Consider the following 47,792-nt stretch of genomic DNA (forward strand, 5'->3'; position numbering starts at 1 on the left):
GGGTTCGAACGGTCGTCCCGCGCCGTGAACAGCGGCGAAGGCCAGGCCACGACGTCGTGTGACGCCCGCCCGTTCAGTCCGCCTCCCCCGCTTTCACGAAAGCCGCAAACGCCTCCGCGAAATCCGGGTGCCAGCGCGACAGCGCCGGGCGATTCTCGATCAGGTCGCCGGCGGCCCAGAGAATCCGGCGCTCGTCGAGCGTGCGCGTCACCTCGTTGTCCGGACACAGGATGTAGAAGTCGCCGCGGTCGAGATGCGTCATCATCGAGGCGATGGTCTGCTCGGGCGTCCAGGCACCGGCCGGCTTCTCGGTGCGACCGCGCGCGGTCAGCGCCGTGAACACGAAGCCGGGAATCAGCAGATGCGCCGTCACGGCGCAGTTGTCCGTGGTGCGCAGCTCGTGCGCCAAGAGCTCGGTGAACGTCTTCACCCCGGTCTTTGACACGTTGTAGGCGGGATCGCCCGGCGGGGTCGTGATGCCCTGCTTGGATCCCGTGTTGATGACGAGACCCGGCCGCCCACGCGCGATCATGGGTGGCACGAAGACGTGACAGCCGTGGATCACGCCCCACAGATTGACGCCGAGAATGCGCTCCCAGTTCGCCTGCGGGGCGAACATGTGGCTGCCCGGCTGCACGCCGGCATTGTTCATCAGCACGTCAGTGCCGCCGAACCTTTGGCGGACCTCCGCCTCCAGCGCTTCGAGATCTTCCCGCCGGCTCACGTCGATGACCCGCGTCACGATGGTCGCGTCCGGGCATTCGGCGTGCACCGCGGCCTCCGCGGCCGCGAGATGCTCGTCGCTCACGTCGGCGATGACCACGGCGAGACCGAGCCGCGCGAACGCCTGGACGGCCGCGAGGCCGATCCCGGCTGCGCCGCCGGTGACGACGGCGACGGCGCCGGGCTGGAAGACGGGGTGCGGCATCGCGCGCTCCTGTTCACAACAGATCGGTCGGCCGTGCGCGAAAAGCGCGGCGACGGCGATCCGTTGTACCGGAAACGCCGCGGCCGCGCTGTGCGCAGGTCGCATTGGAGCGTAACACCGGACACGGGACCAGGGTCCCGCGCCCGCCGAGTCAGGGGACGACGCGCGTCCCGGCCCGGCCCTCGATCGCGGCCGCCATGTGGCCCGGGTCCGTGATCACGGCCTCGCGGCCGCCGCCCTCCAGGAACGCCACGCAGGCCTCGACCTTCGGCAGCATGCTGCCCGGCTTGAAGTGTCCCTCGGCCATGTAGCGGCTCGCCTGCGCGAGCGTCATGGTGTCGAGCGCGCGCTGGGTCGGCTTGCCGAAATCGAGCGCGACCTTCTCGACGCCCGTGGTGATGACCAGCATCTCGGCGCCGAGCTGGCGGGCGAGCAGGCTCGAGGCGAGGTCCTTGTCGACCACGGCGGACGCGCCTGTCAGAGACCCGTTCTCGTCCTCGACCACGGCGATACCGCCGCCGCCCGCCGCGACGACCACGAAGCCGGCGTCGAGCAGGCGCTGCACCGCCTCGAGGTCGAGGATCGCCTTCGGTTGCGGCGAGGCGACGACACGACGCCAGCCGCGGCCCGCGTCCTCCACCACGTCCCAGCCGTCCTTGGCGCGATGCTCCTCGGCCTTCTCCTTGGTGAGGAACGAGCCGATCGGCTTGGTCGGGGTCTTGAACGCGGGATCGTCGCGATCGACCGCGACGAGCGTCACGAGCGCGGCCGGCGAGCGGTTGACGCCATGGCGGCGCATCTCGTTGCGCAGCGCCAGCTCGAGCTGATAGCCGAGCGCACCCTGCGTGTCGGCGACGCAGGAATCGAGCGGGACCTGGTGGAGCGCCGGCGCGGCGAGCTCGGAGCGGCGCAGGATGAAGCCGACCTGCGGGCCGTTGCCGTGCGTCACCACGAGCCGCAGCGCGGGATCGCGCAGCAGCTGCACAATCTCGGCGCAGGCCTTCTCGGCGGCGCGGTACTGGTCCGGAACCGATTGATGACTCTCGTCGGCGATGAACGAATTGCCACCGAGCGCGACGACGACGGTCTTGCTCTTCGACATTGGCAGCCCCCTCCCGGTGGAGACTCTTTGGCCGGCTGTCAGCGACGCCGGCGAATCAGTTCGACGTCATTCCGGGGCGCCCCGAAGGTGCGAACCCGGGCTCCAACCACGATTTCCGAAGTCCCGGCTGGATTCCGGGTCCGGCGCGTTGCGCCGGCCCGGAATGACCGAGACACCGTGATGGTCGGTGTCTCCGACTCTGAGGCTGAGGACTCAGAGGCTGAGCGGCTTGGCGCGGCGGATGATCTCCTCCAGCTTCGCGGCCGGGTCGCGCAGGCGGGTGAGGAACATCAGGGCGCTGATCACGAACGGCTTGTAGCTCGCCTCGTGATAGGTCGGGATGCGATACTGCTCGAACACCTCGGCCGAGACCTCGCCCTTCTTGCAGCTCACGTCGGTGATGTCGGCCGGCAGGCAGTGCATGTAGAGGGCCGACTTGTCGCGCGTGAGATTCATCTTGGCGCGGTCGCATTCCCAGTTCTGGAACTTGGCGTTGTTGGCCAGGCACTCCTTCTCCAGCGCCTTGAGGCCGTCCTTGTCGGAGACCTTGAGGAGCTCGGTGCGGCGCTGCATGACCTGGAAGGGCGCCCACGACTTCGGATAGACGATGTCGGCGTTCTCGAAGGCGGCCTCCATGCTGTTGACCACCTCGAACGAGCCGCCGGTCTCGGCCGACTGCTTGCGCGCCGTCTCGATCACGTCCGGGATGAGGCCGTAGCCCTCCGGGTGCGCGAGGCTGACGTTCATGCCGAAGCGGCTCATCAGGCCGATCACCCCTTGCGGCACCGAGAGCGGCTTGCCGTAGCTCGGGCTGTAGGCCCAGGTCATGGCGATCTTCTTGCCGCGCAGGTTCTCCAGCCCGCCGAAATGCTTCTTCAGCCAGGCGAGATCCGCGAGCGCTTGAGTCGGGTGGTCGATGTCGCACTGCAGGTTGATGATGCTCGGGCGGCGATGCAGCACGCCCTTCTGGGTGCCCTCGGTCAGCGCATCGCCGACCTCGCGCATGTAGGTGTTGCCCTCGCCCAGGAACATGTCGTCGCGGATGCCGATCGCCTCGGCCATGAACGAGATCATGTTGGCGGTCTCGCGCACGGTCTCGCCGTGGGCGATCTGGCTCTTCTCCTCGTCGAGCTCGGAGAGCGTGAAGCCGAGCGCGCTCGCGGCGGCCGCGAACGAGAAGCGGGTGCGGGTCGAGTTGTCGCGGAAGATCGAGATCGCGAGGCCGGACTCGAACGCCCGGTAGGACGTGCCCTGCGCGTGCAGCTGCTTGAGCGCCTCGGCGAGCGTCAGGATCGCCTTGATCTCGTCGAGCTTGTGCTCCCACGTGATCAGGAAGTCCTTGTGGAACAGGTCGGTCTTCAGGGCCTTGAAGGCGGCGAGCTCTTTCTCGATGGCGCTGGGCATGGGCAGTATCCTTGCTTGACGGGTTGGAGCAGGCGGCTGCTCGGAAGGCGGGAGGCCGGGCCGTCCGCGACGAACGGCCCGGTCGTCGTCGAGATCAGGCGTTACCGGCGAACACGCTGGGGAAGCGCGCCAGGAAGGCGATGCAGTGCCGCACCTCGCGCACGTCGACGCACTCGGCGATCTTGTGGGTGTTCTGCTCGATGCCGGGGGCGAAGCCGAACATCGCCGGGTGCTTGTAGGCGCCGGAGACGACCCAGTTCTTGTCCGCGCCGACCGGGATCGAGGTGTCGTCCTTGGGCACCGGATAGCCGACGCCGTCGGTCGAGAAGATCCAGCGATCGACGCGCGGCTCCTTCGGGATGAAGCCGCCGGTGCCGCTGACGCCGTTCACGTGCGGGCTGACGACGCCCTTGTAGGCCGTCACGGCCGCCGCGATCGCCGGATGCTCTTCCGGCGTCACCCAGCCGAGATAGATCTGGTCGTTGTTGAGCACGTAGCCCTTCCAGCTCGCGTCCGGATAGACCGGGATCGCGACCGTGACCTCGAGGCCGGCTGCGCGGGCCGCGGCGACCGACGACAGGCTCTCGACGTCCTTCACCGACTGCTCGGGCGTCTCGCCGATGGTGAGGCGGCGGTCGAACCGGAACACGAAGCGGGCCGGCACGGCGCAGTCGCTCGGCGTGTCGAGCGTCGCCCACGACGCCGTGCGGGTGCCGTGGCCGAGGAAGGCGTTGTCGAGGAAGCCGTCGCGCTTCTCGTACTTCTCGGCCGCCTCCTTCAGGATCGCGGCACCGTATTCGAGCGGGTTGAGGCCCATCCACGGCATCGAGCCGTGCGACGAGCGGCCCGTCACGGTCACCTCGATCTGCATGCGGCCGCGCTGGCCGCGATAGATGCCGAGCGCGCCCTTCTTGGCGTCGCCGGTCGAGTCGGTGAGGATGACGACGTCCGGGATCAGCTCGGGCTTGGCGCCCGGCAGGACGTTGCGCATCACGTACATCGGGCCGGCGCCGTCGTTGTCCTCCTCGCAGACGGTCGCGTAGGAGCGCACGATCACGCCCTTCAGGGCGCCCTCGGGGGCGAGCTCGAGGAGAATCTTCGAGGCGACGATCTGCGAGATCACGCCGCCGAGCTGGTCGGCCGAGCCGCGCCCGAACAGCAGGTTGTCCCACTCGCTCTCCGGCGGCACCCAGCCGAGCTCCTTCTCGAGCATCGGCTTGGTGATCTTGGCGCGGTCGAGCAGGCCGTCATAGACGTCGACGCCGCCGTTCGTCTTGGCGAGCCAGACGTCCCGCAGCGGCTTCACCGTGTCGGTGTGCCCGTCGAGATAGATGACCTTCTTCTGGTCGGCCGGGATGCCGTCGTTCGGGTCGGTCACCACCCAGACGAGGTTGCCGAAGGCGTCGAAGTCGACGTCGGCCGCGCTGCGCACGGCGCCGATCTCGATGATTCGCTTGCGCAGGTAGTCGAGGCGGGGGAACTCGTGATTCGAGGTGCCGCAGCGCGGGTCGCCACCCTGCTCGACCGGACGGTCGACGTAGTCGGCCGGGATCCGGATGGCCTCCTTCAGGATTTCGATCGCCAGCGGGTGGTATTTTTCGGCGAGTTCGGCCACGCGGCCATCGAGCTTCGACATCGGCATCTCCAATCGAATCGGGCTGCAGTTCCGTGCAGTCCCGGCCGGCCGCCCCCTCGGCGACAGGCCCCTTCGCCCGCATGGCCTCCTGATCCGCACGATTCCGTACGGAGCGAAAACCTCGTGACGGTCCGGATGCCGTGGCGGGCAGGCGCGGCGTATATCCGGCCGGTTCGCGCACATGAAACACGAATTTCGCGATTGCGTCTAGATGAAATTTGTGTTTCTCTCTCCGACATGGTGCAGCCCTTGGACCAAGCGATCCGCGCCCAGTACGAGCGCCTGCCCGCCGGCGAGCGGAAGATCGCCGACGTGCTGCTCGACCTCGGCGACGAGCTGCCGGCCTATTCGGCGACCGAGCTGGCGGAGCGCGCCGGCGTTTCCAAGGCGACCGCCACCCGCCTGGTGCGGCGGCTCGGCTACGCGGACTACCAGGACTTGCGGCAGCAGGCCCGCGCCGGCATGGCGTCCGGCTCGCCGCTCGCCGAGCTGCGCGAGACCGCCGTGCCGGGGAATCTCGGCCGTCATCTCGAGCACGACCTCGCCTGCCTGACCCTGACCCTGAAGGGCATTCCGCCCGAACACGCCGAGCGCGCCGTCGCCGTGCTGGCGAAGGCGCCGCGCCTCTTCGTCGTCGGCTTCCGCAACAGCCATGCGCTCGCGCTCTATGCCCGCGAGCTTCTGGTGCAGGTGAAGCCGGACGTGCGCCTGCTGCCGCTGCCCGGCCAGACGCTGGCCGAGGATCTCTCCACCCTGTCGGCCGGCGACGCCGTGCTGATGCTGGGCTTCCGCCGCCGGCCGCCCGTGCTGGCCAAGATCCTGCGCGTCGCCCGCACGGCCGGGGCCGACGTCGTCCTGCTCACCGACCCGTCGCTTGGCGACGTCGCCGACGAGGCGACCGTGACGTTCCGCTGCCTCAGTCGCGGCGCCAGCCTGTTCGATTCCTACGTGGCGCCGCTCAGCCTGCTCAATCACCTGTGCGCCGAGGTCGCGCTCGCGCTGGGCGACACCGCGCAGGCGAAGCTGCGGCGCAGCGAGCAGCTGCACGACGTCTTCGGCGACTTCGGATTCTGAGACACACCGAGGAGAAGCGCCATAATGACCAAAACAGTCCGCTTCCGCCTGAACGGCGAGCCCGTCGCTGTCGACACGCTCGCCGACGAGCCGCTGCTCGACGTGCTGCGCGAGCACTTCAAGATCAAGTCGATCAAGCCGGGCTGCGGACCCCAGAAGGAATGCGGCTGCTGCCTGGTGTTGATCGAGGGACAGCCCAAGGTCACCTGCTCGATCAAGGTGGCGCAGATCGAGGGGCGCTCGATCCTCACACTCGAAGGCGTCTCCGACAACGAGCGCAAGCTCTATGCCGACGCCTTCCAGGCGACCGCCGGCCTGCAGTGCGGCTACTGCACGCCGGGCCTGGTGCTGCGCATCAAGTACCTCACCGACCAGGATCGCGATTACTCCCGCGACGAGATCGCCAAGGCGCTCGACGGCCATCTGTGCCGCTGCACCGGCTATGTGAAGATCCTCGATGCCGTCGAGCTGATCCACAAGGCCAAGCGCGGCGCCGCGCTGCCGCCCGTCGTCGAGAACGGTGGCGTCGGCGAGCCGCTGCAGCGCTGGCAGGGTGCCGACCTGGTGCTTGGCCGTCGGCCGTTCGTCGCCGACATCGACGCGCCCGGCCTGCTGCATGGTGTCGTGGTTCTGTCGCCGCATGCGCGCGCTCGCGTGAAGTCGATCGACGTGAGCAAGGCGCTGGCGCTGCCCGGCGTGCATGCCGTCGCGACCGCCAAGGACGTGCCCGGCAACCGTTGGGTCGGCCTGATCTATCCGGACTGGCCCGTGATGGTCGCCGAGGGCGAGGAGGTCCGCTATGTCGGCGACGTGGTGGCCGCGATCGCGGCCGACACGGCCCGCATCGCCCGTGCGGCCGCCGCGCTGGTCGAGGTCGACTACGAGCCGCTGCCGCCGGTGCTCGATCCGTTCGAGGCGGTGAAGCCGGGCGCCCCGCAGGTCAACCCGAATCACGCCAACGTCCTGCAGGTGACGAAGATCCTGAAGGGCGACGCCGATGCGGCCCTGAAGGGCTCTGCGCACGTCGTCACCGGCACCTGGAAGACGCAGCGCATCGAGCATCTGTTCCTCGAGACCGAGGCGACGCTCGCGGTGCCGCTGCCCGACGGACGGCTGCACATCTACAGCCAGGGCCAGGGCATCTTCGACGATCGCCGCCAGGTGGCGAGCGTGCTGGGCGAGCCGGAGGAGAACCTGTTCGTCGAGCTGATGCCGAACGGCGGCGCCTTCGGGGGCCGCGAGGACATGACCATCCAGGCGCAGACCGCGCTGCTCGCGCGTCTCACCGGGCGGCCCGTGCGGGTGACGCTGACCCGCGAGGAGTCGGTGCGCATGCATCCCAAGCGCCATCCGCTGACCATGACCTATACGGTCGGCTGCGACGCGGAGGGGCATCTCACCGGCGCCAAGATCTCGATCATGGGCGATTCCGGCGCCTATGCCTCGGTCGGCGGAAAGGTGCTGGAGCGCGCCGCCGGCCACGCGGTCGGTCCCTACAAGGTGCCGGCGATCGACATCGAATCGACCGCCGCCTATACCAACAACCCGCCCTGCGGCGCGATGCGCGGCTTCGGCGTCAATCAGACCAGCTTCGCGATCGAGGGCTGTCTCGATCTGCTCGCCGCCAAGGTCGGGCTCGACGGCTTCGAGATGCGCTGGCGCAACGTGCTGCGCACCGGCGACGCCTACACGACCGGCCAGATTCTCGACAAGCCGATCGGCGTCGAGACGACGCTCGCCGCCGTCAAGGATGCCTACTACGCGGCCAAGAACGCGGGGCGTGCGGTCGGCATCGCCTGCGCGCTGAAGAACTCCGGCCTCGGCAACGGCGCGATCGAGCGCGGCCACGCCCGCCTCGTCGTCCAGCCCGACGGCACCATCGACCTGCACACCGGCTTCACCGAGATGGGGCAGGGGCTGCTCACCATCCTGACGCAATGCGCCGTCGAGGTGACGCATCTGCCGGCCGACATCTTCCGCCCACAGGTCAACACCCGCTTCGAGCTCGGCGCCGGCCAGACGACCGGCTCGCGCGCGACGCTGCTCGCCGGCCGCGCCGTCATCGACGCCGCCGAGAAGCTGAAGCTCGATCTCGCCAAGGGGCTGTCGCTCGACGATCTCGCCGGCCGCATTTACGAGGGCACCACCGTGGTCGACGACACCACGGCGCCGGGCGAGACCAAGAACGGCAAGATCAAGACGCACACCACCTTCGGCTGGGCCACCCAGGTGGTGGTGCTGAACGAGGCCGGCGCCGTCGACACGGTCTACGCCGCGCACGACGTCGGCCGCGCGCTCAATCCGCAGCAGTGCACGGCGCAGATCGAAGGCGCCGTCCACATGGGCCTCGGCTACGCCCTCACCGAGGAGCTTCCGTGCAAGGACGGCATGCCGGTCACCGCGAAGCTGCGCGAGATCGGCGTGCTGCGCGCCCAGCACATGCCGAAGGTCGAGGTGACGCTGGTCGAGGTGCCGGAGCCGGAAGGCCCGTTCGGCGCCAAGGGCGTCGGCGAGATCGGCCTGGTGCCGACCGCCGGCGCGGTCGCCGGTGCGCTCGCGATGTTCGACGGCACCCGCCACATGCGCCTGCCGATGAAGGAGTCGCCGGCCGCGAAGGCGATCAATGTCGGCCGTATCCCGGGCGACCGCAACGAGTGGCACTGAGGATCTTCTGATGTGCTCGCGGCGTCGCACAGGGTCGTCATGGCCGGGCTCGTCCCGGCCATCCACGACCTTGCGCGTGATCGCGGCACCAGACGTGGATGCCCGGGACGAGCCCGGGCATGACGGTTCCGAGTTCGACGACCTGCCGTTCTTCTCTCCGACGGCCGGAGCAAACAGATGACTCACTCACAGGCGCTCCTCATCGGTCCCGACCGTCACGGCCGTCGCGTCGCGATCGTCGACGGTGTGGTGGCGCGCGAGGCGCCGGTCGACGCGCCGGTGCTGTCCTGCCCAGGCGGCGAGATCGCGCCGGGCAATGTCTGCGCCCACACCCACATCTACAGCGCGCTGGCGCCCTACGGCATGCCGAAGCCCGAGCCGGCGCCGAAGAACTTCGTGCAGATTCTCGAGCGCGTGTGGTGGCGGCTCGACCGCGCCATCGACGCCGAGACGCTGCGGGCCGGCGCACGTGATTACGTCGCCAAGGCGCTGCTCGCCGGCACCACGACGCTGATCGACCACCACGAGTCGCCGAACCTGATCGAGGGCTCGCTCGAGGTCCTGAGCGACGTCACGACAGAGCTCGGCATCCGCGCGGTCCTCTGCTTCGGCGCCACCGAGCGCAATTTCGGGCGCGACGAGGCGGTGCGCGGGCTCGCCGAGAACCGCACCGTCGTCGCCTCGCCGCTGCTGCGCGGCATGGTCGGGCTGCATGCGAGCTTCACGGTGTCGGACGAGACGATCGCCGAGGCGGGCGACCTCGCCCGCGCGCTCGGCACCGCCGTGCACGTCCACGTCGCCGAGGACATGGCCGACGTCGAGGACGCGAAGCGGCGCGGCTTCGACGGGCCCTTGGAGCGGCTGATCGCGCTCGGCGCGCTCGTGCCGGGCTCGATCATCGCGCACGGCGTGCATCTCGACGCCACGCAGGTGCGGCTCGCCGCGCGAAACGGCGCCTGGTTCGTGCAGAACCCGCGCTCCAACGAAGGCAACCGGGTGGGCTACGCCGGCAACCTGTCGCAGGTCTCGACCGTCGCGCTCGGCGTCGACGGCTGGGATCCGGACATGGCGGTCGAGCAGGCGGCGCTGGCCCGTCTCGCGCAGGAGAACGATGACGAGGCCGTCGCCGGCCCGCGCGCCGCGACGCGGCTCGCCGCAGGGCACGCGCTGATGGCCGAGCGTTTCGGTCTGCATCCCGAGCCCCTGGCCGTCGGTGCCGCCGGCGACGTGGTGGTGCGACGCGGCGGCGCCGTCGAGCATGTCGTCGTCGCCGGCCGCCCGGTCGTGCTCGACGGACATCTGGTCGCAGGCGATCCGGCCGCCTTCCAGGCGACGGCGCGCGCCGAGGCGGCCCGGCTGTGGGACCGACTGAAGAATGTATGATAAGCCCCCATCGCCTGCCCTCGTAACCTCTCCCCGCACGCGGGGAGAGGTCGCCATTCGCGCGTTCAGCGCGGACGGCGGGTGAAGGGCGTTTCGAGGGTACGAAGGCGCCCACCCACCCCCGACTCTCTCCCGGCCGACTGGGAGAGGGAGACGAGCGAGTGGGCCTGAACAAGAAAGCTCTCCCGCCCGGGAGAGGGCCGAGTCCCGTGCTCGGTCGAAGCCCGAACACTGATCATCACGACGGAAGGACAACATGGCGCGGCTGGGACTCGAGCGGACGGTGGTCGACACCGGTGTCTATGAGCGGACGAACGCCCGCTTCCGCGAAGCCAACGTGGTGCTGCCGACGCTCGCCGAGCTGGCGAACCCGACCACCATCGACCCCGCGATTCGCGGCAAGCTGCGCGACGTCGATCCCGACTCGCCGCATCCGCTGAACCTGTTCCGGGTGCATTGGTGGAACGACGCGGCGCGCCGCGATCTCGTCGACGTGCCCGGCTTCGTCGAGCTGCCGAGCGAGCTGACCGGCGTGAAGGCCCGCATCGTGCTGGCGGTCGGCGACCGCTTCCCGATGATCGCCGCCCACAAGGTGCTGGCCGCCTATGGCTGTCTGGTGCCGCGCGTCGTCACCGGCCAGTTCGACCCGACGCACCATCGCGCCATCTGGCCGTCGACCGGCAACTACTGCCGCGGCGGCGTCGCCATCTCGCGCATCCTCGGCTGCCGCGGCGTCGCGGTGCTGCCCGAGAACATGAGCAAGGAGCGGTTCGACTGGCTCGACCGCTGGGTGAGCGATCCCTCCGACATCATCCGGACGCCGGGCTCGGAGAGCAACGTCAAGGAGATCTACGACGCCTGCGCGGCGCTCGACCGCGATCCCGACAACATCATCTTCAATCAGTTCTGCGAGTTCGGGAACTACGTCGTCCATCGCACCTGCACGGGCGCGGCGCTCGCCAAGGTCTACGAGACCATCACCAAGGGGAAGAAGGGCGCGAAGCTCGCCGCCTATGTCTCGGCGACCGGCTCGGCCGGCACGCTCGCGGCCGGTGATCACCTCAAGGCGACCTACGGCACCAAGATCGTCGCGGTCGAGGCCGAGGAGTGCCCGACGCTGCTCTACAACGGCTTCGGCGAGCACAACATCCAGGGCATCGGCGACAAGCACGTGCCGTTCATCCACAACGTGATGAACACCGACATGGTGGTCGGCGTCTCCGACCACACGACCGACACGCTGTTCGTGCTGTTCAACACCGACGAGGGCCGCAAGTATCTGGTCGAGCGGCGCGGTCTCGATCCGGCCCTGGTGGCGCAGCTCCCGCATTTCGGCCTCTCGGGCCTGTGCAACATGCTGGCCGCCATCAAGGCCGCCAAGTACTGGGACCTCGGCCCCGACGACGTGATCATGACGGTGGCGACCGACGGCTCGGCCATGTACGGCAGCGAGATCGTCAAGGCGATGCCGAAGTATTTCGGCAATCGCTTCGATCAGGTCGCGGCGGGCGAGACCTGGGGCAGGTCGCTCGCCGGCATCGGCACCGATCACCTGATCGAGCTGACCCATGTCGACCGCAAGCGCATCTTCAATCTCGGCTACTTCACCTGGGTGGAGCAGCAGGGCGTGTCGCTCGAGGAGTTCACGGTGCGGGCCAAGCAGTCGTTCTGGGACGGCCTCCTCGACATGGTGCCGGCCTGGGACGAGATGATCCGCGCCTTCAACGCCAAGAGCGGCGCGGGCCGGAGCTGACGAGGCGCGGCGCCCCGATCCGCCTCGTCCTGAGGAGCGCCGAAGGCGCGTCTCGAAGGACGGGGCGGCCCGCAACGCGTGACATCATGCGTGGCCTCATGGTTCGAGACGGCCGCTGCGCGGCCTCCTCACCATGAGGTCGATTTCCGAGCGCACTGAAATGACCTCCTCCGTTCCTCACTTCGTCTGTCACGGCTGCGGCACGCGCGTCGCGATCGACGTCGCGCTCCCCTTCGGCTGCCCGACCGCAAAAGACGGCGCAGACATCGATCATCTGCTGGTGCCCGAGGAGGGCGACGCCGTCTTCGCGCCGGGCCACGAGGACGATCCGTTTCTCAGATATCGCGCAATGCTGTCGCCGTACCGGCTGGCGCGCGCAAAGGGCCTTTCCGACGCCGCCTGGGCCGAGATCGTCGGCGCGCTGGACCAGAAATTGATCGCGGTCGACGGCCGCGGCTTTCGCGTCACGCCGATGACGCGGGAGGCGGCGCTCGCGCAGGCGGTCGGCCTCACAGGGCCGCTGTTCGTCAAGGACGAGACGCACAACGTCTCGGGCTCGCACAAGGCCCGTCACCTGATGGGCGTGATGCTCTATCTGCGCGTGCTGGACGCGGCGCGGCTCCCTCTCGCGGACGGCTTGCGGGCGCGAAAGCTGGCGATCGCGTCCTGCGGCAACGCGGCGCTCGCCGCCGCCGTGGTGGCGCGCGCGGCCGACTGGCCGCTCGACGTGTTCATCCCGCCCGATGCGAGCTCGGCCGTCGTCGCCCGTCTGACGGATCTCGGCGCCGACATCACGGTGTGCGACCGCAAGCCCGGCGAGACGGGCGACCCGTGCGTCACGGCGTTTCGGGCCGCGGTGCGCGACGGCGCGCTGCCGTTCGGCGTGCAGGGGCCCGACAACGGCCTCGCCATCGAGGGCGGCCGCACGCTCGGCTTCGAGATCGCCGAGACGCTCGCCGCGGCGGGCGGCGATCCAGGCACCTTGTATGTCCAGGTCGGCGGCGGCGCGCTGGCGAGCGCGCTGGCGCAGGGGCTGTCCATCGCGGTCGCGGCCGGGCGCCTCCCCCGCATGCCGCGGCTCGTCGCCGTGCAGACGAAAGGCTGTGCGCCGCTCGCGCGTGCCTTCGGCAAGGCGACCGACATCGCGCTCGACGCGGCCGCGCAGCATCGCACCGACTACATGTGGGCCTGGGAGAGCGTGCCGCACAGCCTCGCGCACGGGATTCTCGACGACGAGACCTACGACTGGCTCGAGATCCTGAAAGGGGTGCGGGCGAGCGGCGGCGCCGTCGTCGTCGCGCCGGAGCCCATGGTCGAACGCGCCTACGATCTCGGCAAGCGCCACACGACGATCGCGGCCTCCGCAACCGGCACGGCCGGCCTCGCCGGCCTCTTGAGCGGTCCGCTTCCGGCCGGCCCCGTCACGGTGCTGTTCTCCGGGATCGATCGCTGATCTGATCAGCTCCGATCAATCGTTCATCTCGGCGCGCGGAAACGCGTACTCGATCAGCCGTTGCTGGATCGCGGTGAGGTGCGCCCGCATGGCGTCCTCGGCGAGCGTCGCGTTGCGAGCCGAGATGGCGGCGGCGATGCGCCGGTGCGCCGCCGCGTAGACGGCCTGGTTGTTGATGCAGTGCGCGGTCTCGCGGCCGTGGCGCCAGCTGCCGTCGGCCGCCGTCTCCATCACGGCCTCGAAGATCGCGATCATCAGCGGGTTGCGGGTCGCCGCCGCGACACGGCGATGGAACGCCGCGTCGGCCTTCTCGTAGGAGGGCGGATCGGCCGCGACGCGGCTCGCCTCCGCCGCCTCGAACAGCTTGTCGATGTCGCCGGGCGTCGCGCGCAACGCCGCGAGTCGCGCCTGCATGGGCTCGATGGCGAGCCGCGCCTCCAGCGTGTCGACCGGATTGGTGAGCTTGGAGAGCTCGCGCACCAGCTCCGACGCGCTCGGCCGCGCCTCGGCCACGAAGGTGCCGCGGCCTTGCTGGCGGATGATGCGACCCTCCGCCTCCAGCGTGCCGAGGGCCTGGCGCACGGCACGCCGGCTGACGCCGAGCTCGTCGGCGAGATTGCGCTCCGGCGGCAACCGCCCGTCGTGCCCGAAGCGTTCCGACGTGATCAGCTCGCGCAGGCGATGCAGCGCGAGGTCGGACGAGTCGCGGGCGATCTCCAGCGCGGCCGCGTCGAGCCGCGCCTCCGCCGTGATCAGGCCGGGCGCCGCGCCGAGCGCGGCTGCGTCGGCGCCGCGGCGGGATCTCGGCTGGTCGAGGCTGCTCATATTGTTTGCTCCCTGCACGGTGCGGTGCACACGTCTGCTCCGCCGACGGGCGCCGCTCCGGGGCCCGCCGGGGCGCCGCGCCGGATTCGATCGTGGATTCAGGCGCCGGCCTCGTCGTGTGCAATGCATACCATGTGCGGCCGGACCAATAAAGAAGATTGGTGCCAAATCGGCCCGTTGACGGAGAACCTTTTGCTGCTAGCCTTTCGTCATTGGTTCCGCCGACGCACCCCCGATGGAGTCCTCCATGTCGACGAACGTGCATCGTCTCCCCAACCGCGACACCGCCCTGAAGGCGCTCTACGACGAGATCGGCGCCAAGAACATGTTTCCGTTCTGGGCGACCTCGGCGGACGTGCAGAACGACGAGATCAAGCAGCTGATGGCGACCTCGCGGGCCGTGCCGTTTCTCTGGCGCTGCGCCGAGGACATCGAACCAATCCTGAATCGTGCCGTCGAATTGGTCACGATGGACGACTCGGAGCGCCGCTCGCTGGTGCTGGTCAATCCGGGCCTCGCGCCGAAGCGCGCCACCGTCTCGACCATGTACACGGCCTATCGGCTCAACGACGCCGACGAGATCATGCCGCCCCACAAGCACTCGCCGAGCGCGGTGCGGTTCGGCCTGAAGGGCAAGGGCAATTTCACCGGCGTCGACGGCGAGAACATCGTGTTCGGCCCCGGCGACCTGGTGCTCACGCCGAACGACACCTGGCACAATCACGGCACGGTCGGCGGCGAGCAGGCGCTCAATCTCTCGGTGCTCGACTTCCCGCTGGTCGAGACCCTCAACGCCGTGCACTTCGATCATCACTACGCCGAGGAGGTCGACGGCGTGATGGTGCCGATGAAGCAGCAGTCGGAGCGATTCCCGTCCGACTACTCGCAGCGCATCTACGGCTATGGCGGCCTGATGCCCCGCTTCGCCAGCAAGGAGAAGCGCGGCGCCGGCTTCTCCTCGCCGATGTTCGTCTATCGCTGGGACATGATGCGCGAGCTGCTCGAGCGTCACAAGGACTGGGACGGCGACGCCCACGAGGCCCTGATGGTCGAGTACATCGACCCGACCACCGGCCAGCCGGTGTTCAAGACCATCACGTTCTTCGTGCAGATGCTGCGGCCCGGCGAGCGCACCCTGCCGCTGCGCCAGACCGCCAACCTGCTGGTCGCGCCGTTCGAGGGCAAGGGACACTCGATCGTCGACGGCAAGCGTTTCGACTGGAACGCGCACGACACGCTCGCGGTGCCGGGCGGCATGTGGTGCGAGCACGTCAACGGCTCCGACACGGACCCGGTGTTCCTGTTCGTCGCCAGCGACGAGCCGACCCAGAAGAAGCTCGACCTCTATCGCAAGTGGGGCAAGACCAAGGACGACAGCATCGTCCGCCTCGTCTGATCTCGTCAGGATCTCGGCGCGACGCCGCGCTCTGCGCGGCGCCGCACCCCCGTGCCGAACCGACGAACGAGGCTGCCTTGCTGTCACACGCCAACACCACACTCGTCTCTCATGTCGATTGCCCCGGTGGCGGGCAGGTCTGGGTCGAAGGTACCACGATGTATGTGGGCCATCAGCGACCGACCAGCGGCACCACCATCTTCGACGTCTCCGATCCGGCGTCGCCGCGCCATCTCGCGACCATCGACGTTCCCGACGGCTGGCACTCCCACAAGGTGCGCGTCGCGGGCGACATCATGGTCTGCAACATGGAGAAGTTCGGCAAGGGCGCGCCTGATCAGGTCGGCGGCGGCCTGACCATCTGGGACGTGTCGAAGCCCGCCACGCCGACGCTGATCTCGCGCTGGGACACGATCGGCGGCGGCGTCCACCGCTTCGACTTCGACGGCCGCTACGCCTACATCTCGCCGACCGTCCAGGGCTATGTCGGCAACATCGTGATGATCCTCGATCTGATCGATCCGACGAAGCCGACCGAGGTCGGGCGTTGGTGGATCCCCGGCCAGTGGACGGCCGGCGGCGAGGCGTATCCCTGGGAAACCTGGGTCCCGCCGCGCTGCCATCATCCGCTGCGCTTCGGCGACCGGCTCTATGTCAGCTACTGGCACCACGGCTTCTTCATTCTCGACATCTCCGACATGGCGAAGCCGACGCTGGTCTCGCACGTCAACACCAGCCCCACGTTCCCGCATCCCACCCACACCTGCCTGCGCTTCCCGCAGAAGCTGCAGGGCCGCGACATCATGGTGGTGGCCGACGAGGATGTCGCCAAGCTGTGGCCGGCGCCGCCGAGCTTCGCCTGGGTCTACGACATCACCAACGAGCGGCTGCCGACCTCGATCGCGACGTTCCAGGTGCCGGGCCTCGATCTCGACGGTCGCCCGCAGCCGCCGATGACCGGATGCCATCAACCGTCCGAGCGTTTCGTCGGCTCGGTCGTGCCGTTCGCCTGGTTCGCGCAGGGGCTCCGGCTGGTCGACTTCGCCGATCCGTTCCGGCCCCGCGAGGTCGGGCATTATCTGCCCGCGCCGGCGCCGGGCGCCGACCGGCCGTCGTCCAACGACGTGACGGTCGACTCGCGCGGGCTGATCTATCTGGTCGATCGCGTCAACGGGGTCGACATCATCGAGACGACGGCCTTCTGACGCCGCTGTCCGGCGACGTCGTTCTCACGACTGCGATCATCGAACGCGACGCGAGGATCCGAGCATGACCGAGACGCTGGACAAGAAGCCGGCCGTCTACGCCATCGGCAAGAAGAACCCGAACCTGCCGTTCCACCCCGCCGTGCGGGCCGGTGACTTCATCTTCGTCTCCGGCCAGGTGGCGAAGGACGAGAACGGCAACATGCTGTCGGGAACCATCGAGGAGGAGACGGCCGGCACCATCGAGTCGATCCGCCGCATCCTCGCCGAGGAGGGCGCGACGCTCGCCGACGTTGTGCGGGTCACGACCTATCTCGAGGACCCCCGCGACTTCGGACGTTACAACAAGGTGTTCGGCGAGAAGTTCAAGGACGCCGTGCTGGCCCGCACCACCATCGAGGCGCGCGCCGTGATCAACACCAAGATCGAGATGGACGCCATCGCCTACAAGCCGCGCCGCTGAGACGCGGTGAGAGTCGTCGCGCGCTACTGATTGGCGGCGCGCGACACGCCAGCCAGTCCCGAACCGTCGAGCGAAGCCGTGCGGTCCATCGCCCCCGTCAGTTCCGTCGCCGACTCCGCGCCGAAGCCACCTGCGGCCGAGGCCCACATCGTCGGGCGCGGCATCAGCGTCGACTTCGCTCACGACGGTACCGTCCAGCGCGTGCTCGCCGGGATCGACATCACGGTCGGGCGCGGCAGCTTCGTGTCGCTGATCGGCCCGTCGGGCTGCGGCAAGAGCACGCTCCTGAAGGTGATGGCCGGCCTGCTGACTCCGAGCGAGGGCGCCATCACGGTCGGCGGCCTCGCGCCCGGCGAGGCGGCGAAGCGCCACATGATCGGCCTCGTCTTCCAGGAGGCGACGTTGTTGCCGTGGAAGACGGCGCTGGAGAACGCCGCCTTCCTGCTCACCGTCGGCGGCCGCGCGACGCCGAAGGACGTCGCGCTCGACACGGCGATGGCGATGCTGCGCCTGGTCAAGCTCGAGGCCGCGGCGAACAAGCTCCCCTCGCAGCTCTCGGGCGGCATGCGCCAGCGCGTCGCGATCGCCCGCGCGCTCGCGCTCGATCCCGAGGTGTTGCTGATGGACGAGCCATTCGGCGCCCTCGACGCCATCACGCGCGAGGAGATGAGCCGCGGCCTGCTCGACATCTGGGAGCGCACCGGCAAGACCATCGTGCTGGTGACGCATTCGATCGACGAGGCCGTGTTCCTGTCGCGCGACGTCCACGTGATGGCGACCAATCCGGCTCGCATCATCGAGACCCTGCCGATCGACCTGCCGGCGCATCGCGACGAGGAGACGTTCGATCTTCCGGCCTTCGCGCAGGCCGAATCGCGGCTGCGCCATCTGCTGATCCAGAGCCACGCAGTGCAGCCGATCGGAACGCACGCGCAGGGCGCGCATCCGCGCGCGGGAGAGCGTCGATGAGCACCCTCGATCAGGCGACGTTTCGGCCGCGCGCCGTCGCGCGAGGCGCCATGCTCCGCCGCGTCCGTCGCGCCGCCTCCGAGCTGCTGCCGCCGCTCGCGCTGCTGCTCGGCGTCCTCGCGGCTTGGGAAGCCGCGATCCGGCTCCTGAACGTCTCGTCCTTCGTGCTGCCGGCGCCGTCCGCCATCGCCGTGTCGCTGGTCGAGAACTGGCCGATGCTGCTCGTGGCCTCGCGAGTCACCGCGATCGAGATTGCGGCGGGCTTCGTGCTCTCGGCCCTCGTCGGTATCGCGGTCGCGCTCGCCATCGTGCGGTTCGAGCGCTTCGGCCGCGCCCTCTATCCGCTCGTCGTGCTGTTCCAGACTGTGCCGAAGATCGCGCTCGCGCCGATCTTCATCCTGTGGTTCGGCTACGACCTCGCGCCCAAGGTGGTGCTGATCGTCGTCATCGCCTTCTTTCCTGTGGCGATCGACATGATGCACGGCCTGCAGTCGGTCGAGCCCGGCTTCATCGCGCTGATGCGCTCGGTCGGCGCGAGCCGCGGCGAGATCCTGCGCCGCGTCCAGATCCCGTATTCGTTGCCCTCCCTGATGGCGGGCCTCAAGGTCGCCGTGACGCTGAGCGTCATCGGCGCCATCGTCGGCGAGTTCGCCGGCGCCTCGGCCGGCCTCGGCTACGTGATCCAGCTCTCGTCGACGCAGCTCGACACGGCGCTGGTGTTCGCCGCCCTCGTCGTCGTCTCGGTGCTCGGCCTCGCCTTCTACTACGCGCTCGAGCTCGCCGAGCAGCTCCTGGTGCCGTGGGCCGCGAAGTACGACCCGCTGCACCGCTCCTGACCAGCCGACGACGACACCCCGATGCGGAGGACCGACACGATGACCACCCCGTCCCGGAGATCGCTCGTCACGCGGCTCGCCGCCGTGGGCGCCGCGACTGCGCTTCTCGCCGGCCTCGCCGCGACGCCGGCCGCCGCCGCCGATCAGGTGAGCGTGCAGCTCGATTACGTGGTCCGCGGCAATCACGCGATGTTCTTCGTCGGCCAGGCGAAGGGCTTGTTCGCCAAGCACGGCATCGAGGTGACGGCGATCCGGCGCGGCACCGGCTCGGCCAACACGATGCGGATGATCGGTGCCGGCAATGCCGAGTTCGGCTTCGGCGACCTGCCGACGCTCGCCATCGCGCGCTCGCAGAACGTGCCCGTGGTGGCGCTCGCCGCCGTCAACCAGAAGAGCCCGATGGCGATGATCTCGATCGCCGCCAAGCACAAGCTGACCAAGCCGCAGGACCTGAAAGGCCTGAACTTCGCCGTGCAGCCCAGCGGCTCGACCTACATCTTCACCAAGGCGTTCTTCGCGGCCAACGGCATGACCGAGGAGGACGTGAAGCGCGCCACCGTGTCGCCGCCCTACGAGAACTATCTGCTGCTCGGCCGCGTCGACGCCGTGCCCGGCTACATCGACGCCGAGGTGCCGGAGCTGGAGGCGAAGGCGGGCGGTCCCGGCTCGCTGTCGATCCTGCTCGGCTCCGACTGGGGCTACAAGGCCTACGGCTCCGGCCTGATCACGTCCGAGAAGATGATCGCCGACAAGCCCGATCTCGTGCAGCGTTTCGTCACCGCCTATCTCGAGGCGTTCAAGGCGGTGATCGAGAATCCGGCCGAGGCGGTCGACATCGTGATCAAGGCCAATCCCGAATACGCGCCGAAGCGCGACGTTCTGATGAAGCAGATCGAGGCCGACATCGCCGCGTCCTTCTTCAGCGAGGACACCAAGGCGAACGGCATCGGCGCGATGAGCAAGGAGGCCTGGGAGTCGACGACGAAGACGCTCCTCGACCAGGGCGCCATGAAGCAACCCATCGACGTCTCGGCGGCCCTCGCCGGGCAATTCGTCAAGGCGGCGAACGCGCTGCGGCGCTGAAGCCCCGAACAGGAGGACAGGCAATGCTGAGACTGCTCGGACGCAGCACGTCGGGAAACGTGCAGAAGGTGATCTTCCTCCTGGAAGAAATCGGACTCTCCTATGTGCGCGAGGACTACGGCCGCCAGTTCGGCAACACCACGACCGACGCCTATCGCAAGCTCAACCCGAACAGCAAGGTGCCGACCCTGATCGACGGCGACGTCGTGATCTGGGAGTCGAACACCATCCTGCGCTATCTCGCCGCCCTGCACGCGCCGGCGCTGACGGGTGCGACCCCGGCCGAGAAGACCGAGGTGGAGCGCTGGATGGACTGGCTGCTCGCCAGCGTCAACACGGCCTACGTGGCGGTGTTCAAGGACGCCAAGAAGCCGGTCGAGGAGCGCAGCGCCGACTTCGCCACCCAGGCCGCCGACCTCGTCGCCGCGATGAAGATCCTCGACGGCCATCTCGCCGGCCGCGACTTCGTCGCGCTCGGCCGCTTCACGCTCGCCGAGGTCGCGCTCGCGCCGATCATGAAGCGCTGCCTCGGCTTCCCGATCGAGCGGCCGGACGTCCCGGCGCTCGCCAAGTGGCAGGCGGCGATCGACCAGCGGCCCGCCTTCGCGGTGGCGACCGGCGCCAAGCCGAGCACGCTCGTCAGCGCCGCCTGACGGTCTGACGCTCGCGCGGCCCGAGGGAGAGCACGGTGGTGGACGAGACCGTCATGACGATCGAACGCGAGCCGCCGACTGCCGTGCCGCTCGCCACCTGGCTGGCCCGCGCGGTCGCGCGGGCCGGCCGCGCGATCCTCGGGCTGGTGCTGATCGGCATGGTGCTGCTGAATGTCGCCAACGCGCTCGGCCGCTACCTGTTCGGCAGCGTGTTCGTCGGGGCCGACGAGCTTCTCGTCTTCGCCATGGTGTGGCTGGTGATGATCGGCGCGCTGTTCGTCACCGCCGACCGCTCCCACATCGCGCTCGACTTCCTGCCGCTGCGCGCCTCGGTCCGCACGCGGCTGGCGCTGGCGATCGTCCACCACGTCGCGATCGCCCTCGGCGCCGGCTACGCGGCGATGCAGTCCTACGGCTTCGTCGGCCGCGTCATGATGACGGGCCAGACCAGCATGGCGCTCGGCCTGCCGATGACGATCCCACACACGGCGCTGCTGGTCGGCTTCGGCGGCTGCGCCCTGATCGCCGCTGCGCTGGTGGTCGCCGACGGGGTGGAGCTGGCGCGCCGTTCGGGGATCGACGCGTGATCTGGACGCAGCCATGATCTGGACACTCGGAGCGATCCCGCTCGTCCTCCTGGCGATCGGCACGCCGATCTTCGCGCTGTTCCTGATCGGGGCCGCGCTCACCTTCGCCACCGTGATGACGGTGCCGCCGATCGCCGTCCATCAGGTGATCTACGGCGGGCTGGAGAACTACGCGCTGCTGGCGGTGCCGTTCTTCATCTTCGCCGGCGAGCTGATGGGCCGCGCCGGCATCGCCGACCGGCTGATCGCCTGGGTGCTGGCGCTGGTCGGCCGCACGCCGGGCGGGCTCGGGGTGGCGACCGTCGGCGCCTGCACGCTGATCGGCGCCATCTCGGGCGCCTCGACCGCGACCGTCGCGGTGATCGGCCGGGCGCTCTATCCCGGCCTCGCGCGCGACTACGGCCCGCGCTTCGCGTCCGGTCTCGTCAGCACCTCGGGCTCGATCGACATCGTGATCCCGCCGAGCATCGCGATGATCCTCTACGGCGCCGCGGCGGAGGAATCGATCCCGCGCCTGTTCGCCGGCGGCGTGCTGCCCGGCCTGCTGATCGCCGGTATGATGTGCGCCTATGTGATAGCGCAAGGCGCGCGCGCCCCTGGCAGCACCCGAGTCGGCTTCTCGCTGCGACGGTTCGGGACGACCACGCGCGACGCCCTTCCGGCCCTGATGATGCCGGTCGTGATTCTCGCCGGCATCTATCTCGGCTGGTCGTCGCCGACCGAGGCGGGCGGCTTCGCCTGCCTCTACGGCGTGATCGTCGGCCGCTTCGTCTATCGTGAGATGAGCTGGGCCGACGTGCTCGACTGCGCCACGCGCTCGGCGATCCTCACCGCGCAGATCCTGATCGTCGTCGCGGCGGCGGCCGTGTTCGCCTGGCTGCTCACCGTCAACGGCATCCCGCGCGCCCTCACGGAGGGCCTCGCGGCGCTCGATCTGCCCCCCTGGGGCTTCCTGATGGCCGTCAACGTGCTGCTGCTGATCGTCGGTTGCTTCCTCGACCCGACCTCGGCCATCGTGGTGCTCACACCGCTGCTGGTGCCGCTGGTCAAGCATCTCGGCATCGACACGGTGCATTTCGGCATCGTCATGACCGTGAACGTCGCCATCGGCATGTTCACGCCGCCGTTCGGGCTCAACCTGTTCGTCGCCCGCTCGGTGCTCGGCGTGCCGCTGGAGACGCTCTACCGCGGCGTCGTCCCGTTCGCCCTGGTTCAGCTCGCCGCGCTGCTGATCATCACCTACTGGCCTGCCCTCACGCTCCTGCTCGCTCGCGCCATCTAGCCCCCCCGGAGACCGCCATGTCGTCGCAACGCCCCGTCCTGTCCCGACGCTCGCTCGCGGCGCTCGCCGCAACGCTCCTCGCCGCCGTGGCCACCGTGTCCCCGGCGTCGGTCACGCCGGCTGCCGCCCAGACCGTGATGAAGCTCGCCAATGCGACCATCAACGACGTCCAGCACGAGTGGCAGAAGCTGTTCGCGGCGGCGCTGCAGAAGCGTGTCGGCGACAAGGTGAAGGTGGAGATCTATCCGGCGAGCCAGCTCGGCGCCATCCCGCGCATGGCCGAGGGCGTGTCGCTCGGCACCATCGAGTCCTTCATCACGCCGACCTCGTTCGTCACCACGCTCGATCCGCGCTTCCAGATCTTCGACGTGCCCGGCCTGTTCGTCTCGCCCGAGCACGTCAGCGCCGTGATCCACGATCCGACCTACCGCGACCACCTCGAGACCATGTTCGTCAATCGGGGGCTGCGGGTCATCGGCGCCATATACAACAGCCCGACCCTGGTGCTGTTCAAGAAGCCGGCGCCCACCCTCGAGGCGATGAAGGGCATGAAGGTGCGCACCTTCGCCTCGCCCCTCCAGATCGAGCCGATGAAGTCGATCGGCACCATCCCGGTGCCGCTGGCGCTCTCCGAGGTGATCCCGCAGCTCCAGTCGGGCGGCATCGACGGCGTGCTCGCCGGCATGCCGATCCTCACCGCGTTCAAGTACTACGACGTCGCCAAGCACGTGACCGACCTCAACTTCGCGCACATCGTCTCGGTCAATCTGGTCAACGAGGCGTGGTTCCAGGCGCAGCCCAAGGACGTCCAGGAGGCGATCCGGGCCGCCGGCCGCGAGGCCGAGCAGCAGGCGTTCGGCTGGGGCGTCGAGAACGTGAAGAAGGCGAACGCCGTGTGGCTGGAGAACAAGGGTGAGATCCTGAAGCTCCCGGAGGCCGAGCAGGCCAAGATGATGCAGGGCTTCGTCGCGCTCGGCACCAGGATCGTCGAGCAGAACCCGGCCGCCAAGGCCGAGTTCGTCAAGCTCAAGGCCGTGGTCGACGCCAAGGCGCCGAAGTGATCGGAACACCGGGGTCGAGGCGCCGCGCATGACCGTCAGCGAGTACGACTACGTGATCGTCGGCGCCGGCTCGGCGGGCTGCACGCTCGCCGCCCGGCTCTCCGAGGCTCCCGACGTGACGGTCCTGCTGCTCGAAGCCGGCGGCTCGGATCGCGATCCGCTGATCCAGCTGCCGCTCGGCTGGGGCCGGATTCTTCAGAAGCGCCTCTACGACTGGGGCTACGAGACCGAGCCGGATCCGGCGACCGGCAACCGCGCCATGGAGTGCATGCGCGGCAAGGTGTTGGGCGGCTCCTCCTCGGTCAATGCGATGGCCTATGTGCGCGGCCATCGCAGCGACTACGAGCGCTGGGCCGCGGGCGGCGCGGCCGGCTGGTCGTGGGGCGACGTGCTGCCCTATTTCCGCAAGCAGGAGAGCTGGGAGGAGGGCGCGAGCGCCTACCGGGGCGGCGCCGGCCCGCTGGCGACGCAGCGCTCGCGCTACGCCGATCCGCTGATCGACGCCTATGTGGCGGCGGCCGGCCAGGTCGGGCTTCCCTACAATCCGGACTACAACGCGGCCGAGCAGTTCGGCATCGCGCGCATGCAGAAGACCGTGCGCAAGGGCCGTCGCGCCAGCGCGTCCGCGGCCTATCTGCGGCCGGTGCTGTCGCGGCCGAACCTGACGTTGCGCCTCAACGTGCTCGTGCATCGCGTCGTGATCGAGAAGGGGCGCGCCGTCGGCGTCGAACTCTCGTCGGGCGGTGCGGTCGAGACCGTGCGGGCGGGGCGCGAAGTGATCCTGTGCGGCGGCGCCATCGCCTCGCCGCAGATCCTGATGCTGTCCGGCGTCGGCGATCCGGCGGCGCTCGCGCGCCACGGCATCGCGGTCGCGGCGGCGCGCCCGTCGGTCGGCAAGAACCTGCAGGATCACGTCGCGGCGCTGATGATGTACGGCCGCCGCGATCCTGGGCCGGTTCATTACAACATGCGGATCGACCGGCTCGCCGTCGCCATCGCCCGCGGCTATGTGCTCGGCACCGGCTTCGCGGCCGATCTGCCGGGCGGGCTCACCGCCTTCGCCAAGACCGATCCGGCGCTCGCCGTGCCGGACACCCAGATGCTGTTCATCGCCGGGCCGCTCGGCGCCGCGCCGTATTGGCCGGGCCAGAAGGGTTTCGCCGACTCGTTCTCGGCCCGCATCGTGCTCCTGCGCCCGGAGAGCCGCGGCGAGATCGCGCTGCGCTCCGCCGATCCGACCGCGCATCCGCTGATCCGCCAGCGTCTCCTGGCCACGGACAAGGACTGGGCGACGATGCGGCGCGCCGTCGCGCTGTTCCGCGACATCGGCCGGCAGTCGGCCCTGAAGGCGTTCACGGACGGCGAGATCGGTCCGCTGGGGCGCGCGACCGGCGAGGCCGAGATCGAGCAGGCGGTGCGCGGCACCGCCGTCACGGCGCACCATCCTTGCGGCTCGTGCCGCATGGGCGCCGCCGACGATCCCGCCTCGGTGGTCGATCCCGAGCTGAAGGTGATCGGGGTCGAGGCCTTGAGGGTGGTCGATGCCTCGGTGTTCCCGGATCTGGTCGGCGGCAACATCAACGCGCCCGTGATCATGATCGCCGAGCGTGCCGCCGATCTGATCCGCGGCCGCGTCGCGGTGGCGCCCGCCACGCCCGCCGCCGTGCCGGAGCCGATCGCCGTCGCGTCCTAAAGAATGAGAGGGGCCGAGACGCCGGCTCGGTGTTCCGCTGGTCCCCGCGAAGGCGGGGACCAAGGGCGAGGCGGCACGGACAATCTGGATGCCCGCCTGCGCGGGCATGAGCGGAGGGTGGGGCGGACGCGGTGCATGCGCTCCGGTCGGTCCCTCCCGATCAGCGTGACGTGACAAGAAACCGGGAGCATTGCCATGAACACCCCCGTCGCGCCCAAATCCCTCGCCGCGATCGCGCTGAAGCTGCCCGCTTCGCGCGGCGCCTATTACGGCGGGGCCTGGCACGCGCCGAGGACCGGCCGGCATCTCGACCAGATCAGCCCCGGCACCGGCGAGTCGCTCGGCGCGGTCGCCGACTGTGGGGCCGAGGACATCGACGCGGCGGTCGCGGCGGCGAAGCAGGCGTTCAAGGACTGGCGCCGCGTCCCGCCGCTCGAGCGCGCAAAAATGCTGCGCGAGGTTGCGCGGGTGCTGCGGGAGAATGCCGGCGAGCTGGCGATGCTCGACGCGGCCGACTGCGGCAACCCGGTCTCGGAGATGATCGCCGACGCGACGATCGCGGCCGCGCAGCTCGATTTCTTCGCCGGCCTCGTCACCGAGATGAAGGGGCACTCGATCCCGATGGGTCCGGACCGGGTCAACTTCTCGGTGCGCGAGCCGCTCGGCGTCGTCGGCCGCATCGTGCCGTTCAACCATCCCTTCATGTTCGTCGCCGGCAAGGCGGCCGCGCCCCTCGCGGCCGGCAACACGGTCGTGATGAAGCCGCCCGAGCAAGCGCCGCTCTCCTCGCTGCGGCTCGCCGAGCTGATCGACGGGCTGCTGCCGCCCGGCGTGTTCAACGTCGTGCCGGGCGGCCGTGACGCCGGGGCGCGGCTCGCGAGCCATCCCGACGTCGCCAAGATCGCGCTGATCGGCAGCGCCGCCACGGGTCGCGCCGTGATGAAGGCCGCCGCCGACACGCTGAAGGGCGTGCTGCTCGAACTCGGCGGCAAGAACGCGCTGATCGCGTACCCCGACGCCGATCCGGACGCGGTCGCGGCCGGCCTCGTCGGCGGCATGAATTTTACATGGTGCGGCCAGTCCTGCGGCTCGACGAGTCGGGCTTTCATCCACGACAGCATCTACGACGCCGTGCTGGAGCGGGTGAAGGTGCGCATCCGGCATTGGAAGCCGGGCGTGCCGACCGATCCGTCGACCACCATGGGCGCCATCATCTCCAAGGTGCAGTACGACCGCGTGCTCGACTACATCGCCTCGGCGAAGCAGGAGGGCGCGCGCCTCCTCACCGGCGGCGGCCGGCCGGACGACCCGGCGCTCGCCAAGGGCCTCTACATCGAGCCGACCGTGTTCGCCGACGTGACGCCGACCATGCGCATCTTCAAGGAGGAGATCTTCGGGCCCGTCGTCGGCGTGATCCGATGGACCGACGAGGCCGCGATGCTCGATCAGGTCAACGCGGTCGAGTACGGTCTCACGGCGTCGATCTGGACCAACGATCTCACGACCGCGCATCGCGCCGCCGCGAGCGTCGAGGCCGGCTGCATCTGGGTCAACGACACCAGCAAGCATTTTTTGGGCGCGCCGTTCGGCGGCTACAAGCAGTCCGGCATCGGCCGCGAGGAGTGCCTGGAGGAGCTCCTGTCGTTCACCCAGGAGAAGAACATCAACATCAACCTGGCGGTGCCGAAGGCGAGGTGAGGGGACCCGGGCCCCGCTTCGCAACCAGCGCGTCCCGTGTGGCTTCACCCCCCTCCCTGTCCCTCCCCCACAAGGGGGGAGGGAACGCTGGAGCCGCAGCGTCACGATTAAAGGTGAGATATCGCTGTAGAGCAATGTGCCGAGGCTCGCCGCAGCGTGCTCCCTCCCCCCTTGTGGGGGAGGGATGGGGAGGGGGGTAGGCCCCGGACGCGGAGCTGCTGAGACAATCCCAAGCCCCCGAAGCCTCACCCCGCCGGCGGCGTGATGATCATCCAGCTCACGCCGAAGCGGTCGGCGACCATGCCGAAGCGTGAGGCGAAGAAGGTCTTGCCGATCGGCATCTGCACGGTGCCGCCGTCGGCGAAGGCGGCGAACAGGCGGTCGGCCTCGGCGTCGCCATCGACGGTCAGCGACAGCGAGATCCCCTGGAAGTCCGGCTGGCCGGCGCACCGGCCGTCGGAGACCATCACCACGGTCTCGCCGATCCGCAGTTCGGAGTGCATCACCTTGTCGGCCCAGTCCGCCGGCAGCACGCCGGGCGGCGGCTGATCCGGGGCGTCCTTGAATCGCATCAGGAAGGTCGACTCGGCGCCGAGCACGGCCTTGTAATACGCGATCGCCTCGTCGCAGCGGCCGTCGAAGAACAGATAGGGCTGCACCTTCATGGTCGTCTCCGGTCCGGCCCCGCCCCCATCGACGGCGGCCTCTCCCGAAAGACGAACGGGCCGGCGTCGTTCCGACACCGGCCCGTGATTTGTTTCGCTCCGGCCGTGCCGGATCAGCCCGCGTGGGTTTTCACGAAGGCGAGGTAGCGGTCGAGCCAGCCCTTGACGAAGTCGCGGCTCGCCGCGCCGATCGACCCGTCGGCGTCGAACAGGCCGTCCTTCATCTGGATGAAGGCCTCGGGTTGGCCGAGCGTCGGCATGTCGAGATAGGCCAGGATGGTGCGCAGGTGCTGCTGGGCCAGCGCCGTGCCGATGGCGCCGACCGAGACGCCGATGACGCCGGCCGGCTTGCCGCCCCAGGCGCTCTGGCCATAGGGGCGCGAGGCGTGGTCGATGGCGTTCTTGAGCACACCCGGGACCGAGCGATTGTACTCCGGCGTCACGAAGATCACGCCCTGCGCGGCGGCGATCTCGGCCTTCAGGCGCTTCACGCTCGGCGCCTGGTTGCCGTCGTCGTCCTGGTTGTAGAGCGGCAGGTCGCCGATCTCGACCGGCACCAGCGTCACGTCCGCCGGGGCGAGCTTGGCGAGCGCCGCGGCGAGCGTCTTGTTGAACGAGTCGCGGCGCAGGCTGCCGACGACGACGGCGATCTTGGTCTGGCTCACGGGGGGGCTCCTTTGTCTTTCGAGGGCGTCGAGGTCAGGTTCGTCAGTTCGGGCTCGGTCGAGGCTGTCCCGCGTCAACGCGCCGGCGCGCCGGAAGGGGCGTTGCGCAGGAGGCCGTCGAGATCGAGCGGCCGGGTCACCATGGCGAGCCGGCCGTCGGGGGTGCGCGGCCAGTCCGCCGGGTCGCGGTCGCGGTAGAGCTCGACCCCGTTGCCGTCGGGGTCGCGCAGATAAAGGGCCTCGCTGACGCCGTGGTCGCTGGCGCCGTCGAGCGGGACATCGGCGGCGGTCAGGCGGCGCAGCGCGTCGGCGAGCGTCGCCCGGCTCGGGTAGAGCAGGGCGACGTGGTAGAGGCCGGTGCTGCCGCGCGGCGGCGGCGACCCGCCCCGGCTCTCCCAGGTGTTGAGGCCGATGTGGTGGTGGTAGCCGCCGGCCGAGACGAAGGCCGCCTGGCTGCCGTAGCGCTGGATCAGCTCGAAGCCGAGCACACCGCACCAGAAGGCGAGCGCCCGGTCGAGATCGGCCACCTTGAGGTGGACGTGGCCGATCCGCACCGCCGGGTCGATCGGCGCCGGCGTCAGGTCCGGCGCGATCCGGGTCAGGGTGTCGGGCTGGGCCATGGCGGCCTCCTGCTGTTTCAGGCGGGTGTGTGCCGGGGGTGAACGCCGGTCAGCGCGTCTGGGTCACCGGGCCGCCGATCCGGGCGGTGCGGCCGAACAGGGCGCCCGGGCGGAGTGCGTAGGCACCGTCGCCGAGCAGGGCCTGGACGACGAGCGTGACGGTCCAGAACACCGGAAACTCCCAGCCGCCGCCCTTGGCCGTGAACAGCCAGCCGTTGCCGGCGTGCTGCAGCGTCGCGCCGATCAGGATCGGCAGCAGCAGGAGGGCGATCCACCGGGTCCACAGGCCGAGGATCAGGGCGAGGCCGCCGCCGATCTCGCCGAGGATGACGAGGTAGGCGAAGAAGGCCGGGTAGCCGAGGCTCTGGAAGTAGCCGGCCGTGCCGGCGAGGCCGAAGGTCGCGACCTTCAGCAGGAGCCCGTGGGCGATCAGCAGGGCGCCGAGGCTGACGCGCAGCAGCAGGGCGGCATACGGGGCGGTGCGGGTGTCGATGCTCGGGGTGGCGGACATGGAAGCCTCCGTGGGGGTGAGCGGTTTCGCTGGAGGCAATGTGGCATCCCGGCGCTGGTTTGATTATTCCTTCCATTCGGATATGATTTCGCACTCTTGGTGTGAGGTGGCTGCAGGCGGCTTTGAGCGGTCCGGTGACGTGGACCCGCGCTCCGCTCATTCCCGCGAAAGCGGGAATCCAGAGCCGCACATCGGGAGGCCCCTGGGTCCCCGCTTTCGCGGGGACGAGCGGCAGTCGGGTCCATCACAGCCGAAGAGCGCCGTCGGAGCGGACAAAAAATGCTCGATCGGGTCACCGGCATGCAGGTGTTCGCCCGGGTGGCGGGGCTCGGCAGCCTGTCGGCGGCGGGCCGGGCGCTCGGCATGTCGCAGACCATGGCGACCAAGCACCTGGCGGCGCTCGAGGCGCGACTCGGCACCAAGCTCCTGCACCGCACCACGCGCCGGCTCACCCTCACCGAGGCGGGGCGGCGCTATCTCGAATCGGTCGAGCGCATTCTCGCCGAGCTGGAGGAGGCCGATGCGACCGCCTCGGTCGAGACCGTCGAGGTGCGCGGCACGCTGCGGCTCAACGCGCCGTTCTCGTTCGGCATCCGCGAGATCGCGCCGCTGCTGCCCGAGTTCTCGCGCCGCCACCCCGACCTCGTCGTCGATCTCGGCCTCAACGACCGTGTCGTCGACCTGATCGAGGAGGGCTGGGACATGGTGGTGCGCATCGGGCGGATGCAGAGCTCCACCCTGGTGGCCCGCAAGCTCGCCCCGTCGCGCCTCGTCGTCTGCGCCGCGCCGTCCTACCTGGAGCGCCGCGGCACGCCGCGCACCATCGCCGACCTCGCCGGCCACGATTGCCTCGGCTACACGCTGTCGCAGACGGTCGGCGCCGGCCGCTGGGCGTTCGGGCGCGACGCCCGCCATGTCGTCGAGGTGAAGGGCAGCCTCGCCGCCAACAACGGCGACGCCCTGGTGGTCGCGGCGGTCGGCGGGCAGGGCCTCGTCTTCATGCCGAGCTTCCTGGTCGCCCGCGAGATCCGCGCCGGGCTCCTGGTGCCGCTCGTCCTCGACGAGCCGACCCCGGAGCTCGCCGGCGTCTACGCGGCCTATCCGTCGAGCCGTCGCCCACCCGCCAAGGTGCGGGCCTTCATCGACCTGCTGGCCGAGCGCTTCGCCCCGGTGCCGCCCTGGGATCGCGACGTCGCGCCGGCGTGAGCGTCAGCGCGCGTCGGCGCCGACCGGCGGGCGCGGATGGGCGTGCAGCATCATCAGGCGGCCGGCGCCGGCCGCCAGCGCGTCCGCCAGGATGGCGGCGAGCCGCAAGGCCAGGACGATCACGGCAGCCCCGGTGCCCACCACCGGGGCCAGCAGCACGGTCAGCACCACCTCGCGCACCCCGAGCCCGGCCGGCGCACCCGGCATCACGAAGCCGGCCAGCCAGGCGGCGGCGCAGATCGCCGACAGCGAGACGAGGTCGCGCGTCACGTCGGGGGCGACGAGGCCGATCAGGGCGTCGAGCGCCAGCCCCATGGCCGCGAAGGTCGCAATGTCGAGGCCGACCGCGAACAGCATGCGGGCGACGGCGCGGCGTGAGGCGAAGACGCGGGCGACCACCGAGCGCTGCAGCACCACCATGACCAGGAGCGCGACCCCGGCCATGCCGGTGACGGCGAGCGAGAACTCGCCGGCGATGCGAAACGGCAGGCTCCAGTCGAAGCGGCCGAGCGCCGCCGCCAGGCCGACCAGGACGCCCGTGGCGGTGAGCAGGCACAGCGCCTCGGCCATCGCCACGGTGAGCGACTCGCCGATGGTCACGCCGAACGGCGCCAGCGCCGCGTGCCGGTGCGCGTATTGCAGCACGTTGCCGGGCCGGTAGCGGTCGAGCTGGGTGTAGAGGAAGATGCCGAACAGGCAGCTCTTGCGCATCGTCGGCCGCACCAGCAGGCGCAGCAGCACGACCCAGCCGATCCCGGTCAGCACGGCGCCGAGCGCCTGCAGGCCGGTGGCGCCGAGCAGCACCGCGAGGCTCTCGCCGGGTGCCGTGGCGAGCGCCGCCGGCAGCCCGTGGATCACCGCCTGCCAGACGACGAACGCCATCCCGGCGGCGCTGGCGAGCGGGCCGAGATGGTCGGCGAAGCGGCGGGTCGCGGGCGGGGCCGCGGTGGATTTCAGGTCGGTCATGGGGTGCCCGGGCAGGAGCAGGGCCTAGCCCCCAGCTATGTCACCGCGCCCGGCCCGTCACAAGCACCGCCCCGCCGCATACGTGCTCTCCCGATGGGGGGAGCACATCCGAGGTGTCGGAGAGGGCAGATCGGGGAGGGCAGCGGGGAGGACAGGTCGAGGAGGATGGTGGGCGCGACAGCGCGCGGCGAGCAACGGCATTCAAGCACCAATCAATCGAGATCATCGATTCGGCGCCGCCAGCTATTTTGCCAAGTGCTGCTTGCTCGCGCGCAACGTGACCACCACCCCCTCGTGTGACCAGTCGAAGGCGATGGAGCCGCCGAGCTGGGTCGTCACGCTCTGGGTGACCAGTTTGCTGCCGAAGCCCGATCGTTTCGACGGATTCGCGCCAGCCGGACCGCCGCGTTCAGTCCAGATGAGGACCACGTCATCATCATTGGCGCTGCACGATACGTCCAGGCTGCCGCGTTCGGTCGACAGCGCACCGTACTTGGCGGCATTTGTTGCGAGTTCATGGATGACCAGGGCGAGCGCGGTGCTCGCCGCTTGCCCGACGTTTATCTTCGGCACCGAGACACGGACCCGAACGGTGGCGCCCTTCTCGTCGTAAGGCGAAAGGACGATCGCAAGAATGTCACCGAGAAGGGCGGCCTCGGTCTTCTGGCCGGGCAGCGGGCGCACGAGAGTTTGCGCGCGCCCAAGCGCCATCAATCGGCTGGTGAGATTTTGCGCCATTTCCTCCTTCGTCTCGGCCGAGCGGGAGGTGATGTGCGTGAGCGCGGTTGCAATCTGCAGAAGGTTCATCACTCGGTGGCTCATCTCGCCAGCGAGCAACTCGTTGGCTTCCTCGGCCTGCTTGCGTTGGGTCACATCGAGGAAGACGCCGAACATGATCCGCTCGGCGATGTCGGCGTCGCTGCCCTGCCCCCGGGCGGATATCCACCGTAAATCCGTGTCGTGCAGAATCCGGAAGTCGATTTCATAGCCCCCGACAATCGCCCGCGTGGCGGCGAACGCCGACCTCACCCTCCTGAGGTCGGCCGGGTGGATGTTTTTAGATAAGGTTTCGAACGTGATCTCTTGGACGGTTTTCGGAATCCCCCATAGCTCATAGGCACGCTCATCCATGGTGATGGCGTCGGTATCGACATTCCACGACCATAATGAAACTCCGGCAGCGCGGGTGGCCGCGCGCAAGCGCTTTTCGTCCCACACGGGAAACGGCGGTCGGTTTGAAGGCCCGTCGGTCATATCCGTCTGCTCAGGGACATTCTATGTCCTGCCCTCTTCTCGTCTGTCGGACCGGCTCGGGGGCCGGACATTCAGCTGCCTGAAGCGGCTCGAAGTCGAGCAGTCGGGGAGCTCGGCGGAACAGCTGCACGGATTGCACGAGGGTTTCGTGCTTTGTTCCGCATGGGCACCATTCATCGCCCTGCAGAAAAGTTGCCGTTTTACGGTAACTCACTGAGTGTCGGGAACTAGGTGGTGGGCGCGACAGGGATCGAACCTGTGACCCCTACCATGTCAAGGTAGTGCTCTTCCGCTGAGCTACGCGCCCGCCGTCGGTGACGGCTTCGGGAGACTGGCCGAGGGCCGGTTCCCGGCCGGGACCGAGGTCCCGGGCCTCGGCGTGGTCGGGGCCGAGGTGACGGTTCCTATATCGGCTCGCTCGGGCCGGGGCAAGGGCGGAGACGAAGGCCGTGTGACGAAACGCTGCGCGATGGTCGAGGCCGGCGATTCGAGGCCTCGCCGGGCAGCGGATGCGGGCCGGCGGCCTCAGGCCGCGGTCAGCATCTTCTGGACCTCGGTGACCAGCTCGCGCAGGTGGAACGGCTTCGACAGCACCTTGGCGTGCTTGGGGGCGGCCGAATCGGGGTTGAGGGCGACGGCCGCGAAGCCGGTGATGAACATGATCTTGATGTCGGGGTCGAGCTCGGAGGCCCGGCGGGCGAGCTCGATGCCGTCCATCTCGGGCATCACGATGTCGGTCAGGAGGAGCTGGAACGGCTCCTCGCGCAGCCGGTGATACGCCGACAGGCCGTTGTCGTAGGAGGTGACCTCGTAGCCTGCGGTCTGCAGCGCCTTCACCAGAAAGCGGCGCATGTCGTTGTCGTCTTCAGCCAGCAGAATCCTGGACATCCCCGCACCCGGCTGTTCCATCGCGCGTTCCTGGCCGAATCCCGGCCAGCCCCGTTCCCGGTCCCTTGTTCAACATTCCATAAGCGCGAGTCCCGGTAAACACGAAGTGAAGCGGACGACGATCGCGCCTCGATCTCGCGCACATCGATCCTGCTCGGATGGATCTTCATCGCATCGACCTTGGCAGCGCGTGTCACATCATGGACAATGACGCCGCCGGACGACGCGACCGCCGCGCCGACCGGGCGAACGGGGCCGTGCCCCGACCTCCTTACCGGACCACCGTGCCGCGACGCCTGTTGCCGCGACCGGCCGTCCGGGTCCCGTCCCGAAAAGCGTCCAGGTCCGCCGCAGCCGCATGTCCGATTCGCCAGACGAGCTCGATCCCCCGTTCGATGTTCAGGAGCCGGCCGAGCTCGCCGGCCCGCTGGTGTTCAACTCGCCGCACAGCGGCTGCGTGTATCCGCGGATTTTCCTGGAGACGACCCGGCTCGACCTCGCCACCCTGCGGCGCTCCGAAGACACTTTCGTCGACGAGCTGTTCGCCGACGTGGTGGCGCGCGGCTACCCGCTGATGCGGGCGTTCTTCCCGCGCTGCTATGTCGACGTGAACCGTGAGCCTTACGAGCTCGATCCCCGCATGTTCGACGGCCGCCTGCCGTCCTACGCCAACACCCGCTCGATGCGGGTCGCCGGCGGGCTCGGCACCATCGCCCGGGTGGTCGGCGACGCGCAGGAGATTTACGGCCGGCGGCTGCCGGTCGACGACGCGCTCGCCCGCATCGAGACGCTCTACAAGCCGTATCACCGCACCTTGCGGCGGCTGCTCGGCCGCACCCAGCGCGATTTCGGCGTGGCGGTGCTGATCGACTGCCATTCGATGCCGTCCAGCGCCGGGCCGCGCGACGAGCGGCCGCGCGCCGACGTGATCCTCGGCGACCGCTACGGCACGAGCTGCTCGCCGATCGTCTCCGCCGCGGTCGAGACGGTGCTGCGGGATCTCGGCTATGTGGTCGGCCGCAACAAGCCCTATGCGGGCGGCTTCATCACCGAGCACTACGGCAGCCCGGCCACCGGCATCCATGTCCTGCAGTTCGAGATCAATCGCGGTCTCTACATGGACGAGCGGCGCCAGACCCGGACCAGCAGCTTCGAGCGGGTGATCGCCGACATCGGCGTGGTGGTCGACCGGCTCTCCGAGCTGTCGCCGGACGAGCTCAAGCCCTGCCGCGCCGCCGCCGAATAACCACTTCGACGCTAGTCTGTCGTGCTGGCGTATAAACGCGAGCAGGGGCCGTCATAATTGTTCGCTTCGGTGCGAGCACCCAAAGTTAATCAATCATAACGCGCAAGACGTCTACGCACGGTCGTGCTGATCACGTCCAAGTTATAATGACCGGCTGCCCAAGTGTAGCCACAAAAAAAAGGCCGCCAGCGCGTGCCAGCGGCCCAAGTCTAGGGAGGAAACGCCCAAGGAGGGCGGCGGTAACACGAGCGATCGCGCTACCGCACCGCCGAAATATGTCATCGCATCGCACCAATTGCAAGCCGAGCCCGGCATAGCGGCTCCGCGCCCGTAGGGTTCCTCGGCGGCAGTTGCGTTCGTGCCATAGTCTAACGGAGGGGGTCGCGGACTTTCACGTAGGCCAGCACACCGATTAGGCAGAACACAAATTGTGCAAGGAAAACCGCGCGGTATGCGTCGAGCGGATAGCGTCCGGCGACCGGGGCGAACTGGTGGATCAATAGTCCTCCGAGAAGCTGCGACAGAAAGCCGCCCCCCATTGTCCCCATGTTCATAAGTGTCATGCCGCGGCCGACCAAGCGGTCGGGGAAGCAGGCGCGCCCGTGGGCGATCACCACGGGCAGGAAGGCGGAGCAGAAGCCGAAGGCGGCGAGCCACGCCCACAGGGCCGGCGCCGGCAGGGTGCCGACGATCGCCAGCAGCAGGAGCAGCAGCGCCGTCGCCAGCGCGCCGATCAGGGTCGGGACCTTGTAGCCGCCGAACACCCGGTCGGCGGCGCCCCAGACGATCATCCCGGCCGCCTGGGTCAGGGCCGGCACGAACAGGAGGGCGCCGCGGGCGGTGAGGTCGTGGCCGTAGGCGTCGGTGAGGTAGGGGCCGCCCCACAAGCCGACCACGAGGGCGAAGCTCGAATAGGCGGTCAGGTTCATGACGAACAGGCGCGGTGCGTCGGGCAGGCGCCACACCGCCAGCACGCCGCGCAGCCCGTCGGCGACCGTCTCGCGGCGCGTCCCGGGCGCCGCCTTCGGCTCTCGCATCAGGACGGCGACCAGGAGCGCGATCACGCCCATCAACCCGGCCGTCGCGGCGAAGGTGGTGCGCCAGCCGACCGCCGCGGTGGCGAGGGCCAGCGGCGCCGTGGCGAACAGCGAGCCGAGGGTGCCGACGCCGAGCTGCAGGCCGGCCAGCGTCGCGAACCTCTCCGGCGGAAACGCCCGCGCATAGTAGGCGAGCGGCGCCATCAGGTAGCAGGCCGTGCCGATGCCCATCAGGGCGCGGGCGACCAGGAGCTCGCCGGCGTTCGCGGCGGCCGCGAACAGGAGCGTGCTGCCGATCACCAGGCCGGCGAAGGCGAGCATCACACGCTTCGGGCCGAAGCGGTCGATCGCCACGCCGAGCGGGATCTGCACGGCGACGAAGACGAAGAAGAAGACGCTCGACACCAGCGCCAGGTCCTTCGCCGACAGGCCGAGATCGGCCGTCAGGGTCGGCGCCAGCACGGCGATGCCGTTGCGCAGGAACTGGCTGACGAGATAGCCGGCGCCGAGGGTGGCGACGAGCGCCACCACGAGGGTCGTCGAGCGGACAGGGCGGCGGCCGCCGGCCGGGTCGGTCGGCGGGGACGAAGGGTCGGTCATGGCGAGGTCCCGGCGGGCCGTCGCGGCCCGGGGGTCGTCGTCGCACGCGGGCGGCCGTCGCCGCAAGGCCGCGCGAGAGGCGCGGACGGCCCGGCGAGACCAACGGCCGGGTTGCCCGTCGCCACGACCTCTTATACGCCATCCCGGTGTGGGTCGGCCGTCGGCGGGCCCGCGCCGGATCGGCACGGATCATTTTCATCGCAGGCCGCGGGATTGCCCCGCCGGGGCGAGGGGCCATCAATGACGGCAATCGATTTTTCGGCGTTCATCGACCGCCTGGCGACCGTGTCGGGAGAGGCGATCCTGCCGTTCTTCCGCACCTCGCTCACCGTCGACGACAAGAACGCGGGCGGCGCCTTCGACCCGGTCACGGCGGCCGACCGGGCGGCCGAGCTCGCCATGCGGGCGATGATCCGCGACACCTTTCCGAGCCACGGCATCGTCGGCGAGGAGTTCGGCGCCGACCGGCCGGACGCCGAATATGTCTGGGTGCTCGACCCGATCGACGGCACCAAGTCGTTCATCGCCGGCATGCCGGCCTGGGGCACGCTGATCGCGCTGACCCGCCGCGGCACCCCGGTGTTCGGCATGATGCACCAGCCCTATTACGGCGAGCGCTTCTCCGGCGACGGCAAGGCGGCGCGCTACCGGGGGCCGCGCAGCGAGCGGGCCATGCTGGTGCGCCCCTGCGAGAGCCTGGAGCGGGCCGTGCTGTTCACCACCAGCCCGCGGCTGATGAACGTCGCCGACCGCGCCGCCTTCGCCAAGGTCGAGGAGCAGGTGCGGCTCTCCCGCTACGGCGGCGACTGCTACGCCTATTGCATGCTGGCGGCCGGCCACATCGACCTGGTCATCGAGACCGAGCTCAAGCCGCACGACGTCGCCGCCCTGATCCCGATCATCTCGGGCGCCGGCGGCATCGTCACCACCTGGGAAGGGGCGCCGGCCGAGCGCGGCGGCCGCATCGTCGCGGCCGGCGACAAGCGCGTCCACGCCGCCGCCCTGATGGCGCTGCGGGCGGGGTGACGCCGGTCGAGGTCTCGTGTCCCGGGCGCGGCGCGACGCGCCGCGAACCGGGACCCAGGGGAGATGGAGCGAAGTGGTTGCCGTGCAGCCGTCATCCCGCCCGTCGTGGCGCCGCCGGTCGTGGCGCCCCTGGGCCCCGGCTCTGCGGCGCATCGGGCCTGCAGCCTGACGCGCCTTGTCCGGGGCACGCGGCCGTAACCGGGAGAGCTGATTCAATCCCTCGGGGGCGCCACGTGAATGGCACCTACCCGTACAGCGGCGTGCCCGGGACGAAGGCGTCGAAGGCGGCCCAGAACAGCTTTCGCAGCTGCTCCTGCTCCATCATCAGGTCGTGCAGGGCACCCGGGATGACCAGGTGCGAGCCGGCCCGCAGATTGAATCCGAAGCGCTCGATCGCCGCGGTCGAGATCATCGTGTCGTGGCCGCCGGCGATCAGCAGCATCGGCTGGCGCAGCCTTGCCGGATATTGCGGGCGCTGCATCGCCGCCATGGTGCGGAAGGCGGCGTCGGTCCAGGCGACCGTCGGGGCGCCGACGGCGAGGGCCGGCTCCGCCTCGATCACGGCGGCCGTCCGGGCATAGCGGATCGGATCGGAGGTCAGCGGATTGTCGGCGAACGGCTCCGCCGCGGCCGCCTGCCGGTTGCCGCCGGGTGCGGCGAGGCGGCCGAAGCCGAGGAGGCGCAGCGAGCGGGCGAAGGCCGGACCGGCGCCGAACAGCGGCCGCTGGGCCAGCCCGATCATCGGCGAGGCCAGCACCATGCGGTCGAACCAGCGATGGCCGCGCGCCGCCGACTCGATCAGCACGGTGGCGCCCATCCCGTGGCCGAGCGCGAAGAAGGGCGGCGGGCAGTCCGGCAGCACCACCTGCTTCACGAAGGTCTCGAGGTCGATCAGATAATCCGAGAAGCGTCGCGCGTGGCCCTTGCGGGGGTCGCGCACGGCGCGCTGCGACAGGCCCTGGCCGCGGAAGTCGATGGTCGCCACCGCGAAGCCGCGGCTGCGCAGGTCGTGCACCACCTCGAAATACTTCTCGATGAACTCGGCGCGACCCTGGAACAGGCAGACCGTGCCCTTGCGGCCCGGCGGCGGGGCGAAGCGGGCGTAGCGCAGCGTCACCCCGTCCGGGGTCTCGATGGCGCCGACGGCCGCGTCGGAGGGGGCCGGATTGGCCGGTATGGACACGAGCTTCACGGCGGGGACTTTCGACGCGAGGGGCCGGGCGGACGGCCGCTTATAGCAGGCCGGGGCGGCCGCTCAACCGGCCCGCGCCGCGGGCTCGCCGGGGTCTTGAAGCCTGTTTGGGGCGTCCCATATCACCATTGGCGCCGGCCATCCGGCGGCGCTCGAACGGGTCCGGCCAGCAGGCGGACCGTTTCGCGACGGCTCATCGCTCCTAGGAGGATATGCTATGCGCACGACTTTCGATCTCACGCCCCTCTACCGCTCGACCGTCGGCTTCGACCGGCTGTTCTCGATGCTCGACCAGGTGGCCGGCTACGACGGCCAGGGTGGCCAGGGCTCGAGCTACCCGCCCTACAACATCGAGCGGACCGGCGAGAACGCCTATCGCATCACGCTCGCCGTCGCCGGCTTCGCGGCCGCCGATCTCGCCATCGAGGCGAAGGAGAACACCCTGACGGTGCGGGGCGACAAGCAGGCGCCGAAGCAGGAGGAGAAGAAGGGCGAGGTCCTCTACCAGGGCATCGCGGCCCGCGCCTTCGAGCGCGCCTTCCAGCTCGCCGACTTCGTCGAGGTGCGCGGCGCCTCGCTGGAGAACGGGCTCCTGCACATCGACCTGGTCCGGGAGATTCCGGAGAAGATGAAGCCGCGCCAGATCGCCATCGGCAGCACCACGCCGGCGACCGGCAAGGTGATCGACGCCAAGGCCGCGTAAGGTCGGCCGCGTAGGGTCGGCGGCCCCGGCGCCGCAGACCCTTTGCTCGCGGCGTCCTGCGCGAAAAGGCCCGCGAGGAGCGCGCCCGAGAGTGCGCCTTATCGCGAAACTGGAAGCGCCCCGCCCGGGGCGCTTTCTTTTTTGTCGGGAGGCGATCCGGTACAGTCCGGCTCGGTCCGGTGCTCGCCGGACGTTCAATCGAGCGGCGCGACCGGGACGTCGATGGCGCCGGGGGCGCGCGGCGGCAGCTTGGGCTTCGGCCCGCCTGTGGCCGGCGTCGAGGGCCGGGTGGACGCCGTGGTGGCGGGATCACCGGCGCCGCCGGTGCCGCTCCCCCGCGCGGGGGTGCGCTCCGCCGTGTCGGCCGGGCGGCTTGCCTGGCTCGGCGGCCGCGCCGTCCGGCCGGCCGGGATGCTGCGCGGCGGCACCAGGCGCGGCTCGGCGCCGCGGCCGAAGATCCAGGGCGGGATCGGCCGGCGCACCTGCGGGGCGGCCCGGGGTGTGCTGCGGGGCTTCGGCTTGGCGGTAGGTCGGGCCGGCGGGGCGGGTGGCGTGCCGCTCGCCGCGGCGGGCTCGCCCGGCAGGGCGTCCACCCGGGCCGACAGCGCCGCGGCGGGCGTCACGGCCGTGCCGCAGACGGCCGCGATCATCGCGGCCGCGGCGACGGCGCGGAGCGGTCCGACGAGACGGCATGCGGCCTGACCGGTCGACCGTCGACAGCTCGAAGTGGTAGCGTTCCGCATGTCGGCCCTCCCCCGGTTGCCAGGAAGCTCTCTGAATCGGGCAGGGCTGGGGCGCTTCCGACGCGTGGCCGGCGCGCCCGGGCGCGCGTCGAAAAACCGCCGCCGGGCCGGTACTTCGATGCAGCGTGCAGTTGGCGTTCAGTGGCGCGCGCAATGAAATTCGGGCAAAGTCGCCGAATCTGAAACCCGGTGCCTTGAATGCATGGCAAGAGTTTGGCATTGTTATTTAGGACAGCATTGCTGTCCCAGTTTGAAGAATTGGTACTGACAGCTCCGGTCCGGGTCGCCCGCGATCCGATCCACGCGGACAACCGACGTGCGAAAGCCGGAGAGTGCCACATGGCGTCGATCGGCCCGATCTCCGGCCGGTGACATCGAGCCCGTTGGCGGCGCAGCACCGAGGGGTGCGGCGGCGCGACGGGCACGCCCGCGTCGGGACGGTCGTTTTGGTGAACGGTCGGCCCGGAGCGGCGAGCGAAGAGGGTTTGCACATGACCGCGATCAGGTCCGGCTCGGATTTCGAGGGCTCTCGTTTCGAAGGCGAGGCGGCCCCCCGGCAGACGGCGACTGCGGCGACGAAACCGACGACGGACGCGGCCGGCGCGACGCTGCCGGCCGCCGCGCTGGCGCGCGGCCTGTACGATCCGGCGCTCGAGAAGGACTCCTGCGGCGTCGGCTTCATCGCCGACATCAAAGGCCGCAAGTCGCACCAGATCGTCGCCGACGCGCTCGCGATCCTGTGCAACCTCGAGCATCGCGGCGCCGTCGGGGCCGATCCGCGCGCCGGCGACGGCGCCGGCATCCTGGTCCAGATCCCGCACGCCTTCTTCGCCCGCAAGGCGGCCGAGCTCGGTTTCGGGCTGCCGGAGCCGGGCCGCTACGGCGTCGCCCAGGTGTTCCTCCCGCACGACGAGGAGCGCCGCGAGGAGATCATGGATCTCGTCCGGGCGCAGGCCGCCCGCGAGGGCATGACGGTCCTCGGCTGGCGCGACGTGCCGACCGACAACTCGACGCTTGGCTGGTCGGTGAAGCCGACCGAGCCGTTCCACCGCCAGATCTTCATCGGGCTCGGCAGCCGCAAGCTCGACGAGGACACGTTCGAGCGGCGGCTCTACATCCTGCGCAAGACGATCTCGGGCCTTCTCTACGAGAAGCGCGGCCGCAACACCGCCATGTACTATCCGGTGTCGTTCTCGTGCCGCACCGTGATCTACAAGGGCATGTTCCTGGCCGACCAGCTCGGCACCTATTATCCGGACCTCTCCGAGCCGGACTTCGAGAGCGCGCTCGCGCTCGTCCACCAGCGCTTCTCGACCAACACGTTCCCGACCTGGTCGCTGGCGCATCCGTACCGCTTCATCGCCCACAACGGCGAGATCAACACGCTGCGCGGCAACGTCAACTGGATGGCGGCCCGCCAGGCCTCGGCGCGCTCCGAGCTGTTCGGCGACGACATCGAGCGGCTGTGGCCGATCTCCTACGAGGGCCAGTCGGACACGGCGTGCTTCGACAACGCGCTCGAGTTCCTGGTCCAGGGCGGCTACTCGCTCGCCCATGCCGTGATGATGATGATCCCCGAGGCGTGGGCCGGCAACCCGCTGATGGACGAGGAGCGGCGCGCCTTCTACGAATACAACGCCGCCCTGATGGAGCCGTGGGACGGCCCCGCCGCGATCGCCTTCACGGACGGCCGCCAGATCGGCGCGACGCTCGACCGCAACGGCCTGCGGCCGGCCCGCTACATCGTCACCCGCGACGACCGCATCCTGATGGCCTCCGAGATGGGCGTGCTGCCGATCCCGGAGAAGGACATCGTCCTCAAGTGGCGCCTCCAGCCCGGCAAGATGCTGCTCGTCGACCTCGTCGAGGGCCGGCTGATCCCGGACGACGAGATCAAGGCGCGGCTCGCCGGCGCCAACCCGTATCGCGACTGGCTCGCCCGCACCCAGCTCGTGCTCGAGGATCTGCCCAAGGCGAAGAGCGTCTCGGCCGCCTCCAACCTGCCGCTGCTCGATCGCCAGCAGGCGTTCGGCTACAGCCAGGAGGACGTCCGCATCCTGATGGCGCCGATGGGCGCGACCGGCGAGGAGCCGGTCGGCTCGATGGGCAACGACACGCCGATCTCGGCGCTGTCGTCGAAGTCGAAGCTGCTGTTCACCTACTTCAAGCAGAACTTCGCCCAGGTGACGAACCCGCCGATCGATCCGATCCGCGAGGAGATCGTCATGAGCCTCGTCTCGATCATCGGGCCGCGGCCGAACCTGTTCGATCTGGAAGGCGTGTCGCGCACCAAGCGGCTCGAGGTGCGTCAGCCGATCCTGACCAACGAGGATCTGGAGAAGATCCGCTCGATCGCCGACCTCGAGGGGTCGGAGTTCCGCTCGGTCACGCTCGACACCACCTGGGCGGCGGCGCGCGGCCCCGACGGTCTGCGTCCGGCGCTGGCCGAGCTGTGCGCCAAGGCCGAGCAGGCGGTGCGCGACGGAATCACCATCGTGATCCTGTCCGACCGCGCCGTGTCGACCGACCGGATCCCGATCCCGTCGCTGCTCGCCTGCGCGGCCGTGCACCATCATCTGATCAGGAAGGGCCTGCGCACCTCGGTCGGCCTCGTCGTCGAGTCCGGCGAGCCGCGCGAGGTGCACCACTTCTGCTGCCTCGCCGGCTATGGCGCCGAGGCGATCAATCCCTGGCTCGCCTTCGAGACGCTGCTCGCCATGAAGGACGATCTTCCCGTCAAGCTCGACGAGAAGGAGATCGTGAAGCGCTACATCAAGTCGATCAACAAGGGCCTGCTCAAGGTGATGTCCAAGATGGGCATCTCCACCTACCAGTCCTATTGCGGCGCCCAGATCTTCGACGCGGTGGGGCTCAAGTCGGACTTCGTGCACGCCTACTTCACCGGCACGGCGACCCGCATCGAGGGCGTCGACATCGAGGAGATCGCCGAGGAGACGGTGCGGCGCCATCGCGACGCCTTCGGCGACGCGCCGGTCTATCGCAACGCCCTCGACGTCGGCGGCGAGTACGCCTACCGCATCCGCGGCGAGGAGCACGTTTGGACGTCGTCGACGGTCGCGGCGCTCCAGCACGCGGTGCGCGGCAACTCGCAGGAGCGCTACCGCGCCTTCGCCGCGATGGTGAACGAGCAGTCCGAGCGGCTGCTCACCATCCGCGGCCTGTTCCGCATCAAGTCGGCGACCGAGGACGGCCGCGGCAAGGTGCCGCTCGACGAGGTCGAGCCGGCCAAGGAGATCGTCAAGCGCTTCGCCACCGGCGCGATGTCGTTCGGCTCGATCTCGCGCGAGGCGCACACGACGCTCGCCATCGCCATGAACCGGATCGGCGGCAAGTCGAATACCGGCGAGGGCGGCGAGGAGTCCGACCGCTTCAAGCCGATGCCGAACGGCGACTCGATGCGCTCGGCCATCAAGCAGGTGGCGTCGGGCCGCTTCGGCGTGACCACCGAATACCTGGTCAACTCCGACGTCATGCAGATCAAGATGGCGCAGGGGGCGAAGCCCGGCGAGGGCGGTCAGCTCCCCGGCCACAAGGTCGACAAGACGATCGCGCGGGTGCGCCACTCGACGCCCGGCGTCGGCCTGATCTCGCCGCCGCCGCATCACGACATCTACTCGATCGAGGATCTGGCGCAGCTCATCTTCGACCTGAAGAACGTCAACCCGGCCGGTGACGTCTCGGTGAAGCTCGTCTCCGAGGTCGGGGTCGGCACGGTCGCGGCCGGCGTCTCCAAGGCGCGCGCCGACCACGTGACGATCTCGGGCTTCGAGGGCGGCACCGGCGCCTCGCCGCTCACCGCCATCAAGCACGCCGGCAGCCCGTGGGAGATCGGCCTCGCCGAGACCCACCAGACGCTGGTCGCCAATCGGCTGCGCGGCCGCATCGCCGTGCAGGTCGACGGCGGCATCCGGTCCGGCCGCGACGTGGTGGTCGGCGCGCTGCTCGGCGCCGACGAGTTCGGCTTCGCCACCGCGCCGCTGATCGCGGCCGGCTGCATCATGATGCGCAAGTGCCATCTCAACACCTGCCCGGTCGGCGTCGCCACCCAGGACCCGGTGCTGCGCGCCCGCTTCAAGGGCATGCCCGAGCACGTCATCAACTACTTCTTCTTCGTCGCCGAAGAGGTGCGTGAGCTGATGGCCGAGATGGGCTACCGCCGCTTCGAGGACATGGTCGGCCAGATGCAGATGCTGGACCAGCGCCGGCTGGTCGAGCACTGGAAGGCCAAGGGCCTCGACTTCTCGCGCCTGTTCATGAAGCCGATGGCGCCGGACGGCGTGCACATCCGCAAGGTCGAGACGCAGGACCACGGCCTCGACAAGGTGCTCGACCGCAAGCTGATCGCCGAGGCGCAGGCGGCGCTCGACCGCGGCGCCCCGGTGCGCATCGTCGCGGCGATCCACAACACCGACCGCTCCGCTGGCGCGATGCTGTCGGGCGAGGTGGCCAAGCGCTACGGCCATGCCGGCCTGCCGGACGACACCATCCATGTCCGCCTCGTCGGCACCGCCGGCCAGAGCTTCGGCGCCTGGCTCGCCCACGGCGTCACCATGGAGCTCGAGGGCGACGCCAACGACTATGTCGGCAAGGGCCTGTCGGGCGGCCGCATCATCGTGCGGCCGGCGACCGACTCCGGCATCGTGCCGGAGGAGTCGATCATCGTCGGCAACACCGTGATGTACGGCGCCATCGCGGGCGAGTGCTACTTCCGCGGCGTCGCCGGCGAACGCTTCGCGGTGCGCAACTCCGGCGCGGTCGCAGTGGTCGAGGGGGCCGGCGATCACTGCTGCGAATACATGACCGGCGGCATCGTCGTGGTGCTCGGCAAGACCGGGCGCAACTTCGCGGCCGGCATGTCGGGCGGCGTCGCCTACGTGCTGGACGAGGACGGCGCCTTCCAGAGCCGCTGCAACATGGCGATGGTCGAGCTCGCGCCGCTGCCGGCCGAGGAGGCCGTCAACGCGGCCGCCTACGGCCACGCCAAGGATCTGGAGACGCCCGGCCGCGTCGAGGTGCTGCGCGACATGACGCGCTACGACTGCGAGCGGCTGCACCTCCTGATCACGCGGCACGCCCGCCTCGCCGGCTCCCGCCGGGCCCAGCAGATTCTGGACAACTGGGATGCGTACCTGCCCAAGTTCCGCAAGGTGATGCCGCTCGAATACAAGCGCGCGCTCGCCGAGCTCGCCAAGGAGCAGGAGGCCGCCATGCAGGCGGCGGAGTGAGGCGGACGCGAGACGGATAACATCCGCCTCGACCCTCGACGTCGTCATGCCCGGGCTCGTCCCGGGCATCCACGAGCTTCCGGCATCACCGGGACCAAGGCGTGGATGGCCGGGACGGGCCCGGCCATGACGAGCTTCGGACCGTGTCGGGGTGGACGCGTCCTGCGAGACTGAACAGACAGGCACCGGCCTCGACGTGCTGGTCGGCGGCAAGGATTTAGACGATGGGTAAGGTCACGGGTTTCCTGGAGTTCGAGCGCACCGACCGCAAGTACGCGCCGGTCGAGGAGCGCCTGCGCAACTACAACGAGTTCGTCATTCCGCTGCCGGAGAGCGATCTCAAGCAGCAGGCGGCGCGCTGCATGAATTGCGGCATCCCGTTCTGTCACACGGGCTGTCCGGTGAACAACCAGATCCCCGACTGGAACGACCTCGTCTATCTCGACGACTGGAAGACGGCGTCGGCGAATCTCCATTCGACCAACAACTTCCCGGAGTTCACCGGGCGCGTCTGCCCGGCGCCGTGCGAGGAGGCGTGCACCCTCAATCTCGAGGACACGCCCGTCACCATCAAGACGATCGAGTGCGCCATCGTCGACAAGGCGTTCGAGAACGGCTGGGTGAAGCCGGACGTGCCGGCGAAGAAGACGGGCCGCAAGGTCGCCGTGGTCGGCTCCGGCCCGGCCGGCCTCGCCGCCGCCGAGCAGCTCGCCCGCGCCGGCCACGACGTCCACGTCTTCGAGAAGTTCGCCAAGGCCGGCGGCCTCTTGCGCTACGGCATCCCGGACTTCAAGCTGGAGAAGCACCTGATCGACCGCCGCGTCTCGCTGATGGAGAGCGAGGGCGTCACCTTCCACTACGGCGCCCATGTCGGCGTCACGGTGAAGGCGAAGGAGCTCTTGGACGGCTTCGACGCCGTGGTGCTGGCCGGCGGCGCCGAGAAGCCGCGCGACCTGCCGATCCCGGGCCGCGAGCTCGACGGCATCCACTTCGCCATGGACTTCCTGCCGCAGCAGAACCGGCGGGTGGGCAAGGAGGCGTTCGACGCGACCGACATTCTCGCGACGGGCAAGAAGGTCGTCGTCATCGGCGGCGGCGACACCGGCTCGGACTGCATCGGCACCTCGGCCCGCCAGGGCGCGACCGCGATCGTGCAGCTCGAGATCCTGCCGATGCCGCCCGAGAAGGCCGACAAGCTGACCACCTGGCCGAACTGGCCGCTCAAGCTGCGCACCTCCTCGTCGCATCACGAGGGCGCCAGCCGCGAGTTCTCGGTGTTGACCGAGAAGTTCTCGGGCGAGAACGGCAAGGTGAAGACGCTCCACTGTGTGCGCGTCGACGATCGGATGAAGCCGATCCCGGGCTCGCAGTTCGAGATCGAGGCCGATCTCGTGCTGCTCGCCATGGGCTTCGTGCATCCGGTGAAGGAGGGCATGCTGGCCGAGCTCGGCGTCGCCCTCGATCCGCGCGGCAACGTCAAGGCCGACACCGAGGCCTACCGCACCTCGATCGACAAGGTGTTCGCCGCCGGCGACATGCGGCGCGGCCAGTCCCTGGTCGTCTGGGCGATCCGCGAAGGTCGCCAGGCCGCCCGCGCCGTCGACGAGTTCCTGATGGGCGTCTCCGCGCTGCCGCGGTGAGGCGTCCACGTCCGGCGCTGCCGTCGCCGTAGTCGCCGTAGGGTGGGCAAAGGCGCGCCTTTGCGCGCCGTGCCCACGCGGTCGCCGCGTGGCGGACAACTCGGCAATTCGGTCGTTATCAGGACAGCGTGGGCACGGCGCTATGCGCCTTTGCCCACCCTACGACTCCCGAACTCGCGTCAGCGACCGCCGCCGAACAGGAACGGGAAGAAGGTCGGGCGCTGCGGCGCCTGGCGATACTGCTGCTGATATTGCGGCTGCCGGTAGGGCTGGCCGAACCAGCCGCCGCCGCCGCCCCAGAACGACTGCTGCTGCTGGTACTGCGGCTGCGGCGCCCGGGCGACGCGCGGCGCGCTCGGGCCGGGCGGCTTCGGCGCGGTCCTCGAATGGGACGGGCGCACGCGCGAGCTGAAGGGCGCCGAGCCGCTGACCACCA

Annotated in this window: 39 protein-coding genes and 1 tRNA gene; 23 read left to right on the top strand and 17 right to left on the bottom strand. The window is 69.6% G+C overall.

Going from position 1 to position 47,792, the window contains the following annotated elements; all coding sequences use genetic code 11:
* Positions 1-73: 73 nt before the first annotated feature.
* The 4 genes from ABTU92_RS09205 to ABTU92_RS09220 form a co-directional block, all read right to left on the bottom strand.
* Positions 74-928, bottom strand: coding sequence for an SDR family NAD(P)-dependent oxidoreductase (locus ABTU92_RS09205; protein WP_408089837.1), 855 nt, complete (start codon positions 926-928; stop codon positions 74-76).
* Positions 929-1,079: 151 nt separating this feature from the next.
* Complete coding sequence (locus ABTU92_RS09210; protein ID WP_408089839.1) at positions 1,080-2,030, bottom strand: carbamate kinase; 951 nt, start codon at positions 2,028-2,030, stop codon at positions 1,080-1,082.
* Between the two features lie 213 nt (positions 2,031-2,243).
* Positions 2,244-3,434 (bottom strand): knotted carbamoyltransferase YgeW, encoded by a 1,191-nt coding sequence (ygeW, locus tag ABTU92_RS09215; protein WP_408089841.1) that lies wholly within the window; start codon positions 3,432-3,434, stop codon positions 2,244-2,246.
* A 94-nt stretch (positions 3,435-3,528) separates the two neighbouring features.
* Positions 3,529-5,070: a M20/M25/M40 family metallo-hydrolase gene (locus ABTU92_RS09220; RefSeq protein WP_408089843.1), complete on the bottom strand. Its 1,542-nt coding sequence runs from the start codon at positions 5,068-5,070 to the stop codon at positions 3,529-3,531.
* A gap of 249 nt (positions 5,071-5,319) precedes the next feature.
* On the opposite strand from ABTU92_RS09220, the gene ABTU92_RS09225 reads away from it, so the two are divergent.
* From ABTU92_RS09225 to ABTU92_RS09245, 5 genes are all read left to right on the top strand, one after another.
* On the top strand, positions 5,320-6,144 hold the full coding sequence (locus tag ABTU92_RS09225; RefSeq protein WP_408089845.1) for a MurR/RpiR family transcriptional regulator: 825 nt from the start codon (positions 5,320-5,322) through the stop codon (positions 6,142-6,144).
* Between the two features lie 24 nt (positions 6,145-6,168).
* A complete protein-coding gene (gene xdh, locus ABTU92_RS09230) occupies positions 6,169-8,808 on the top strand; it encodes a selenium-dependent xanthine dehydrogenase (protein ID WP_408089847.1) in 2,640 nt (879 codons plus the stop codon).
* Between the two features lie 177 nt (positions 8,809-8,985).
* Complete coding sequence (locus ABTU92_RS09235) at positions 8,986-10,191, top strand: amidohydrolase family protein (protein WP_408089849.1); 1,206 nt, start codon at positions 8,986-8,988, stop codon at positions 10,189-10,191.
* A 256-nt stretch (positions 10,192-10,447) separates the two neighbouring features.
* Positions 10,448-11,944, top strand: a complete 1,497-nt coding sequence (locus ABTU92_RS09240) for a pyridoxal-5'-phosphate-dependent protein subunit beta (RefSeq protein WP_408089850.1) — start codon at positions 10,448-10,450, stop codon at positions 11,942-11,944.
* A gap of 160 nt (positions 11,945-12,104) precedes the next feature.
* The gene (locus ABTU92_RS09245) at positions 12,105-13,397 is read left to right on the top strand and encodes a pyridoxal-phosphate dependent enzyme (RefSeq protein WP_408089851.1); all 1,293 of its coding nucleotides are present in this window, start codon (positions 12,105-12,107) and stop codon (positions 13,395-13,397) included.
* Positions 13,398-13,412: 15 nt separating this feature from the next.
* On the opposite strand, the gene ABTU92_RS09250 is transcribed toward ABTU92_RS09245, so the two are convergent.
* On the bottom strand, positions 13,413-14,222 hold the full coding sequence (locus ABTU92_RS09250; RefSeq protein WP_408089853.1) for a FadR/GntR family transcriptional regulator: 810 nt from the start codon (positions 14,220-14,222) through the stop codon (positions 13,413-13,415).
* A gap of 247 nt (positions 14,223-14,469) precedes the next feature.
* Between ABTU92_RS09250 and ABTU92_RS09255 the strand changes: the two genes are divergently transcribed.
* From ABTU92_RS09255 to ABTU92_RS09310, 12 genes are all read left to right on the top strand, one after another.
* A complete protein-coding gene (locus ABTU92_RS09255) occupies positions 14,470-15,618 on the top strand; it encodes a cupin domain-containing protein (protein WP_408089855.1) in 1,149 nt (382 codons plus the stop codon).
* A 77-nt stretch (positions 15,619-15,695) separates the two neighbouring features.
* On the top strand, positions 15,696-16,823 hold the full coding sequence (locus ABTU92_RS09260; RefSeq protein ID WP_408089857.1) for an LVIVD repeat-containing protein: 1,128 nt from the start codon (positions 15,696-15,698) through the stop codon (positions 16,821-16,823).
* A gap of 64 nt (positions 16,824-16,887) precedes the next feature.
* On the top strand, positions 16,888-17,286 hold the full coding sequence (locus ABTU92_RS09265) for a RidA family protein (protein WP_408089859.1): 399 nt from the start codon (positions 16,888-16,890) through the stop codon (positions 17,284-17,286).
* Between the two features lie 78 nt (positions 17,287-17,364).
* Positions 17,365-18,255, top strand: a complete 891-nt coding sequence (locus tag ABTU92_RS09270) for an ABC transporter ATP-binding protein (protein ID WP_408089861.1) — start codon at positions 17,365-17,367, stop codon at positions 18,253-18,255.
* Positions 18,252-19,091 carry an ABC transporter permease gene (locus ABTU92_RS09275; RefSeq protein ID WP_408089863.1) on the top strand — a complete coding sequence of 280 codons (840 nt, stop codon included), beginning with the start codon at positions 18,252-18,254 and terminating at the stop codon, positions 19,089-19,091. Before ABTU92_RS09270 ends, ABTU92_RS09275 begins: the two co-directional genes overlap by 4 nt.
* Before the next feature lie 39 nt (positions 19,092-19,130).
* A complete protein-coding gene (locus ABTU92_RS09280; RefSeq protein ID WP_408089865.1) occupies positions 19,131-20,174 on the top strand; it encodes an ABC transporter substrate-binding protein in 1,044 nt (347 codons plus the stop codon).
* 23 nt (positions 20,175-20,197) lie between these two features.
* Positions 20,198-20,827 (top strand): glutathione S-transferase family protein, encoded by a 630-nt coding sequence (locus ABTU92_RS09285; protein WP_408089867.1) that lies wholly within the window; start codon positions 20,198-20,200, stop codon positions 20,825-20,827.
* Positions 20,828-20,880: 53 nt separating this feature from the next.
* On the top strand, positions 20,881-21,414 hold the full coding sequence (locus ABTU92_RS09290; RefSeq protein WP_408089869.1) for a TRAP transporter small permease: 534 nt from the start codon (positions 20,881-20,883) through the stop codon (positions 21,412-21,414).
* A 13-nt stretch (positions 21,415-21,427) separates the two neighbouring features.
* Entirely contained in the window at positions 21,428-22,696 is a 1,269-nt protein-coding gene (locus ABTU92_RS09295; protein ID WP_408089871.1) for a TRAP transporter large permease, read from the top strand.
* A gap of 17 nt (positions 22,697-22,713) precedes the next feature.
* Entirely contained in the window at positions 22,714-23,757 is a 1,044-nt protein-coding gene (locus ABTU92_RS09300; RefSeq protein ID WP_408089873.1) for a TRAP transporter substrate-binding protein, read from the top strand.
* A 28-nt stretch (positions 23,758-23,785) separates the two neighbouring features.
* A complete protein-coding gene (locus ABTU92_RS09305) occupies positions 23,786-25,450 on the top strand; it encodes a GMC family oxidoreductase (RefSeq protein WP_408089875.1) in 1,665 nt (554 codons plus the stop codon).
* Between the two features lie 195 nt (positions 25,451-25,645).
* Entirely contained in the window at positions 25,646-27,148 is a 1,503-nt protein-coding gene (locus ABTU92_RS09310) for an aldehyde dehydrogenase family protein (RefSeq protein ID WP_408089877.1), read from the top strand.
* Positions 27,149-27,393: 245 nt separating this feature from the next.
* On the opposite strand, the gene ABTU92_RS09315 is transcribed toward ABTU92_RS09310, so the two are convergent.
* From ABTU92_RS09315 to ABTU92_RS09330, 4 genes are all read right to left on the bottom strand, one after another.
* The gene (locus tag ABTU92_RS09315; RefSeq protein WP_408089879.1) at positions 27,394-27,813 is read right to left on the bottom strand and encodes a VOC family protein; all 420 of its coding nucleotides are present in this window, start codon (positions 27,811-27,813) and stop codon (positions 27,394-27,396) included.
* Between the two features lie 113 nt (positions 27,814-27,926).
* On the bottom strand, positions 27,927-28,478 hold the full coding sequence (locus tag ABTU92_RS09320; RefSeq protein WP_408089881.1) for an NADPH-dependent FMN reductase: 552 nt from the start codon (positions 28,476-28,478) through the stop codon (positions 27,927-27,929).
* A gap of 74 nt (positions 28,479-28,552) precedes the next feature.
* Complete coding sequence (locus ABTU92_RS09325) at positions 28,553-29,098, bottom strand: VOC family protein (RefSeq protein ID WP_408089883.1); 546 nt, start codon at positions 29,096-29,098, stop codon at positions 28,553-28,555.
* A gap of 49 nt (positions 29,099-29,147) precedes the next feature.
* Positions 29,148-29,609, bottom strand: coding sequence for a DoxX family protein (locus ABTU92_RS09330; protein ID WP_408089885.1), 462 nt, complete (start codon positions 29,607-29,609; stop codon positions 29,148-29,150).
* A 279-nt stretch (positions 29,610-29,888) separates the two neighbouring features.
* Between ABTU92_RS09330 and ABTU92_RS09335 the strand changes: the two genes are divergently transcribed.
* A complete protein-coding gene (locus ABTU92_RS09335) occupies positions 29,889-30,815 on the top strand; it encodes a LysR family transcriptional regulator (RefSeq protein ID WP_408089887.1) in 927 nt (308 codons plus the stop codon).
* 3 nt (positions 30,816-30,818) lie between these two features.
* Here ABTU92_RS09335 and ABTU92_RS09340 read toward each other — a convergent pair whose 3' ends face one another.
* The 4 genes from ABTU92_RS09340 to cpdR all read right to left on the bottom strand — a co-directional run bounded on the left by ABTU92_RS09340 (position 30,819) and on the right by cpdR (position 33,923).
* Positions 30,819-31,781 (bottom strand): hypothetical protein, encoded by a 963-nt coding sequence (locus tag ABTU92_RS09340; protein WP_408089889.1) that lies wholly within the window; start codon positions 31,779-31,781, stop codon positions 30,819-30,821.
* Between the two features lie 243 nt (positions 31,782-32,024).
* A complete protein-coding gene (locus ABTU92_RS09345) occupies positions 32,025-33,035 on the bottom strand; it encodes a sensor histidine kinase (protein WP_408089891.1) in 1,011 nt (336 codons plus the stop codon).
* Between the two features lie 232 nt (positions 33,036-33,267).
* A tRNA-Val gene (locus ABTU92_RS09350) sits at positions 33,268-33,342 on the bottom strand.
* 218 nt (positions 33,343-33,560) lie between these two features.
* Positions 33,561-33,923: a cell cycle two-component system response regulator CpdR gene (gene cpdR / locus ABTU92_RS09355; protein WP_111358428.1), complete on the bottom strand. Its 363-nt coding sequence runs from the start codon at positions 33,921-33,923 to the stop codon at positions 33,561-33,563.
* 358 nt (positions 33,924-34,281) lie between these two features.
* Here cpdR and ABTU92_RS09360 point away from each other — a divergent pair, with 358 nt between their 5' ends.
* Positions 34,282-35,169, top strand: coding sequence for an N-formylglutamate amidohydrolase (locus tag ABTU92_RS09360; RefSeq protein WP_408089893.1), 888 nt, complete (start codon positions 34,282-34,284; stop codon positions 35,167-35,169).
* 368 nt (positions 35,170-35,537) lie between these two features.
* Here ABTU92_RS09360 and ABTU92_RS09365 read toward each other — a convergent pair whose 3' ends face one another.
* The gene (locus ABTU92_RS09365; protein ID WP_408089895.1) at positions 35,538-36,806 is read right to left on the bottom strand and encodes a nitrate/nitrite transporter; all 1,269 of its coding nucleotides are present in this window, start codon (positions 36,804-36,806) and stop codon (positions 35,538-35,540) included.
* Positions 36,807-37,046: 240 nt separating this feature from the next.
* On the opposite strand from ABTU92_RS09365, the gene hisN reads away from it, so the two are divergent.
* The gene (hisN, locus tag ABTU92_RS09370) at positions 37,047-37,832 is read left to right on the top strand and encodes a histidinol-phosphatase (protein WP_408089897.1); all 786 of its coding nucleotides are present in this window, start codon (positions 37,047-37,049) and stop codon (positions 37,830-37,832) included.
* 244 nt (positions 37,833-38,076) lie between these two features.
* On the opposite strand, the gene ABTU92_RS09375 is transcribed toward hisN, so the two are convergent.
* Positions 38,077-39,024: an alpha/beta fold hydrolase gene (locus ABTU92_RS09375; protein WP_408089899.1), complete on the bottom strand. Its 948-nt coding sequence runs from the start codon at positions 39,022-39,024 to the stop codon at positions 38,077-38,079.
* Between the two features lie 217 nt (positions 39,025-39,241).
* Between ABTU92_RS09375 and ABTU92_RS09380 the strand changes: the two genes are divergently transcribed.
* The gene (locus tag ABTU92_RS09380) at positions 39,242-39,727 is read left to right on the top strand and encodes an Hsp20 family protein (protein ID WP_408089901.1); all 486 of its coding nucleotides are present in this window, start codon (positions 39,242-39,244) and stop codon (positions 39,725-39,727) included.
* Positions 39,728-39,921: 194 nt separating this feature from the next.
* Here ABTU92_RS09380 and ABTU92_RS09385 read toward each other — a convergent pair whose 3' ends face one another.
* Positions 39,922-40,377 carry a hypothetical protein gene (locus tag ABTU92_RS09385; protein WP_408089903.1) on the bottom strand — a complete coding sequence of 152 codons (456 nt, stop codon included), beginning with the start codon at positions 40,375-40,377 and terminating at the stop codon, positions 39,922-39,924.
* Positions 40,378-40,961: 584 nt separating this feature from the next.
* Between ABTU92_RS09385 and gltB the strand changes: the two genes are divergently transcribed.
* Positions 40,962-45,716: a glutamate synthase large subunit gene (gene gltB / locus ABTU92_RS09390; protein WP_408089905.1), complete on the top strand. Its 4,755-nt coding sequence runs from the start codon at positions 40,962-40,964 to the stop codon at positions 45,714-45,716.
* Between the two features lie 224 nt (positions 45,717-45,940).
* Positions 45,941-47,356, top strand: a complete 1,416-nt coding sequence (locus ABTU92_RS09395) for a glutamate synthase subunit beta (protein ID WP_408089907.1) — start codon at positions 45,941-45,943, stop codon at positions 47,354-47,356.
* A 179-nt stretch (positions 47,357-47,535) separates the two neighbouring features.
* On the opposite strand, the gene ABTU92_RS09400 is transcribed toward ABTU92_RS09395, so the two are convergent.
* The coding region (locus ABTU92_RS09400) for a hypothetical protein (RefSeq protein WP_408089909.1) at positions 47,536-47,792 on the bottom strand (257 nt) is incomplete at its 5' end.

It is taken from the genome of Rhodoplanes sp. SY1 (genome assembly GCF_046000175.1).
In the GTDB taxonomy this organism is placed as follows: Bacteria; Pseudomonadota; Alphaproteobacteria; order Rhizobiales; family Xanthobacteraceae; genus Rhodoplanes.

Bases quoted from the DNA above. Each gene is read 5' to 3' on its own strand.
- ABTU92_RS09205 (WP_408089837.1), bottom strand. From the start codon at position 928: ATGCCGCACCCCGTCTTCCAGCCCGGCGCCGTCGCCGTCGTCACCGGC.
- ABTU92_RS09210 (WP_408089839.1), bottom strand. From the start codon at position 2,030: ATGTCGAAGAGCAAGACCGTCGTCGTCGCGCTCGGTGGCAATTCGTTC.
- ygeW (WP_408089841.1), bottom strand. From the start codon at position 3,434: ATGCCCAGCGCCATCGAGAAAGAGCTCGCCGCCTTCAAGGCCCTGAAG.
- ABTU92_RS09220 (WP_408089843.1), bottom strand. From the start codon at position 5,070: ATGTCGAAGCTCGATGGCCGCGTGGCCGAACTCGCCGAAAAATACCAC.
- xdh (WP_408089847.1), top strand. From the start codon at position 6,169: ATGACCAAAACAGTCCGCTTCCGCCTGAACGGCGAGCCCGTCGCTGTC.
- ABTU92_RS09235 (WP_408089849.1), top strand. From the start codon at position 8,986: ATGACTCACTCACAGGCGCTCCTCATCGGTCCCGACCGTCACGGCCGT.
- ABTU92_RS09240 (WP_408089850.1), top strand. From the start codon at position 10,448: ATGGCGCGGCTGGGACTCGAGCGGACGGTGGTCGACACCGGTGTCTAT.
- ABTU92_RS09245 (WP_408089851.1), top strand. From the start codon at position 12,105: ATGACCTCCTCCGTTCCTCACTTCGTCTGTCACGGCTGCGGCACGCGC.
- ABTU92_RS09250 (WP_408089853.1), bottom strand. From the start codon at position 14,222: ATGAGCAGCCTCGACCAGCCGAGATCCCGCCGCGGCGCCGACGCAGCC.
- ABTU92_RS09255 (WP_408089855.1), top strand. From the start codon at position 14,470: ATGTCGACGAACGTGCATCGTCTCCCCAACCGCGACACCGCCCTGAAG.
- ABTU92_RS09265 (WP_408089859.1), top strand. From the start codon at position 16,888: ATGACCGAGACGCTGGACAAGAAGCCGGCCGTCTACGCCATCGGCAAG.
- ABTU92_RS09275 (WP_408089863.1), top strand. From the start codon at position 18,252: ATGAGCACCCTCGATCAGGCGACGTTTCGGCCGCGCGCCGTCGCGCGA.
- ABTU92_RS09280 (WP_408089865.1), top strand. From the start codon at position 19,131: ATGACCACCCCGTCCCGGAGATCGCTCGTCACGCGGCTCGCCGCCGTG.
- ABTU92_RS09285 (WP_408089867.1), top strand. From the start codon at position 20,198: ATGCTGAGACTGCTCGGACGCAGCACGTCGGGAAACGTGCAGAAGGTG.
- ABTU92_RS09290 (WP_408089869.1), top strand. From the start codon at position 20,881: ATGACGATCGAACGCGAGCCGCCGACTGCCGTGCCGCTCGCCACCTGG.
- ABTU92_RS09295 (WP_408089871.1), top strand. From the start codon at position 21,428: ATGATCTGGACACTCGGAGCGATCCCGCTCGTCCTCCTGGCGATCGGC.
- ABTU92_RS09300 (WP_408089873.1), top strand. From the start codon at position 22,714: ATGTCGTCGCAACGCCCCGTCCTGTCCCGACGCTCGCTCGCGGCGCTC.
- ABTU92_RS09305 (WP_408089875.1), top strand. From the start codon at position 23,786: ATGACCGTCAGCGAGTACGACTACGTGATCGTCGGCGCCGGCTCGGCG.
- ABTU92_RS09310 (WP_408089877.1), top strand. From the start codon at position 25,646: ATGAACACCCCCGTCGCGCCCAAATCCCTCGCCGCGATCGCGCTGAAG.
- ABTU92_RS09315 (WP_408089879.1), bottom strand. From the start codon at position 27,813: ATGAAGGTGCAGCCCTATCTGTTCTTCGACGGCCGCTGCGACGAGGCG.
- ABTU92_RS09325 (WP_408089883.1), bottom strand. From the start codon at position 29,098: ATGGCCCAGCCCGACACCCTGACCCGGATCGCGCCGGACCTGACGCCG.
- ABTU92_RS09330 (WP_408089885.1), bottom strand. From the start codon at position 29,609: ATGTCCGCCACCCCGAGCATCGACACCCGCACCGCCCCGTATGCCGCC.
- ABTU92_RS09335 (WP_408089887.1), top strand. From the start codon at position 29,889: ATGCTCGATCGGGTCACCGGCATGCAGGTGTTCGCCCGGGTGGCGGGG.
- ABTU92_RS09340 (WP_408089889.1), bottom strand. From the start codon at position 31,781: ATGACCGACCTGAAATCCACCGCGGCCCCGCCCGCGACCCGCCGCTTC.
- ABTU92_RS09345 (WP_408089891.1), bottom strand. From the start codon at position 33,035: ATGACCGACGGGCCTTCAAACCGACCGCCGTTTCCCGTGTGGGACGAA.
- cpdR (WP_111358428.1), bottom strand. From the start codon at position 33,923: ATGTCCAGGATTCTGCTGGCTGAAGACGACAACGACATGCGCCGCTTT.
- ABTU92_RS09360 (WP_408089893.1), top strand. From the start codon at position 34,282: ATGTCCGATTCGCCAGACGAGCTCGATCCCCCGTTCGATGTTCAGGAG.
- ABTU92_RS09365 (WP_408089895.1), bottom strand. From the start codon at position 36,806: ATGACCGACCCTTCGTCCCCGCCGACCGACCCGGCCGGCGGCCGCCGC.
- hisN (WP_408089897.1), top strand. From the start codon at position 37,047: ATGACGGCAATCGATTTTTCGGCGTTCATCGACCGCCTGGCGACCGTG.
- ABTU92_RS09380 (WP_408089901.1), top strand. From the start codon at position 39,242: ATGCGCACGACTTTCGATCTCACGCCCCTCTACCGCTCGACCGTCGGC.
- ABTU92_RS09385 (WP_408089903.1), bottom strand. From the start codon at position 40,377: ATGATCGCGGCCGTCTGCGGCACGGCCGTGACGCCCGCCGCGGCGCTG.
- gltB (WP_408089905.1), top strand. From the start codon at position 40,962: ATGACCGCGATCAGGTCCGGCTCGGATTTCGAGGGCTCTCGTTTCGAA.
- ABTU92_RS09395 (WP_408089907.1), top strand. From the start codon at position 45,941: ATGGGTAAGGTCACGGGTTTCCTGGAGTTCGAGCGCACCGACCGCAAG.